Origin of the sequence: Oceanobacillus profundus, from assembly GCF_003515705.1 — a bacterium.
In the GTDB taxonomy this organism is placed as follows: Bacteria; Bacillota; Bacilli; order Bacillales; family Amphibacillaceae; genus Oceanobacillus; species Oceanobacillus profundus.
This window is the reverse complement of sequence record NZ_QWEH01000024.1, coordinates 1-53,765: the sequence shown is the minus strand read 5'-3', so window position 1 is coordinate 53,765 and position 53,765 is coordinate 1. Positions and strand designations below refer to the sequence as shown.

Here is a 53,765-nt window from a genome sequence, read left to right as displayed (position 1 = left end):
TGGGAGGGTGGTCATATCCAAAACTGGGCAATGGTTATGAACCAACTTCTTCTTCAAGTTGAGCTAAAAGATAGAGTGTTAAAGTACCTTGAGTAAGAGGGACTTACACACTTTATTTGACAAACCCATAACTTCTCCATTTCTCTTAAAGGGATTCTTCATTTAAAAACGTTTCATCATTCTTCGGCTTTTGATATAAATTAATTCGCTCTTGAACATTATCACTTTCATTAGGATCCCACCACTCAATTATCATATAAACACTACTTAATTCATCAAAATCAATGGGGGCGCCACCTTCTAATGTTCCGGTCGTTTGCTCTTTAATATCTGCGCGTCCAGAGACTGAGCCAGCATGAATTTTATGATCTACGCCATTAATAACCGCATATGTATCAAAGCTAAAGGAATCTGTAATATATTTATTTTCTTCCTTCATTATCAGCTTTCCATTTCCGACCTTTATTTCATCTGGGGTTAATATTATTTCATAACCAGACAATCTCCAAGTCTCACTATCGCCCAACAGGGATAAATAATAATTCGTTTCCAATTGCTGATCCTGACATGCAAATAAAATGAAAAGCAACGGAACTAAACTAAATAAAACCTTTTTCACTATCGGAATCCCCTTTCATTACAACCGTTCCTTTATCTTAAAGAAATAGTTTAAATCATTCCAAAAGTTCTATTTTTAATATAACATAGATTTAAGGGGAAATTTGGTAAAGGCGATGAAGGATACTGAGAAATGAAAAAGAAATTATGGATACTAATTCTAATTTAATTAATTACAATTGGTGGAGGTTACACCACTCAGACTTCAACGTTTAATTCATTTTCTAAGAATGTGATTAACCTTAATAGAAAGTATAACGACAGGGTGATTTTATGAACATTAAGTTATCATTTATTTTAAACACTGTTAAACCAAATGAAACTGAATCACAATATTCTTCTTACGACATTGGATTTATTGAGGGCGAGTTAAAGATTTCGCTAAATGAAAGAGTATTTTTCTACGACCCATACATCAATCTTGCGGAGCTGGGAATTCAATTGGGAGAGTGGATCCAACAAGTACAAAAAGGATATAGAGTAAATATGAATTATGAGACAATTGATCACGATGAGGTAATTCTTAACTTTCTTCATGTAGCTAAGGACAATTGGCATATTTTTTCAATCTGGCAGGATTTCGAGTCTAAAGAATTCATAACTACTGCGAAATTAGTGGAAGCTGTTAAGGAATATTTATATGGTTTAAACAATGAACTCAAAGCAATAGACTATGTTGTAAAACTTGATAAATACCTAAAATAAAATGGAATTTTAGTAGGGTAAACCTTGCTCTCAAAGGCTTTCCTTAAAGTTTAACAAAGCCTTAATTAAAAAAGGAATAAAGCCAGAAGCAATTTGATTGAGGGGAATGTATGATTTTAAAATCATTTTATGTTGAAGCTCCAAGTGGATTTCGGATCGAAGCTTTGTCAAAGTGAAGTTATTGAACAACAGACACAAAAGGGCTAATTCCGAGCCCTTTTATGCCAACTCAATCTTATAAACTCCACGATTCGTTGTAAGAACAAATGTCTCCCCATTAAATTCATAGAGGGAGTCATCCTGCAGGGGGATTTCATAATTCGATGATGGGAGTGATACATTACTCATAGTAGTCAGTGTTTCTATTTGGCCATCTCCATGTAAAAGTAAGCTATGTTTCGGTACGTAGTCATCGATTCTGCGCAAGTTTTGGTCATAGGAAATATTTTGCAGATTCAATACTGTTTGATCGACATCATCTAATTCGTGCTTGGTAATTTTAATTGTTCTTCCGCTCCACTGTCGAAGCAATACATTAAACTCTTCAACAGATAAAAATTCATGATCCATAGAATCCCTCCTGACTTTAAATTCTCCTACATTCAAAGTAAATATGCAGATTAAAATTTTATTCCAAGTGAATAAAGATAGTAGAATAATTAGCTTCCGCCTTTCAAGCTTGTTACAATAAGAATCCATCTATATTTTCTGTATAATGTGAAACTTAATGAATTATCAATTCGTAAACAAATACAGGTGGTGATCATTATAAATAACAATATTCTATTAGAGGGTGCAAAAAAAATTTGGTGCTGATCGTTCAGACTTAAAATTAATTGGAAGATTTTCAAAAAATACAGACCAATAGAATTTATGAAATCTAGAAGTGCCTAACAGTCACAAACGAGTTTACGTATCTAAAAGCTATAATAGATAGAAGGAGAGGAAAAGATGCATCATCAAATAGGACTTTCTGGAAGTACAATTATGACAGATCCTGAGAAAATCCCTTTATTATTTAATAAGGATAATGTGAGTCATATTGAAATTGGCGAATTTCCAAGTGAGGATTCCTTTAATTATTTCATAGAGTTAATGAATAAAGAAAATAAAACGTTTGGACTGCATTCTCCTTTGTACAGAAATCAAAGTAAATACGATTTGCTGGAAAAGGTAAATTACGAACCGGAACAGGCTTGGAGACAGTTTGAATCGGAAGTTAACTATATGTCCAAGTTAGGCGCGGCTTATATTTTAGTACACTTTCCTTACTTCAAAGAAGAAAAAGACATTGATTCTGCTGAAATTATTGAAAGCGGATTAAAAAGATTGCATCAGCTGCAAGAAAGATATTCTATACCAATTGTTTGCGAACCAAAATTAGGTCTTAACAGATCCGCGTTTGGTATAAAAGCACTGGATGAATTTCCAATTGAGATTTGGGATAGGTATGGAATAAAACTTTGCATTGATATCGGGGATTATGTATTAGCGGTTGGCGATGAAGCAATAGATTATATCGAAAAGTGGAAAAAGTATGTAAAGGTAGTGCATTTACACAACGTAGAGTTTCACAATGATAAATATATTTGGGTTCCTGTTCATCCATCTCACGAAAATAGCAATTCGCATTTTAATTTAAAGAATTTAATTTATCAGCTATCGACAAATCCAGGTGTGTTTTTTATTTTTGAACATACGCCACATACAAATCCGACAGAAGCCTTTGTTAATGAAGGGATTGACTGGGTGAAAGATATAATAGGTGACTAACCAAATTTAAGACTTAGCAATGATTATTTAGAGGAGGAATTTATCATGGAATTTACGCACACTCGATTGCTTGTAGATAATTATAAAGAATGTTTTTTATTCTATAGAGATGTATTAGGATTTAACGTGTCTTGGGGCGATGAGAATTCTAATTATGCCGATTTTAAATTTAATGGAGCTACTTTAGGTGTTTTTGATCGTAAACAGATGATTAAAGCAATTGGTGGAGATTATTCTACTGATATTGAAAAAGTAGATAGGACAGCTTTAATTTTTAGTGTAGAAAGCGTGGAAGAATCATATCAAGCATTAAAAAATAAAGTAAATTTTATTACGAAACCAACCGAACAAAAGAATTGGGGTATTAAGGTAGCGCATTTTAGGGATCCTGCTGGGTCACTGATAGAAATTTATGAAAGCATCGAAATGAGCACAGAATTTTAATTGTGTGAAAGGACAGATTTTCAAAAATAATATAATTATTTAGTAAGTAAAAATAGAAAGGGAGCGTTTAAATGGTTGGTATTACAGACGCTTGGTTCACAGTGACACAAATAGACGATACTACGTTTGCTATTAGTGAATACGGACATTGGGAAAAAGTCCACTCCTTTTTGTTAATTGGTGATGAGAGGGCAGCATTAATTGATACAGGACTGGGGATTGACAACATCAAGCGAATTACTGACCAACTAACAAGCCTGCCAATTATTGTTCTAACGACCCATGTGCACTGGGATCATATTGGAAGCCATTCTGAATTTAAGGATGTCTATGTCCATAAGCATGAAGAAGACTGGCTTATCAATGGAATTAAGCAACTTTCCATAGAGCAAATAAGAAAAGATGTAAGTCGTGATATTACAATACCCACTCCAGAAACATTTAATCCTGTTACATACAGACCTTATCAAGGAAAGCCTACTGGATTATTGAATGATGGGGATAAAATAGAGATAGGTAATAGAAAATTGACGATTTACCATACGCCTGGCCATTCTCCAGGTCATATCTCTATATTAGATAATAGTAATGGTTATTTGTTTACAGGAGATTTACTGTATGATCAGACTCCAGTCTATGCTTTCTTTCCTACAACTAATCCGATGGAGTTAGTACAATCATTGGAAAGAATCTCAACGATTCCCCACGTAACGAAGATTTTTGGTGGACATAATACGATAGGGCTGAATCCCAATCTTTTACAAGAAGTGAAAAATGCAGCAAAAGAGCTAAGAGATGAAGGACTTATAAAATTTGGGACTGGTATTCACCAATTCAAAGGGTTCCGTGTTCAATTTTAAAGAAATTCTTATAGCTAGTAGGATATCTTAAGAGAAGTATTAGAGGTATCAAAATCATCTAAACTTCAGTTTTTGAGGTGGTTTTTAAATGCCGAATATTAAAGGTAATTATGTTTTAGTTGCTACATTCACAAGCTCGAGTGGCACTGCTCAATATGTGGGAAACATGTTGATTCAATAAATGTAATTTACTTGCTAAAGCAAAAGGAGAATTATCTATCATGATTAAAGGATTATACGAAGCGCATTTACCAGTCAGTAACTTAAAACGGTCAATTGAATTTTATGAAAATCTAGGTCTCGAGCTTGATCATATTGTTGAGGAGAGGCTGGCATTTTTATGGATTGAAAGAGACAAAAGTTGGCTTGGATTATGGGAATCAGAAAATGTACAGCTAGAATACCATCCTTCGATAAGACATATCGCATTTCAAGTAACATTAGAAGACCTTAAGAAATCAGTTGGTTGGTTACAAAGTATAGGATATGAACCAAGGGAGGCATTTGGTTTTAAACCCGTAGAACCGTTCGTAATGCCACATGAAAGCTACGCTCATGCTAAAATCCATTTCAATGATCCAGATGGCAATAGTTTAGAACTAATTTGCAAACTAGAAAATCCTAAAAAGATAGCCAAACGGATGTATTTAAGCGAGTGGGAACAATTGAATTCACATACATAAAATTAATTAAATGATGAGAGTTTGCAGCATGGGATAAACAGCGATAATTCATATTATTTTATAGACTGGGGCCTTTAACGAGGATTAGTCTATTTATTTAATTTCGTATAAAACGATAGACTTTCAATTAAATTTGATGTAATATATAAATTGCATATGCAAACTATATATTACATTTAAGTGGGATAGAATGATGAAAAATAATGTGAAAATAACTAGAATGAAAGCCTCAATCACCCAAGAGCAGTTAGCAAAAAGAATAGGAGTAACAAGACAGACAATCGGTCTTATTGAGAAAGGAGAATATAATCCTAGTCTGCATCTATGTGTCGCAATAGCAAAAGAGCTTAATAAGACATTAGACGATTTATTTTGGGAGGTGGATGATTCATGAAGTCTTGGATATCTTTTTTAATACCAGAAGACGAGTATAAAGAAAAAAAGATGCTGTATTTCTTCTCAGAGGGTGCAATTCTTCTGTTCCTTTTTCTTATTACAATGATTATTTGCAACAAATATTTCGATTTGAACTTAGACATGGTTTTGATGTTCTGCATTGCAGTCTTTCTTATTTATGTGTTTGGAAGGTATATTTTATCTGGTATCGAGTATACAGATATTGCAACAGAACAGGCTTATAAGAAAGAGTTAAAAGTTATATGTATAAAGACGATTAATTTTGTAGTTATCTTTATGCTGCTATATTTTATTTTTACCGGTTTACCGAGCAATCAAATGGAATGGATTGAAATATTAGGATTATTATTAAGTCTTAGCTTTCTTTGGTTTTTCACTAGCTTTATATCGTTAAAGCGCTCCTATATGAAGAATAAAGAATTGTTATAAAACAAGTTTTTATTTTGTAATACGTTCCTGTAGTAAAGTTTACAGCACAATGCAACTTATATCGTAACGACCCGCAATCTCTTGAATGGATAGCGGGTCTGTTTATTTTCTTTGTTAAAGCGGTCTATAAAAAAACTAATGCGAAAGCTGTCTTTCAACTAATTAATTCTATCACCACCTTACCAAAAATAATTTAAACCAGTTGCCTATTATTCCTCGCTCGAATCACCATGTAAAAGCAACATGCCCTTACTCACCTTGTTTACAAATACGGTTATATTTTAAAACCTTTTAGTAAATACTTTCATATAAAGGAAAATAAGGTGGTGAGGGATTTTTATGGAAAGTCGTAGTTTCCAAATAACCGTAAATGACATTACAATCGAAGCAAAAGATGGGCAATTTATTTTAGAGGCAGCTTTAGAAAGCAATATTTATATTCCCGGTATTTGTTCGTCACAACCAGATCTAGGTATAGGAACTATTCAAACTTGTGACACATGCTTTGTAGAAGTCGATGGGCAATTAAGACGAGCATGTGCGACAAAAGCGGAACCCGATATGGTTGTAAACTCTGTTTCAGAAACAGCAAAAGAAGCACAGTTAGAGGGTATGTCACGTATTCTGAAGGACCATGAGCTTTATTGTACTGTTTGTGACAATAACAATGGAAATTGTGTGGTACATAATACTGCAGAATACTTAGAACTAGAGCACCAAAAATACGAATTTACACCCAAACCGTATCCTCCAGATAATTCACATCCATTTTATCGATATGAGCCTGATCAATGTATCAAATGTGGGTTGTGCGTGGAGGCATGTCAGGACTTGCAAGTAAGTGAAGTGCTTAGCATTGATTGGGATCGGGAACACCCAAGGGTCATTTGGGATAATGATGTGCCAATTAATGAATCTTCTTGTGTATCATGTGGACATTGTGTTTCCGTATGTCCTTGTAACGCTCTAATGGAAAAATCCATGCTCGGTGAAGCTGGGTACATGACGGGAATACCAAATAATATCCTTGAACCAATGATTGATCTAACAAAAGAAGTGGAACCAGGATATAAGGAAATCTTCACCATCTCCAATGTTGAAGCGGCGATGCGTGAAGATCGGATTAAGAAGACAAAAACGGTTTGTACCTATTGTGGGGTAGGTTGTAGTTTTGAAGTATGGACAAAAGGTAGAGATATTCTTAAAGTTCAACCTCAGAGTGATGCACCGGTTAACGGTATTTCTACTTGTGTCAAAGGGAAATTCGGTTGGGATTTTGTGAATAGTGAGGAGCGCCTTACCAAACCATTGATTCGTAAAGGAGATAAATTTCACGAGGCAACCTGGGAAGAAGCGCTGAGCTTAATGGCTGAGAAGTTTATGGAAATTAAAGAAAAAGAAGGTGGCGACAAGCTTGGTTTTATTGCATCTTCTAAATGTACAAACGAGGAAAATTTCCTATTCCAAAAACTAGCTCGTTCCATTTTTCAATCTAATAATGTTGATAATTGCTCGAGATACTGTCAAACTCCTGCATCAGCTGGACTTATGCGCACAGTTGGTATTGGTGGGGATTCTGGAACAATCAAGGACATCGCGGCAGCTGATTTAGTAATGGTTGTTGGTGCAAATCCTTCCGAATCCCATCCCGTATTGGCAACAAGGGTGAAACGGGCACATAAATTACATGGTCAGAAACTGATCGTATCAGATTTGCGGAAGAATGAACTGGCTGATAGAGCTGATTTATACATTCATCCAAAACCAGGAACAGACTTAGTATGGCTGTCCGCTGTTACGAAGTATATTCTTGATCAAGGATGGGAAGATGAAGCGTTTTTACAAAAACGTGTTAATCAAGTAGAGGAGTATAAACAATCATTAGAAAAATTTACGCTTGATTATGCGGAAAAAGTGACAGGTATCTCGAAAGATACATTAATACAAGTAGCGGAAATGATACACGAATCAAACGGTACATGTATCCTTTGGGCTATGGGTGTTACACAACACCTTGGTGGTACAGACACAAGTACCGCAATTGCTAACCTTTTATTGGTCACAGGAAATTTTGGTAAACCTGCAGCAGGTGCTTATCCGCTCCGTGGTCACAATAATGTACAAGGAGCAAGTGATTTTGGAACGATGCCAAACTGGCTGCCAGGATATGAACCGATTGAAAATGATTTAGTACGTGGACGCTATGAAAAAGCATGGGGAATAAAGCTGCCTAAAAATCCTGGTCTGGATAACCACCAAATCGTGGATGGTATTATGGATGGCAACATAAAAGGCATGTACTTATTCGGTGAAGAAATGGCATTGGTTGATTCCAATATTAATTTCGTACATGAAGCATTTGAAAAACTGGAATTCTTTGTGGTGCAAGATATTTTCTTCTCTAAAACGGCCCAATTCGCAGATATTGTTTTACCAGCTGCTCCTAGTTTGGAAAAGGAAGGTACTTTTGTAAACACAGAAAGAAGAATCCAACGCTTTTACCAAGTATTAGAACCATTAGGTGATTGTAAACCAGACTGGCAAATCTTCCAGGAATTTGCAAATAAATGTGGAGCTGACTGGAAGTATGAACACCCATCTGAAATTATGGCGGAAGTAGCTAAATTAGCTCCTATTTTCGCAGGTGTAAGCTATGATCTTCTTGAAGGGTGGGATAGCCAAATTTGGCCTGTTAAACCAAACGGAGAAAGCACACCATTGCTATATGAAGAAGAATTTAAATCTAAAGATGGTAAAGCAAAATTATTCCCAGTTGATTGGACTCCACCAATGGAGTTTGGGAAAGAATTTGATCTTCACCTAAACAATGGACGACTTTTGGAACAATTTCATGAAGGCAATATGACTAATAAATCAGCCGGAATTAATCAGATGGTTTCCGAGCCATGGCTTGAGGTTTCAAAAGAACTAGCAGAAGAAAGAAATGTCGAGACCGGTTCACTCGTCCGTCTCATTTCCCCTTATGGAAAGGTGAAAGTGCGTGTATTGGTATCTGAAAGAGTAACGGGTAATGAACTGTACCTGCCTATGAATACCGTGGAATACGAAAAAGCAGTAAATGCGTTAACAAGCAGTTACTATGACAAAGACACACATACACCAAATTATAAAGAGGCACAAGTAAGAATGGAAGTGCTCGAGAAAACAGGCGAATCTCCATTGCCAAAAAATAATCACCGTTTCGGTAATCCACAACCACATATCGGTGTAGAAGTCGAGAAAAAATGGAGAAGAGATGATTTTACGCCGATACCTGAAGTGATAAGAAGAGAGGGTGGTTTACGTGGCAAGGGCAATAAGGCAAATTGAGAAAAAACAACTTAGTGAAGAGGAAGAACGTGCACAAGACCTGCAAGCAATTATTAAACAAATTGCGGAAAACCGTGAAGCTATTGAAGATACCCTTATTATATTAAAAGAACTCCATGATTTTGGAGTTCTTGATATGCTTAAAGGTTTGCTGAGAACAAGAGAAAAAGTAGGTGCAATTGCCGTTGAACAACTGAACCAAACTGGGATGCACAATATTATCAAAAATGGGATGAGCACCATTCAATTGCTTTCCGATATGGATTCCGATCAAATAAAAACAATATTTAATGGGGTAAATAAAGGATTAGAAAGAATGGCAGAAACATCCAATTACAATGAAAATATTGGATTATGGAACCTCTATAAGTCAACAAAAGATATTGAAGTAAGAAATTCTCTTAATGCGATGATTCAATTTTTAAGTGGTATGGGTGAAGGATTGTCTCAAAAACATACTTCTTAAGTGAAGGTGATGAAAATGATAACACACAAACTTTCTATTCCAGGTCTAAAAAAGGAAGATGAAGGGAAAGTAAGCGATGCCTTGCATGACGTGTGGGGAGTTCGCAATATTAAAATTAATACGCAAACCAATGAAGCGATTATTTCTTATGATGAGGACGCAGGATCACTAATGGATTTCGAACAAGCAGTAAAAGACTTAGGTTATGAAGTAAATAAACTGGAGGATGACATGTAAAAGTGTATGTTCAAATAGGAGGATAAAAAGACCGAGAAGTTCGAGGCGGTGAAGTTTTGAGTACCGGGCTACCACAGGATGTGGTGACTTCGATGTTCGACACAGGACGTGTCGGTTTTTAGTCGAAGGTCCTTGTTCTCGACGTGTCATTTTTACCGGACTTTTTGAACAACCTCTAAAAGGGAGGTTTTTCATTTGCCTAGAATTTGTGAAGTATGTGGCAGGGAAGAGGAAACCGAAAAAGAACAGCGCCCATATAGAATATTAGACGTTTGTTCGGATTGCGCGGATAACCTTATCCACCCTACTTCGTTGCAAACTGATGAAAACCCAGGTATAGAATAAACCTGGGTTTTTTGATGTTTTAAGCAAGCGTTCTCAGATCCCTTTAGTAGTTCTCCTATGTGTTTAAACCTTTTCACGAATATATGCTAAATAATATAATCCACCTACGAAAAAAGCTCCTCCAACAGCATTTCCAAGAAAAACAGCTACGAAATTTATCAAATACTCTCCCCAGGTAAAATACCCGGCAAAGATAGCGGCTGGGATAACAAACATATTTGCAACAACGTGCTGAAACCCGATTGCTACAAAGGCCATAATTGGAAACCAAATACCAAGGATTTTGCCTGTAACATCATCGGCTGCGTAGCAAAGCCATACTGCTAAACAAACCAGCCAATTAGCACCAATACCGGATAGAAACGCAAGCATAAATGGATCCGCTATTTTTGCCTCAGCAATGGCAACGGTCGCTTCTAGATAAGGGCCAGTTTCTGTTAAGCCTAGAAGATGACCAAAGAAATATGCAACAAATATAGAACCAATAAAATTAGTAATAGCCACAATGGTCCAGTTCTTAATTAAGTATGTTGTTTTAATTTTACCTGCAAATCTTGCTGTTGTTACAGCCATCATGTTTCCTGTTAATAGCTCTCCACCGGCCAATAGTACAAAAATAAGACCCACAGGGAAGACAGATGCTCCAATAAATGATCCCATTGATCCCCAAATTTCCACTGGAAGATTACCTGTAACCCGAATATCTAACAAAAAACCAAAAGCGACAAATGCTCCTGCTAAAAATCCCAATATGGATTGAGTTAAAATCGGCAAATTTGCCTTTTTTGCACCGTGTTCAACAGCAAGTCTAGCCGTTTTCTTTGGGGGATTAAATGCCATTTATATCACCTATCCTCTTCTTTTAATAGCAGAGATAATCTTATTATTTTCAAGGCTAGGCTAATCATACATAAGTTAAAACCCCAGAAATTATGATTATTGAACTGAAAGGGAATTTTACACGCCATAGGCTATATAGTTAAAGCTGAATGGACAAATTGAGCAGTTTAATATAAGAAGTATTTTCAATACGAATCAATAATTGTACAATTGATATTGTTGTGATGGTTTTGTTTCTTCGCTCAGAAATTAACTATTGACCTTGGAGTTTTCTCCAATGTTATTATTTTTATGGGAGGATTGCTGCTATGCAAATTAAAGACTTTGCTGCAAAATACCATATTCAACCGGATACTGTTCGTTACTATGAGAAGGAAAATATTTTAGTTCCGAAAAGGCGGGAAAATGGTTACCGGGAATATGATGTAGCCTGCGAGAAACAGTTACAATTTATTATTGTATTAAAGCAATTAGGTTTTACCATTAAAGAGATTCAACAAGTACTTCTGTTAAGAGATCAACCAATTTCAATCGAATGCAACGTTTCTACCGTCTCGTTATTAGATGAAAAAATGATTAACCTTGAAGAAAAGATTCGGTTCTATCAGCAAGCATTAAAAGTAGTGCATCGAATTAAGGAATTAATCAACGAAGGAAAATACGAAAGAAACAAAGAAGTTATTGAAGAATTATTGTTTGGATTTTTCAATAATATTCAATCGGGGGGATTTAATGACTAATCAGCGAATGGTTCGAATAGAAAATGGAATTGCTTTTGTATTCTCATTTTACATGTATGTTTTGCTGGATTTTCCAATATGGTTATTTTTTGTGCTGTTATTTGTTCCCGATATTACAATGATTGGATATGCATGGAACAATAAAGTAGGTGCAACCGTTTATAACATTGGTCATAGTTTTATATTGCCTTTATTATTTATTTTTTGCTCGGTCATTTTCGCAAAAGATTTCTTGCTTTTATTATCTATCATTTGGTTTGCACATATCTTTATGGATCGATTATTCAGCTATGGATTAAAGTATTCCGATGAATTTAAGCATACACATATACAAGAGATTTAAGGATATTTATGTATAAAAAAGACGGAGCTTGGTGAAAAGTATATAATCAAAAGATAAATCTAAATGAAGTCGTTTATGCAAATTGCTCCAGAAAGTTTAGGTCTTTTCTTTCCTTTCTCACAAAGTCATATCACGAAAGAGCTGACAGTTGCAGTTATGCAGATAGGAAAGTTCTATACTTTCCTATCTGCCAAGCAAGGTAAGGAATGTGGGTTATATGCCATGGAACTTCCGCTCGAGCACTGCCTGAAAAAGTTCATTTTATAAGTTATTTTCATGTTTTCTTATGTCAGCAGCTTGAGAAGCTACTTTTTATACAACATGAAAAATCAATTCAAGCTTTCCTCTGTTTCTTTAACTGGAAACCAACCTTGAACCTCTAAAATTAATTTCCACAATGGTGTTGGGATGACTGCGTTTTGTTGATCATTTTCTGTTAGGTGATGAATAATCGTGTCTTCTTGATCAGCATTTGCTTTCTCAACCCAATGTGGGTCAACGACAATAGCTCGTCCAAGTGCGACAAATTCTGTCTTTCCTTTTTCTAACACACGTGCAGCATCATCCGGTGTATGCACATTGCCGACACCGATTACTGGCACACGCCCGTCAACATATTCAGCAATTAACTCGGTACGGGATTTATCGCTAACAATGCCTCGGCGGGATTTTGCCCATGCATTCGTCGTTGCAATATGCAAATAATCAATGTCTGCCTGAATTAAGTCATCCATTAAAGCAAATGTTTCCTTCATCGTGATTCCTGGTGTTTCTGGCTCTTCCGGTGAAAAACGATAACCGATTAGGAATGGTTTTGTTGCATGTTTTTGGACGACTTGTTTTACTTCTTCGATTAATTTTAATGCGAATAGGTGACGATCCTCAAATTCATCTGTTCTTAAGTTAGAATGCGGTGAAACGAATTGTTGGAGTAAGTAACCTGTTGCCCCATGCAGCTCAACACCATCAAATCCAGCCTCAATTGCACGGCGTGTTGCCTCACCAAAATCTGTGATAATTCCATAAACTTCTTCTGTTGTTAATGCTCGAGGTGCTTGATCGATACTATAAAATCCGCGATCTCCAAGAGGCGGAACTGCACTAGCACTAACGGTTTCACCATTTGGAGTAAGTCGAGGTACTGCTAAACGGCCTCCATGATAAAGTTGAACAATCCCTTTTGCTCCACCGGCATGGATAACTTCAGCAAGCTTCGTAAGACCATCAATTGTCCCATCGTGATCGATACTCATTTGGCCATCAAAGCCCTTACCATTTTTGGAAATATAGGCACAAGCAGTAATGATTGTACCTATCCCATTTGCGCGTTCTTTATAATAATCAAGTCTTCTTGTGAAACATAGTCATTGCTATCTGCAGAAAAAGTCGTCATTGGTGCCATCGTCAACCGATTCCGTACATGGACACCATTTTTAAATGTAAAGTCTTGAAATAAGTGCTGAACATTGCTTTTCATGTTATTCCTCCGTTATATAAATTAATGTATATTATCTAAAGCCTCTAATTCTTGTGTGATTGCTTTACTACCGACATTTAGTTTTAAAGCAATTTGTTTGACACTGCTACGTGATAGTTGATCTGTTGGTGCCGCAATAGCTAATGCAGCAATGACTTTCTTATTGCGAAAAACTGGTACAGCAACGCAACGGAGACCAACAGCTCGTTCTTCGTCATCAAAAGCGTATCCATCTTCATGTATCACCTTTAAATGATAACGAAATAATTGGGAGTCTTGAAACGTATTGACTGTGGCAGGATCCAGTGCCATTTTATCGAGTAGGGGAGTTAATCTAGCATCATCTAAATGTGCTAAAATGACTTTGCCTAAAGCAGATAGATGTAATTTAGAGCGGTTACCCATTTCTTCGTCTGCTGATTGCTGGAAAGGAGCGTGTAATACCTGGGTCATAACTAAGTCAGTACCATCTACTTTTCCTAAATAGGTGCTCATTTGCAGGTTTTCTGCTGCTTGGTAGATGGAACGTAAAGATGTCCAGCCCTTTGAGGAGCGTTTTTCAGATTCATCAAGGAAAACCTTTGGATTAAAGAAATACGATGTTTGAATTTTATAGATATACTTCATTTCTTCTAAGGTCGTTAATAATCGGAATGCTGTAGACTTACTTAAATGAAGCTCCTTCATCACCTCTGCTAAAGTAATTCCCTCATTTTGTTTAACCAGTTCTAATACGAGAAGTCCTTTTCTTAATGTAGAAACTTGATTTTGTGCCATTTTTATCACCCCGTCTTCTGTAGTATAGGTGTTTGGATAGTTTACTACAAAATAATCATAGTGAGTTTCATTATTTGAAACTTTACCAAGAATATTTGTAGTTTTTACATGTAGAAATTATGCTATAGCTACTCAAATACAAGGAGGGAAAAACATGAATTATACAAAGCTAAAGAAATCAAATTTGGAAATATCGGCGATTGGACTTGGTACAAATGCTGTTGGTGGTCATAATCTATTCCAAAATTTAAATGAACAAGATGGAAAAGATTTAGTAAGAGAAGCACTTAACCTTGGGGTAACATTTATTGATACTGCTGACATTTACGGTCTTGGCCGTTCGGAAGAATTAGTTGGTGAAGCATTAAAAGAATTTAAACGTGATGATTTTGTTATTGCAACAAAGGGAGCACAAAACTTTACGAATTTAGATGATGTGAAAACAGATAATCGTCCTGAATATTTAAGGGAAGCAGTTGAGAAAAGTTTACAAAGGCTGCAATTAGACTATGTAGACTTATATTATTTGCACTTCCCAGATAATAAAACGCCTTTTACCGAATCAATTGGTGAGTTAGCGCGTCTAAAGGAAGAAGGAAAAATTCGGTCGATTGGGGTTTCAAATCTATCTATTGAGCAGTTAAAAGAAGCGAATGCACATGGTGACATTTCTGTCTTGCAATCACCATACAATATGCTGGATCGATCTGCTGAGGAAGCATTATTGCCATACACAAGAGAAAATAATATTTCATTTATTCCATATGGTCCATTAGCATTTGGATTACTAGGCGGAGGATTTACAAAGGAGACTAAATTAGATGCGGGTGATTGGCGCCAGTCTGTTCCATTGTTCCAAGGAGAGCAGTATATTCAAACGCTTGATAAAGTAGATGAATTAAACAAGTTTGCTGTACGTAAGGATACGAACTTGCCTAATTTAGCACTAGCATGGCTGCTTGCTCAGGAAGGCGTAGATGCAGTAATTCCAGGTGGAAAACGCAAAGAGAGAATTCGCGAAAATGTTAAAGCAAGTGACATTCGATTATCGAAAGAAGAGTTACAAGCAATCGATGAAATTTTAAATAAAAATGAGTAAAGATAAAAAGGGTTGTCCTCCAAAATCAGCCAACATGATTTTGGAGGACAACCCTTCCTCATTATTAAGTGGATTTCCAATCTGTCATATCTCAGATTCGGATTGAAACCAATCTTGTGACCAGCTCTCGATCGTTCGCAATATTGGCTCCATTGAACGCCCTTTTTCTGTTAAAGAGTATTCAATAATCACTGGTGTATCTGGTATAACTTCACGTTTCACGATATCTTGCTTTTCTAAATCCTTTAAACGGTCGGATAATACTTTTCCACTTATGCCGATAGCTGATTGGATTTCACTAAAACGTTGTGTTCCTAGTAATAATTGATAAACTACTAATGCCGTCCACCTTTGACTTAACAGTGAGATGGCTTTTTCAAACTTTGGACAGATTGTTGGTTGTGCCAATTATATTCACCTCGCTTACTTTAAGTATAACATAAAAATTCACCTTGTTATAAAAATAAAATTTATTACTTGACAATATGTAGTTCTAATTATAAACTTGGTTACATAAAGTAATCTAATGAAAAAGATGTTAAAAATGAATAAAATACAATGTTTAATTCTAAAAAACTGCTGAAGAATTAGGCTTATTTAGCAATCAAACTATCTAATTGAATAAAAAAAACGAGGAGGATGATTATGGGGTTCCATACTAAACCAACGACATTCGTTGGCCATGTCAACATAAAGGTAGAAAATTTAGCAAGGTCTTTACAGTACTATCAAGAAATAATTGGTTTCGATATATTAGAACAAACAGCTAATACAGCAAGATTAACAACAGACGGGAAGACGAGCATCTTATCATTAACGCAACCAAAAGATGTTATTCCAAAACAAGGAAGAACGACTGGGTTGTATCATTTTGCCCTGCTATTGCCTGAGAAAAAAGATTTGGCTAATATTGTTGTGCATTTTTCAGAAAAAGGTATTCGTTTTGGTTCCTCAGACCACCTTGTAAGCGAAGCACTTTATTTACATGACCCTGATGGAAACGAAATTGAAATCTATATTGATCGTAATCCATCAGAGTGGAGTTGGACTGATGAAGAAGTTGCAATGGCAGTTGACCCATTGGATTTTGAAAGGTTACTAAAGAATCGTGTACCAGGTGAAACATGGGAAGGACTGCCTGAAGACACACTAATGGGGCATATCCATTTACATGTTTCTGAATTAGAAAAAACAGAGGAATTTTATGTGAAAGGTCTTGGATTTGATGTTGTGAATCGTTATGGAAGACAGGCGCTATTCCTATCAAAAGACAACTATCATCATCATATTGGAGTCAATACATGGAATGGAGTTGGAGCACCGAAGCCAGCTGAAAACAGTGTAGGTATGGAATCCTATACACTTGTTTTACCGAATGAAGAAGCGATCAAGGAAACAGTCGCTAACTTGAAAAAAATCGGCGTTTCGGTAACTGAAGAAGCAGGAAGAAGAATGACGTATGATCCGTCCGGAAATCGGATTGAGTTAACGATCTAAGAGGTGGAAGAAGCATTGTCAACATTAAAAGAAAATGGGATTGAAATAGGGATTTACACACTTGCGGATATAGGACCAGATCCCATAACTGGAAAAACAATCAGCATGAAACAGCGAATAGATGAAATTATTAAAGCGGCAAAGCTGACAGAAGAAGCCGGTCTGGATATATTTGGGATAGGGGAGCATCATCGCTTAGATTATGCGGTTTCCTCACCAGCTGTGGTATTAGCTGCTATTGCTAATGCGACAAATCAGATTCGATTAACGAGCGCTACCAGTGTTATCAGCACACTTGACCCTGTTCGCTTATTTGAAGACTTTGCTACATTGGATTTAATTTCAAATGGACGTGCAGAAATTTTAGCTGGACGAGGAGCTTTTATCGAATCTTTTCCATTATTTGGTTATGATACAAATGATTATAATGAACTGTTTAGCGAGCATATGGATTTACTTTTAAAGCTCAATGAAAATGAAATCGTTTCGTGGAATGGAAAGTTTCGTTCAGCATTAAAAAATGCGGAAATTTCACCACGTCCTGTACAAAGGAAATTGCCAATCTGGATTGGAGTTGGCGGGACACCGGAAAGTGCTGCTCGTGCGGGGAGACTCGGTGTAGGTATGGCGATCGCGATATTGGGTGGCGATCCAATGCGTTTTAAGCCGTTGGTTGATATCTATCGCAAGGCAGGATTGGAGGCGGGACATTCTCCAGATACATTAACAGTTGGTGTGACAGGGCATACTTACCTTGCTGAAACAACAGAAGAAGCCAGGGATGAGTTTTATCCGTATTACGCCAACTACTGGAATTATGTTAATCGTCAGCGTGGCATGGGAACACGAATGTCTAGAAGTGACTTTGAACAGGTTGCCAGTCCCGAAACAGCATTATTTGTTGGAAGTCCAGAACTGGTTGTTGAGAAAATCCTCAGGCAGCATGAGTTATACGGACACACACGTTTTCTGGCGCAAATCGATATTGGTGGACTGCCGTTTGAAAAAGTACAGAAAAATATAGAGTTACTTGCAACGGAGGTTGTTCCAAGGTTAACGAAAGCGATGAGTCAAGGTAAATAAATTATGTATAGCGTGGTTACGATAAAATTCATTCAACTGAAATTGGAGGAATAAAAATGAATATTGCAGTTATCGGTGCTAGTGGAAAAGCCGGGAAATTAATTTTAAATGAGGCGATGGATCGTGGACATCAAGTTACGGCTATCGTAAGAGATGCTTCAAAGCTAGCCGTTAAAAATATTACCATCATCGAAAAAAATATTTTTGATCTGAACACAGAAGACCTTCATAAATTTGATGTAATTGTAAATGCATTCGGTGCCCCACTTGGTGAAGAGCAAGCACATGTTGATGCTGGACATCACCTAATCAAGCTGCTGCATGAAACAAACGCTAGATTAATCGTTGTCGGAGGAGCTGGGAGTCTTTATGCTGATGAAAACAAAACAATCCGCATAATCGATACGCCAGATTTTCCAGATGTATTTAAACCAACTGCAAATGGGCAGGCACGAAATTTAAAAGAATTACAGGAGACAGATAAATTAGCATGGACGTTTGTCAGCCCTTCCGCTATATTTGATGCAGAGGGAGAACGAACAGGTTCCTACAAAACAGGAAAAGATGTCTTGCTTCTTAATGAAGCAGGTCAAAGCTATATTAGCTATGCAGATTTTGCTATTGCAATTGTCGATGAAATGGAAGATGCAAAACACGTAAATGAAAGATTTACGGTTGTAAGTGAATAATTGATAAATGATTAAAAAGCTGGAGCCATATGGTTCCAGCTTTTTAATTGCTTAATCAAATAAGTAGTAATTAACTCTTTGTACAGCGGAACGAGCTTTAAGCCGTCACCTAAAATTTGAGTAAATTTGTATTGATTTTTACTCGTTTTGATCAGTGAAAAGGAATACAATATAAATAAGAGTTTCTTTTTCTGATAGAATAATATTGTTACTTGCCCTAAAATATATAAACGATTTTGAATAGATATAACAGAAATACACGAATACGGGGACGGGAAGAAGATCCGGAAACTATAAAGATAAAAATAAAATTCAGGTGGGAGTAATGTGAGAGAGATTAGCTTAATAAATTGGTTGTTAGAAGTTGATGTAAATCAGACAAAAGAATTATATAGGGAAAATGTAGAGGTTTGCGAATGTTTATACTGCGAAAACTATATGGTTATGTGCAAACATTTAGATTCTACTATCATTGACATTTTTAACCTACTGGGAATTCAACCATCCATGCCAAACAATTTATCGGAATTCGGAAAAATGGAAGATGGGCTGCACTTATATATGGGGAATTATCCTATAGTTGGCAGACTAGTAGAGGGCGAATATTGTACAGATTCTTCATGGGATGATACAACTACCACTACAATTAAAAACTTCACATTTGGATTTGGTAAGGGTTCACTTTTATTAAAAGATAGTTCGACTCATCCGTTCATACAATTAGAATTTGAAGCTCGAATTCCTTGGGGGTTACACGAAGAACCGGAGGATTGATTTTACGAGGGTATTATTTGCGATAGTAATAATTGAGGGTTCAGAAATCTTTTTAGTTAAAAGAGGAGAATTATTCAATGGACAATTACTGATTTTACTATCGTATATCCTAAAAGACTTTAAAAAAGACCTACTATAAAAGGAGTGAACACGTGAAAAATCATCTTTTACTAGGAGCGGGTGTGATGGTGATTGCTCTTGTTATAATGGCAGTAATCTATCATCAGAGTTCAAATCGAGTCTCGCTCCCACAATCAGCTCTGGTAAATAATTCGCAGGAAAACAGCTTAGATGAAATAGAACAAGCGCAACCAGAGCAATTACAACCTGTTACCGTTGACGATGCTGTTACGTATTCTTTACAAAATGATCAGCTTAACCTTCGTTTTAATGATGGCGAGGATTGGATTGAGGTTCCGGTTGAGAAGGACCAGCTATTTACTGGTGAGTATAATGGGAGCGAGCAGGAGCTAATTGATAATAGCTATGTTCTGACGGAAGAGCGAGTTGGTTTTCTCTATTCGGAAGGAACCGATTGGGAAGCACAACAAATTGTTTTTCTATTTTCTGAAGATCAGGGTGAAACGTGGGAGAAATCTGTTGTAACTGAACCATTTTCGGTAATGCGTTTTAGAAAAGTAGATTTTTTAAACGATCGTTTTGGGTATGCGATTATCTCTGGTGGTCGAACCATGTCTCAAGAATATTCCGCAGCCTTTCTAACACATGACGGAGGAAAGAGCTGGGAAGAAACAACCTATACAGAAGTGACAAGACTTATTTCGGATGGTGGCTTTGTGGATGAAACTACAGGTTTCCTGTCCTATGGAACGATTAATCCGGTAGAACCGATGCTTTATGTTACTGAGGATGGGGGAAATACGTGGAATCAGGCATCCATTATTATGCCAGAGGAATATCATGAGGTCTTTGTAATCGCAGAAATTCCAGTAAAAGAGGGAGAGCGGCTGAAGATGTTGATAAATCAAGGGCCAACCGGAGATTATGCAGGCGGACTTGTCAAAGGGGAATTTATCTCAACGGATAACGGTCAAACATGGGATTTTTCAAAGGAGGTTCCGCCAGATGAAGCAGAACACGAGTAAATGGAAAAAAGTTATGGGATGGATGTTATTTCTCGTAGCAATTGGCTTTTTCTGTATGCAAATAGGATACCTTGTCCTTCACGAAAGATTCCAAGTAGAGTATGTGGATAATCGGTTATTTTATATCATAAATATCGTTTGTTTGGTTTGTCTAACGTTAGCGATCTTACTGCTTCTTCAATCAACTAGGAAATTTATAATGATTATCTCCAGCATTTCGGCACTTCTTATTATCGGGCATGTTTTTCTGCTGATTAGCAGCAACAATGAGATTAAAAATATCACAAGCATATCGCCTGATTGGAAGCATGTTCTTTCCATTAAAGAGAATATGGAAAGTGGTGAAGCTATTTATTATCGATCCTATTATGGTATTCTTGCTCGTCCAAAGGAAGTATTGCCAGAACAGACAATAGGTGAATATCAAGTTGAATGGTTAGCGGAAGATGTTGGAGCAGTTACGTATAAAGCAGCAAATAATACAACGCAGCAGTTCATTGCTACTTATGGAGATCGTGGAAGTGGCATTTCCTATTATTATGTTGGAGCACAAACACATGGCAACTGGCAAGGCGATAACGTTGAGCTGGTTAGCGGTCCCGAGGGAATTACTGTGACCGAGAATGGAGAAGCAGAAATATTCCAATGGGATGATATACATCAGTTTGGGACACTTGCCATTGTTTTAAAAAAGAATGGTGAAGCAGCATGGACGATCGCATTACATGAAAATTTTCAAGTAGATACAGGAACAATAGAAGCGAACGATGGCAATATTCTTTTATACAAAGCAACTATGGAGAATGCTGAGCCAATCGTATTATCAAGATCCTAATTAGATAGTTATTCTCCTAATGAAATATGAATTACAACAATTGATTAAGCGAGGGGATGACGTAAATATCGTACAAATAATATTGCTTATGTTGTTGCAAAACATGGTGTGGTAGGTATGACAAATGTATCTGCACTAGAAAATGGGGATTAAAATATCAGCGTTAACTCTGTAGCGCCAGAAGCAATTAATACACCTGTTAAGAGGTGCTATAGAGGAAACCGGTCAAACAGAAGAGGAATTTGCGCTTTAGCTTAGTCTTTTAGGGCAATTCGGTCAACCAGTGGAAATTGCACAAGCAAGTCTATAGTTAGCTTCTGATCAGTCTTCTTAACTGGAACCGTTATTCATGCAGATACTGGTTACACATGCCGTTAAATCAATAAAGAGATCCCCGTACCTAGGAAAGGTACGGGGATCACGTTTACTTATAGCTGCAAAAAGTCATTTAAGAATATAACATTTCTTTATCTCGAACAGGCTGATTAGAAATTTTGTTTAAAATGTAATGATAATAATCAGCTTTAATGCTTGCGATTTCACCTGTGCCAAATTCTACACCTGGTGCAGAGTTTACTTCAAATAAGAAAAGCTCTCCCTGCTTATCAATTCCAATGTCAATACCCATGGAAGTAGCTTGCTTCGATAATTTCTCAATTTTATATGGCAGCGTCTTTCCTATCCGTTTAATTGAATCTCGGATTGCTTTCCAGTTCTCCCCGTAGTTTGCTTTTAAGAAGGGTGTTAACGTACTGACACTACCACCCTGCGCTACATTCGAAACGACCTTTTGGTTCGTTCCGATCCTAACGAGGTAAATAGGGACACTCCACTCGCCGTTTCCATTCTTTTCAAGTCGAATTCTGCAATCAAAAGGATCACCAGCTTCTGATTTGGACTCTATATATTTTTGAAACAAATAGATTTTTGGGTTAATCTGGTTCTCAAAAAAATCTTTTAGTTCCGTTAAAGAAATATTTCTTTCCTGATTTTCATAGCTCAGTATATAGCTGTCATCTTTCATAGAAATCAGAAATATACCCTCGCCCTTTTGTCCATTTCGAGGTTTTGCTATAATTTCTTTATGTTCATTTAAGAAGCTATAAAACGCTTCGAAATGTTGAACAGTTTGGGAAGGAATGAGTAAGTGTTTAAATTCTCCATCATCTCCCAACATTTTATATACCTTTTCTTTCGAGCCAAATTTACCATAGCTAGATAGAATGCTTCTTTCCTTTAAAAATTTCATTTCTTCTTTATATTTATAGCAATAGCTGCTTAAATCAATAAATGGAGGGATAGAAATATCTTTATTTACCCACTTGTTATGCTTTAGTATTTTTCCGTGAATAATTTCCTCTTCCATATTAATCTCGGTTGGATGACAATAAATTAAGTCAATACCATAATATTTAGCAGCTTTTGATAGTAGTCTTGCGAATTTTGCTGGTTTTCTACGATTACGCATAAAGCAAATTTCCAACGTCACACACTTCCTCTCTCTTAAGGAAATTCCAGTTTGAAATGAATGATACACTATATACTACCCTAAATTGCAACCATGACAAACAGGTATAAGTTAACAATGTGATGAAAATTATTGCAAGTTAATGATGGATGTTTCAATGGTATAACAGAATAGGAAGAGTTAGGAATGGGAGGAAATATATGGTCAGTAACAAATGGAATTTAGAATTTAAAGCGTTTTTAATAAAAAAATAAATTTAGTAACTTGACAGATGGGATATAACATGATAAACGTGTAGAGGATAATCTTTAATGGCAAGATTATATGGTTGTCGCAATATCGAAACCTAATTATATTAAATAAAGTAGGTTTCAATTAAAATTAAGTGAAGTTACTGTAAATATATTGTAAGATTAGCTTGAGTGTTAAAATAAGGTAAATACAATGCACTGCCGATTAATTTAGTTGGTTTAGAGGAGGAATTGGACATGTCAGAAGAGAATAAAACAGCAAATGTTGATAAGAAGGTAAGCGAAGGGGATAAAATCCAAATCGTAAAAGGTGAACAAAAGGGAAAAACCGGAGAGGTCCTCATGATTCGTGAAAACTCTGTAATCGTTAAAATTGGTGATCATAAAGGAACTGGAGAACCAATTAAAACAGTTGTAAACCATAAAAATTATAAACGGATGAAATAAGTATTGGTTGAAAAATATTCTAATAACTAAAGATTAACTGAAAGTGGATCGTAATAAATACAACGATCCACTTTCAGTTAATGCGCCCGCTTAGAGGGAAAGAGCCCTATTTCCAATTGAATCCCCTTGGATAATTTTTACAAACCTTGTCGAAGCAGGAGAAAGTGGAACACTCTTTAAGAAACAGATTCCAATACTTCTTTTCGGTATCTCTTCTTCTAATTTCACTTCATATAATAAACCGCTATTCAAATAACTAAAGGAAAATTCTCTTGTTACACATGCGATCCCTAAATTTATTTTGGCGAATTCCAATAACAAATTATACGAGCCTAATTCCATTTCAGGAGCGATTGTTATTCCTTTTGATTTCAACTGATTTTCTACATATCTTCTTGAATTAGACTTTGGTTCGAGAAATATTAAAGGGAGCTTTACTAATTCTTTGAAGCTCAAGGGCTTGGATAAAATATATTTAAACTTTTCCCCGCAAACAAAGATGTCATGGGTATCCATACAAGGGATTTGCTCAAATGTTGGATCGTTCAGCGGGAAATTACAAAGAATAATGTCGACTTCTCCTGACTTTAAAGCTGAAGAAAGCTCTAAAGTCGTTCCGTTAACAATATGAAATTTAATTTTAGGATACTTATGACGAAAATCTTCTAAATATGGAAGTAAGAAATGCTGGGAAATTGTATCCCCCACTCCGATCTTTAACTCTCCTGTTGTTAAATTTTTAAATTCTAATATTTTTTCCTCTCCAGCATCAATTAAATTAATTGCGGAATTTGCGTATTCGAATAAAAGCTCGCCTTCAAGTGTCAATGTTACGCCTTTGGGTGTTCTCTTGAAAAGTCGGGTATCCAAATCTCTTTCTAACTGCATAATTGCCTGACTTACAGCTGGCTGTGTCATATAAAGACTTTCAGCTGCCTTCGAGAAACTATTCGTTTTTCCTACTTTGCAAAATATCTTATATAAATCTAATTTGCTAGCCATATAAGTGCTCCTTATATCTGATATTAGTTATATTCATTTTACTTATATCATTAATACCATGTATATTACAAGTAAAGAGATACATAATGACATTAACATTGAAGGAGCGATTCGATTGGAAAGAGTAGTTGGAACTGTAGTTAGAGGTCTTCGCTGTCCGATTATCAATCAAGGTGATCAAATAGAGGAAATCGTTGTTGATAGTGTGTTACATGCTGCAGAAACAGAAAAAATTCAAATTAATGATAAAGATATAGTTGCTTTGACAGAATCAATTGTTGCTCGTGCACAAGGAAACTACGCTACAATTGAAGCCATAGCGAACGATGTCCACGCGAAATTTGGAGATGATACTGTGGGTGTTATCTTCCCAATCCTAAGTAGAAATCGCTTTGCAAATATTCTTCGCGGAATTGCAAAAGGTGCAAAAAAGATTGTGTTAATGCTCAGCTATCCGTCAGATGAGGTTGGGAATCACTTAGTGAGTATTGATATGCTTGATGAAAAAGGAGTTAATCCTTGGACAGATGTTTTAACAGAAAAACAATTCCGTGATTACTTTGGATATTTGAAGCATACATTTACTGGTGTAGATTATATTGAGTATTATAAATCACTTATTGAGGAATTTGGGGTTGAATGTGAGGTTATCTTTTCGAACAATCCGAAGTCAATTCTAGATTATACAAAGAGTGTGCTTGCTTGTGATATTCATACGAGATTCAGAACGAAAAGAATTTTGGAAGCAAATGGTGGGGAGAAGGTTTATAGCCTTGATAATATCCTGGCAGAGCCAATTGATGGCAGTGGATATAATGAGGAATATGGACTGTTGGGTTCAAACAAATCAACAGAAGATAAGGTAAAGCTTTTCCCGCGTAATTGCCAGCCGACAGTGGACAGAATTCAAAGTATGCTGCAAGAGAAAACAGGAAAAAATGTGGAAGTAATGATTTATGGAGACGGAGCATTTAAAGATCCTGTAGGTAAAATTTGGGAACTCGCAGATCCAGTAGTATCTCCTGCTTTTACAGCTGGACTTGAGGGAACACCGAATGAAGTAAAATTAAAATATCTTGCAGATAATAATTTTTCCGATTTGAAAGGCGAGGAACTGCAGCAAGCAATCTCAAAATTTATTAATGAAAAAGATGAGGATCTTGTTGGAGCGATGGAAGCACAAGGGACAACTCCGAGAAAGCTTACGGACTTAATTGGTTCTCTTGCTGACTTGACTTCAGGAAGTGGCGACAAAGGTACGCCGATTGTCTTTATCCAAGGATATTTTGATAATTATACGAAATAGGGATTTTAGTAAGCAATGCTGGTTATTTTCTGGCATTGCTTGTTTTAGTTTGAACATCATTTAAAGTAGATTCGCGGAACTTTTATAATACAATTCGGGGAAGGTTGTTAATGCAAGACGTATATGGCATGATAAGAGCATATATAATGGATGGAGGAAGCATGTGATGAATGAAGTACCAAACTGTCCGAAGTGTAATTCGGAGTATACATATGAAGATGGAAATCTATTTATATGTCCAGAGTGTGTGCATGAATGGACTATAGAATCAGGTAAGGAAAACAATGAAGATGAGCATGTGATTCGAGATGTAAACGGAAATGTCCTAAAAGACGGGGATACAATCACTGTAATTAAAGATTTGAAAATAAAGGGAAGTTCATCTGTTGTAAAGGTAGGGACGAAAGTGAAGAATATTCGATTAGTTGATGGCGATCATGATATTGACTGTAAAATCGATGGCTTTGGAGCAATGAAGCTGAAATCTGAATTTGTTAAAAAAGTTTAGATGTTTAGGCTTTGAAAAAGGCATGATGTTTAAAATAAATTGCTTATATGAAGATAAAAAGGACTTAGCTTTTACTGCTAGATTCAAGCATTGAGTCAAGTCCTTTTACCAGGTTTTTCATGATCGATGCTAGCATCGTTGATATAGATGTCGTTGCACAGATAAGGGTGCTTTTCTTTTATAACACCTATTGACAGAAAAGTCTATGTAAATGGAAAATTTTACTTAAAACTACCTCTTATGCTGTTTTGTGTAAATTGACATATATATAATTCATCTATATAATAAACTCGTAAATATGCGAAAGAGGTTCTTAGCTTTAACCCTCTATAAAAAACTAAGGAAAGTGATGCGATTAAAGTCGTGTGCCTTAGGGGTACACGGCTTTTTTTGGTAGGTCTGCAAGGTAGATTTTTATCTGAAAACAAATAAGTGGAGGGAATTACATGAAGGAACAAGATTTGTCAGGATTGACTTTACTAGGAAACCAAGGAACATCCTATGTATATGAATATAATCCAGAAGTGCTGGAGGCATTTGAAAATAACCATCAAGATCGGGATTATTTTGTAAAATTAAATTTTCCAGAGTTTACGACGTTATGTCCGATGACAGGGCAACCTGATTTTGCAACGATTTATATTAGTTACATACCTGATGTAAAAATGGTAGAGAGTAAATCGCTCAAACTGTATTTATTCAGCTATCGCAACCATGGCGGATTTCATGAGGATAGTGTAAATGTTATAATGAACGATTTAATTAAGCTAATGGATCCGCGATATATTGAAGTATGGGGGAAGTTCACGCCGCGTGGTGGTATTTCCATTGACCCGTATTGCAACTATGGTAAACCTGGAACGAAATATGAACAAATGGCAGAGCACCGGATGATGAACCATGATATGTATCCTGAAAAGGTTGATAATCGTTAAAATTAGGTAGGATCTAGGATTGTCATTAAATATATTCAATGCTTTGTTAAGATAGTATGGGGGATTCGTCAAATCGAAGAGTGATGACGAATCCCTTATTTGTTTGCGTTTATTTAACTTAATCTTAGGATAAGGGTTTTCATTAAAAGTTTCTATTTTCTTGACGATCTACCTTTTGAAGCTGCTGCCTTAAATTATGCAGCAATTCCTGTGTTTGTTGAAATTGAGGGTTCTGCAGGGCTTGCTCTCCGTATTGGTTCTGTGCTTGCTGCAATACATCTTCAGCCCGCTGCAGCTGCTCAGTAGCTTGTTCGTATTGCTGATGGTCTACGCTTGCATGATCTTTTGCTGATTGGATCGATTCCATGGACTGGTGGACAAGTTGAGTAGCTTGTTGAATCTGGTCGTGTGGGTTATGTTGAACCATAAAAAAGCCTCCATTCTTTTGTTTAAAAGTACCATAAACTTGGTTAAACCATTGTTGTTATATTTCCAAAGAAAGTTTGTATTATGTATGGAAGACAGTTAAAAAGGTGGACGTTAGGGATAAATAATTTAAATGAGAAGAGCAATCATTATCTGTATTTCGATTATCCAATTAAAAAATAATGAACATCCCCATCTGCCCTAGACTTTTATGTTAAAATGGTATATAGTTACTTAGGTAACTTTTTAGGAGGGGTTTGAATTGTCCCAGCGATTTTTTCAATTAAACATGCAATTTACAAGAACGTTTAGGAAAAAATTGAATGAGCATCTAGTTGAAGTAGGTTTATATTATTCCCAATGGAGCATTGTTTATTATTTAAAGCAGTGCGGATCGGCTACTCTTGTAGAGATAACGAATTATTTGGATGTTGAGAAGCCGACGATATCTCGTACTGTCAAACGGCTGGAGGAACAACAATTAATTGAACGTCTTCCAAGTGAGGATAAGCGAGAGCGGAAGATGCAATTGACAAAAAAAGGCTTGGAAATGTATGAAAAAGCTTATGATGTTGTCAATAAATTTGAACAATCATTACTAGCAGAAATTCCTGAAACAGAAATGGAAGCTTCGTTTCGAACAATTCAGCAACTAAGAGATAAACTTAAGTAAGGAGAGTAAGTATCAGTATGAGTCAAAAACCTAAATTATGGACGAAGGACTTTATTATGGTCGCGACATCCAATTTTTTGTTATTTATTTCGTTTTATATGTTAATTGTAACGTTAGCTATTTATGCTGTAGATCAATTCGATGCCTCCCAAAGTCAGGCAGGGCTTGCATCGAGTATTTTTGTGCTTGGAGCAGTGCTTGTCCGTCCAATTGCCGGAAGAATTATAGATAAGGTAGGCAAAAAGAAATTGCTGCTCTTTGGGCTCGCTTTATTTTTGGTCTTTATGCTATTTTATTTCCCAGTCAATAATTTGGCTGCATTATTAGTCATTCGTTTTATTCATGGTTTTGCTTTTGGAATTAGTACGACAGCTACGAGTACAATTGCGGCAGATATTATCCCAATTGTAAGGCGTGGTGAAGGAATGGGGTACTTTGCAACAAGTACAAATTTAGCCATGGCAATCGGTCCATTCCTAGGATTGTATATTAGTCAACACTTTAACAATCCGATGATTTTTATCGCTACTACTGTCTTCGCAGCTGTTGCATTGATTGCAACAGTTTTCTTACGTGTACCAAAGGTAGATATTGTGAATGAACCGACCCCAACGCGAAAAGGATTTCATATTAATGATTTCTTTGAAAAAACAACTATTCCAATCGCGATTCTTGTAGCTACTGTAGGTTTTGTTTATTCTAGTATTTTATCCTTTTTCTCTGCATATGCAGCGGAAATCAACTTGGTAGATGCGGCTAGCTTTTTCTTTATCATGTATGCAATTTTTCTGGTAGCTTCTAGACCTTTTACTGGCCGATTATTTGATGCAAAAGGCGAGAACAGCGTAGTATATCCATCGCTTTTACTATTTGCTGTGGGATTAGTTATTTTAAGTCAAGCAAGTGTTGGAATCAGTTTACTTTTAGCTGGAGCGGTAATCGGAGTCGGTTTCGGAACTTTCCAATCAAGTGCTCAAACGATTGCTGTCAATCAGGCTCCAAGGCAACGAATTGGACTTGCAACATCTACATTCTTTGTGTTCTTTGATTTCGGTATCGGTGTCGGACCTTTCTTGTTAGGGTTTGTTTTACCTCTTATCGGATTTAGAGGATTATATATTGCAATGGCGGTTATTGTTCTATTAAGTGTAGGAATTTACTATATCGTTCATGGAAAAAAAGCAGCAGAGCAAAGACGAATCAATATGGACAGTACGGAAATGAAAATATCTTAACGGGCGGGGAGGAAACTCTTCGCTTTTTTCTTTATTTTTACAGTAGAGTTGTAGTATTCTATCAACCTCTTTTAAAACGTGGAGTTGATAACATTTTTATATAGAGTACAGGGTCTTTTCTAACGAAACTTAAATACACAACGTTATCTGAATTTTCATGTTTTAGTACCATTTAAAATAAGCAAAATTTTTACTTGATTTATTATTTTGAAATTTCCCTTTAGTGTGTTATCCTTCCATTAAGTCGCGACTTACTATAAAATTTGGAGGTTGTTAATATCTTTAAAAAAATACTTATTATGGGAGTAGTAGCATCGTTTTTAGTCTCTGCGTTCGCTTTTAATGTCTCAGCAGCAGTTAGTCGGGTAATTGGAGTGACACCTTACGAAGCTCAAGAAATTGGTCTAAGCTTTGAAACTAGTGAAAGCATAACGAGAAGTGAGCTAGTTAATTTCCTTCACGAAATAGAATATGCAGAATCCTCTGAAGATGCATTAGACAATGTACGCTTTGGCATTGCTGCTGGAATAGTGACATATCCACTTTCCAATTTTGGAATTAGCATAGGAGCAAGTGGAGCTTCAGGGTTGCTATCTAGTTTTATAATTAGCAATGACCTAGGCTCAAGAGGTATTCAAACTGTATTAAATAGTTCTACGGCAGATAACTTTTTAATAAGTATTGAATATGAAAGAGGTAATAGGGGACAAGATTATTGGTATGAGGCATCAGATATAAGTGTAGTTCCCAACTGAGGATAACCCTAGAACAAGTTAATTTAATAGAAAATATACTCAAAAGACCGTTGAGAAAATCCCAACGGTCTTTATTATTCAGATAAAAGTTTACTAGCTCTTTTTATTATTAAATATAAATAACTCATATACAAAAATGTTAAAGACAACAAGTACACCTAGCGTTATAAAGCTACTAGTTTTGGGTAAATCAAAAATAAATACTATAATGATTAAAAAAAGTAGAACTGGAATTGCTTGCAAATAATTTTTCTTGCGCTTACTCATCTGGGTCAACCCCTTTGCCTTTCATAGATACTATCGGTAAATAGCGTTCTATTTGATATTAATAAATTCAAAGTTCCTATGAATAAATATTATATTACAGCAAGTCTATAAAATCAAAAAATTGAACATCAATCGAAGGTGGAATCCCTTTCTAAATCTTTGATTTAGTTTGGGGTTAACCTTCGCGTAGTACGGAAGTAATTTAATGACTAAACATTAAATCACAGAATGGAAAAGATCTATGACTCTGAGTCGCAGATAAGATGTAATGATAACAACCAATTTAATTTGGGAAAATTATTTGAAGGTCCATCAAGGAATGGCGAGTAATACTATACTCCTCACTGACTCCAAAAGATGCAAAATGCCTGGAAGGTATCTTATTGATAATCATTGTAACATACTGATAAGCCAGATGCCTTAATATTAATAGGGCACGTTCGGTTTGATAAAGGGGAAGCCATGGGAGTGGTTTCCCTACTTTATTTTTTGTTTTCCAGTAGAGTTGTAGTATTCTATCTACGAAGATATTTTACAAATAATTCAGTTTTTCTGCAGGGGGGGCTAGGGCTTAGCAATGTTTCATACAATTTGCTATTTAAAACAGGGAAACCCGAGGCAACAGCAAGCGTATAAGGCTATAAAACAATTGAACATGATGCAAGATCTAATTGATTATACACCAATACTTTGTGGAACGATTCCAATTGGAATAGATGTGAAAGATTCTGATTTGGATATTATTTTGGAAGTGAATGATTTTAGTGATTTTAAAACACGTATCATAAGATTGTATGGGGAGCATGAAGGATTTACAATAAAGCAAATACGGATACGAGATACTCCAGTAATCAAGACTAACTTTCATTATGGCGGGTTTGAATTTGAATTATTCGGTCAATCAAAAGCCGTTTATGAACAGTACGCCTACCTACATATGATCGTCGAACATCATCTATTGAAAGAAGTATCGAAGCTCCGGGAAAAGGTGATTCACCTTAAACAACAAGGGATTAAAACAGAACCAGCCTTTTGCGAAGTTCTAGGGATTAAAGGTGACCCTTATGAACGTCTGATTGAAATGGGAAGAGAAAAGGGGATAATCTAATGAGCGTTGTGATAAAAGAACTGCAAACACAGGAAGACATATTAGAAGCATATCCAGTTATGCGGGAGCTTCGTACACACCTCAGTGAACAATCTTATCTTGATTTGGTCAAGGAAGCACGAGAAAAGGATAGCTATAAAATTATCGCTTTGTATGATCAAGACGAGATTGTAGCGGTTGTTGGATTCAAGCCGATGATAACACTCTATTATGGTCGATTTGTTTGGGTTTGTGATTTAGTTACAAGTCAGACGAGGCGTTCCAAAGGGTATGGTGAAACGTTGCTTTCTTATGTGCATGAATGGGCTAAATCAAATAAATATGAATGTGTTGCGCTGTCATCAGGTCTCCAAAGAGAGGGTGCACATCGTTTTTATGAAAGTAAGATGAATTATAATAAGGTGAGCTATGTGTTTAAAATGGATTTAGAATAAGTGTTTTAAGGGATATGCGCTTACTAAAATCAAAGAAAGTAGAAAGGAAAGTATTCTTTTGAAAACAAAAGAAGAATTAATTGACACACTAGAACGGTTTATACCATGGGTAAAAACGTTGCTAGCATACGATTCTGATGTACTATTTCATCCTACAACAGAAGGGAAGTGGTCTGTTGCTGAAATTATTGCACATCTAGCATTCTGGGACAAATACATTGCTGAGGAAACGATTCCAAAAATGAAACCCAATGCAAGGATTGAAAGCGTTGAATTTCAAGTATTGAATGATCAGGCTTCCGAATATGCATTATCTGGTGTTTCTTTCAATACACTCATTGAAGAGCTAATCGAAAACAGGATAGCATTGGTTTCTAGTTTGAAGGAAAAGACCGATGAAGTATTCTTTGCGAAATTTGTATTAAATCGGGAAGAAATTGATCCGTACTCGGGTTACCCCCATACGTTATATAACTATGTGTGTGGTTTTATCTGGCATGATCAGCATCATAAACGACAGATCGAATCGTTTCTTCGCAAACGTTAAAGTAGTTTTCAAAACTTAGCTTTCTGCATATCTCTCAAACCCGAGAATTTGCGAACGAAAGCAATCTTTCATTCCATGGATTAGTAATGATAATTGGTCACTGTATATTCTCAAAAGCTAAATTGACAAAGCAAGTTAGGTTGCTTTTTTACAAACCTAACTTGCTTCTTTATTAAGAGATGATTAATTCCTTTTTGTATTCTGTAACCATACTAACAAATAGCTCCAGGAAACGTGTATCCCCAGTTAGTTCGGGATGGAAGGAGCTGACAAGTAAGTGCTCTTGTCTTGCAGCAACAATATGCTCGTTATATGTAGCTAAAATTTCCACATGAGTTACTGCGCTCTCCACATAAGGAGCTCGAATAAAGACTGCTGTAAATGGGTCAGCAATACCTTTAACATCGAGCTTCGCTTCAAAGCTGTCGCGCTGCCTGCCGAAAGCATTCCGTTTTACGCAAATATCCATTAATCCAAGATGTGAATCCTCTGAACCTGAAAGCTCTTTGGCGAGCAGTACCATTCCAGCACAAGTACCGAAAATCGGTTTTTTGCTCTTTGCAAATTTCTTTATTGGATCAGTGAATCCATAACGATGAATAAGTCTGCTTATTGTTGTGCTTTCTCCGCCTGGTAAGATTAAACCATCAATTTCCTGAAGTTGTTCGGGTTGCTTAATTGTTATTCCTTCTAATCCTAAAGCGGTAATTTGCTTGATATGCTCTTCAACCGCACCCTGTAATCCTAAGACGCCGATTTTCATGACTTTCATCCTTTCTTAAGAAGCTTACCTTTCTTGCATTCTCTCTTCAGCAGCAAGTGTAGCAATATCGATTCCTTTCATTGCACTTCCAAGCTCTTGGGAAAGCTTACCAATTAGGTCATAATCATTGTAATAGGTCGTTGCTTGTACAATGGCATTTGCGAACTTCTCTGGGTTTTCTGATTTGAAGACCCCGGATCCTACGAATACGCCATCTGCACCTAATTCCATCATTAAAGCAGCATCAGCTGGTGTAGCAACCCCACCGGCAGCAAAATTAACAACTGGTAACTTTCCTGCTTCCTTAATTTGTTTTAATATTTCATAAGGGGCACCAAGGATTTTTGCCTCCGTCATAAGCTCATCATCGTTCATTAAGGTTACTTTGCGGACCTGTGCATTTACTTGACGCATATGACGAACTGCTTCAACGATATTCCCTGTTCCAGGTTCACCTTTTGTACGAAGCATGGCAGCACCTTCCCCAATTCTGCGTGCAGCTTCCCCTAAATCACGGCAGCCACAGACAAATGGTACTGTATATGCGCTTTTCAGCAGGTGGAATTCTTCATCCGCAGGCGTTAATACTTCACTTTCATCAATATAATCTACTCCCATTGCTTCTAAAACACGAGCTTCTACAATATGCCCGATACGTGCTTTCGCCATGACAGGAATCGATACAGCATTCATTACTTCTTCAACGATGCGAGGATCAGCCATTCGAGCAACTCCACCAGCAGCACGAATATCGGATGGTACTCTTTCTAATGCCATAACAGCAACCGCACCTGTAGCCTCTGCAATTTTCGCTTGTTCCGCATTAACAACATCCATAATGACGCCGCCTTTTTGCATTTGCGCCATCCCTCGTTTTACCGTTCCAGTGCCTAATAATTTTTCCATTTTTACCACTCACTTTCTGTGTTGTTTTTTTCAGAATTTAGTTTATTATAAAAAGTATGTGGCTGTATTGAAAGTGTCAGTTTTTATAAAAATGATAGGGTCAGAAAAAAGGAGTGCTAAAAATTATGGATATGCTGTCCTGCCATTTAAACCGAACGAGTGATGTCCCTTTATATGAACAATTATATATATTTATCAAAACAGAAATTATAGATGGGCGTCTGGAATATGGAAGCAAGCTGCCTTCAAAACGGAAGCTTGCTGAGTTTCTAAAGGTTAGTCAAAATACAGTTGAAACCGCCTATGAGCAATTAGTGGCTGAAGGGTATGTGGATGGTATACCGAGGAAGGGATATTTTGTATTGGCGTATGCCGACTTAGAATATGTGCATCAGGCAGAAGCTTCAGCAGAGGATGAAAAAGAAGAGGAAACTGTGATTTATAATTTTCACCCAAGCTGGGTGGATACGGAAAATTTTCCATTTTCCAAGTGGAGGAAGTATGCAAAAAACTCCATGGATATGCAAAACCATTCCTTGCTTCTGTTAGGTGATTCCCAGGGGGAATTTGAGCTCCGCCGGGAAATTGCGCACTATTTATATCATGCCCGAGGTGTAAAATGTGCTCCCGAAGAGATTTTTATCGGTGCAGGGAGCGAATTTTTATTGCAACAGCTTGTCCTATTATTTAAGCACCAGACAGTCTATGGTGTGGAAGACCCTGGTTATCATGTGATTTCTCGAATATTAAGCAACTATCCAAATGAAGTACATCCACTTGAAGTTGATGATGAAGGAGTGGACGTGAGCACAATCGAAAATAAACAAATGAATGTTGTCTATGTAACGCCATCGCATCATTTTCCATATGGATCTGTATTGTCTGTGAATCGCAGAGTTAAGCTTTTAAATTGGGCAGCAGCTGCAGTAGATCGTTATATTATTGAGGACGACTATGATAGTGAATTTCGTTACAGCGGGAAATCAATCCCTTCGTTACAGGGGATGGACCAGGCGGGAAGAGTAATCTATTTAGGGAGCTTTTCCAAATCGCTCATCCCCTCACTTCGTATTAGCTATATGGTGCTCCCTAAGCTGTTGCTGCAAAAATACAAAAACAAGCTATCATTTTATCATTGTTCCGTTTCAAGGATTGATCAGCATATCTTAACACAATTTATGAAAAACGGAGATTTTGAAAAGCATTTAAATCGCATGCGAAAAATTTATCGCAGGAAATTAGAGAAGACATTAGAGATGTTAAAGCCTTACCAAGAGAAGCTGCAAGTAATTGGAGAACATTCAGGACTTCATATCGTTCTTGCTGTGAAAAATGGGATGGATGAAAAAGAGCTTATCCATCGAGCAACAGAAGCAGATTTGAAAGTGTATGGCTTATCCTCTTATTCGATGGAAAAACGTTATCGTGGTGATCCAAAAATAATTCTTGGCTTTGCAGGAATACCTGAAGAGGAGTTGCCAAAAGCTATCGAGTTGCTGTTAGTTAGCTGGGGTTTTTTCTCAAACTCTATAGATGTAGGTTAATACCAAGCATTGCACTAACTCCTTTATATAGGTACAAAAGGATGGTTAATTAGGACTTCGTAAGTCTATTAAAAGGTGACAATAGACCTTCATTTTGCTATACTAATTCTTGTCGTCTTTGGCAGGTAGTAAAATTTTCCTCAACTGTCAAATGTTCGATTAAGCTTATAATGTCAGGAGTTTTGGAATTGGAAGAAAAATATTATGTAAAATTAAATCGAGCAAAAAAAATAATAGATTGTATGGTTAGTGGGACATTTGTACCAGAAGATGCGCAAAGCTTTGTAGATGATTATCATAAAGCTGTAAACTCGATTAACCCAGCAGAATACACGCTTGAATTCGATTGTACGTCGATGCAAGTTGTTTCGGCAGATATGGTTCCCCATTTAGAAGCATGCTTCGGTTTATACAAAGAATCTGGATTTAACAAGGTAATTTTCAAGGTGCAGGATAATGTAGTTTTAAAAATGCAATTTAACAGACTTGCTAGAAACACAGGGTTAACAAACGTAGAAGTTACGTCAGACTAAAACTGAATGAAACGAGAAGAAGAACAAGGTTTCGTTAAAAATCTTGTTCTTTTAGATTGAGCAATTATCATGAATCAGATATAGAAGAAGGGGTTTTACATCTTATGAATATCAGAATAAAGGAAGTAGGAATTTATCATCCACAAACATCAGTGAATAATGAATTTTACCTCGATCATTTCCAAAAGCAAGGCAAAGATATCAGACGATTTGTCCAACATATGGGAAGAAAAGATCGCTATATCATTAAAAACAATGATGAGAATGCACTTACGATGGCGATTGAGGCAAGTAAAACGGTACTGGAAAAAGCGGGAATGTCAGGAAAAGATATTGATATGCTTGTCTTCTCTACACAAACACCAGAATATACATTTCCAACGAATGCATTATTTCTGCACAATGCCATTGAAGGAGATGAGCACACGATTGTACTGGACTCGAATGCAAACTGTGCAGGAATGACAGCAGCGGTTGAACAGGCATCACGTTATATGAAAGCAAATCCAAACGTAAAAACTGCCCTCATTGTAGGTTCAGATTATAACTCACTTCTCTGTGATCCAGAAGATGAAATTACATATTCTAACTATGGTGATGCTGCTGCGGCGGTAATTTTAGAGACAACAGAAGAAGATACAGGCTTCATCGACTCAGTTTATGCAGTAGATTCGAAAAGCAGAAATAATATTGTTTATCCTGAACAGGGATTGTCGAATACACTACGAGGGGTGGCTCAAGGCAAATATATTAAATGGATTCCTTTTGATGGAAGTGAAAGTATGAAACATGTTGAGGAATCCTTCGAAACAATCTTTGAAAGAAATAACCTAACGAAAGCGGATATCGGAATATATTGCCTCTCGCAATTTTCGCTTGCAACAATTCTAGAGATTCAAGAAAAATTCAATATTCATGATGATCAGATTGTTTACGTAGGAGATCAATTTGGTTACACAGGCACTAGTAGTCCATTTATTGTTCTGCATGAAGGCGTTAAATCCGGCAAAATTAAACGCGGAGATTATTTATTATTCTGGACCATTGGTGCAGGATACCAGATTGTAACGATGGTATTTAAATATTAAATCGCAAAAAAACCGGCATCCTTATAAGTGGATGCCGGCTTTTTATTAAAGTTTATTTTCCTTGACCAACAGCTGGCTTTTTCCATAAGCCAAGCAATACAGCTGATACAACAGTACCAATGGCAAGGGAAAGCAGGAAGAATAAAGGATTCTCTGCTAAAGGAATTACGAAAATTCCTCCATGTGGTGCTGGGATAGCACTATTCCAGAATTGCGTTAAACCACCAGCGATTGCTGCTCCTAGAACCGAGGATCCGATTACGCGTAATGGATCTGCAGCAGCGAATGGAATCGCACCTTCCGTAATAAAGGAAATTCCCATCACATAGTTCGTCACACCTGATTTGCGTTCATTTTCATTAAACTTGTTTTTAAAAAATGTTGAAGCAAGCGCAATGGCAAGTGGTGGCACCATTCCTCCAGCCATAACTGCTGCCATCAGGCTGCCATCTCCAGTGTCCGTGAAAATACCAATCGAAAATGCATACGCAGCTTTGTTAAATGGGCCACCCATATCGATAGCCATCATGCCACCAAGTAATGCTCCAAGAATAACTGCATTTCCTGTTCCAAGGTTTTGTAAAAATTCAACCATCACATGGTTAAGACCGGCAAAAATTGGGCCAAACACAAAATACATAAGAAGGCCAGTGAAAAATAGACCTAAAACAGGGTAAAGCAAGATTGGCTTTAAACCATCCAATGCTCGTGGTAAGCCGCGTAAACCTCTTTTTAAAAGTACAACGATATATCCAGCTAAGAAACCAGCAACTAAGCCACCAATAAACCCAGCTTCACTTTGAACAGCAATTAATCCACCAACCATACCTGGCATTAATCCAGGGCGATCTGCGATACTCATTGCGATAAATCCAGCGAATATTGGGATTAAGAAGTTGAATGCATTGCCACCAACTTCATTCAGGAAAAGAAAAATTTCACTATCACTGCCTAAAATACTTTCAAATAGGAAGGAAATCGCTAATAGAATACCACCACCAATAACAAATGGCAGCATATGTGATATCCCATTCATTAAATCTTTATACACAGTGTTTAGTATAGATGATTTTTGCTTTTCTTCGTTATCAGAACTGACAGCAGACTCTTGTGCATGATAAACAGCTGCATCATGATTCACTGCTTTGGTAATCAGTTCTTCTGTTTTCTTAATACCGTCTGCTACCGGTCTTTCCAATACACGCTTGCCATTGAACCGAGCCATTTCTACTTTCTTGCTTGCTGCTACAATAACGGCATCTGCACGTGCGATCTCTTCATCGGTTAAACGGTTTTTCGCTCCATCCGAGCCATTTGTTTCTACACGAATGTCGACATTCATTTCAGCTGCTTTTTTCTTTAAAGCATCTTCAGCCATATACGTATGAGCGATTCCAGTCGGGCAGGCGGTAACAGCAACAATAAATGGTTTAGTTGAATCGGTATCAACCATTGTATCCGCTGGGGATTCAGTATCATCTTCTTCAGACTGATTGAACAGCTGATGAACTTCATCAGGTGAGTTTGCTTGTTTGAGCTGCCCGACAAAATCTGGGTCAATTAATAATTTGGAAAGTGATGCAAGTGTTTGCAGGTGAGTATCATTGGCACCTTCTGGAACAGCAATCATAAAAAATAAATATGCAGGCTGACCATCTAGCGACTCATATTCAACACCTTTTGTACTCTTGGCAAAAAGCACTGCAGGTTCATTTACTGCTTTTGTTTTAGCATGTGGCATTGCAATGCCATCACCAAGACCTGTAGAGGATTGTGCTTCACGGTTTAATATAGCCTCTTTAAATTCCTCTGCATCCTGGACAACGCCATTTTTATGGAGGCTACGAATCATTTCGTCAATTGCTGCCTCCTTGGTTGCTGCCTGCAAGTCCATAATCATAATATCTTTTCTTAATAATTCGGTTGTTTTCAAGGTTATCATCCTTTATTTAAATTTTTACACAGGGGAAATTTTTACTTGATCAACTAAAGCGAGAATATCGTTTCGCTTCGCTAGATCATCAGAAAAGGCTGTTGCGCTGCCAGAAGCTATCCCCATCTTAAATGCTCGCTCTGCATCCTTTGTTTTGATATATTCACCAACAAATCCAGCAATCATGGAGTCACCTGCTCCTACAGAGTTCTTAACAACTCCTTTTGGACTTGTTCCTTTATAGATGACTTCTTTTGTGAAAAGAAATGCGCCATCACCAGCCATGGAGACGATTGCGTGCTGTGCTCCAAGCTCGAGTAATTTCTTGCCATATTGCAGGATAGTTTCTTTCGTGTTTATCTTAGTTCCGAATAGCTCTTCCAATTCCTCGAGGTTCGGTTTAACGAGTAAAGGATTATAAGGCAATGCAGCCTTTAAGTCTTCACCAGTAGTATCGATAATAAATGCAGCATTGGATTTCGTAATCACATCAATTAATGTATGGTAGTAATTATCTGGGAGAGAAGGTGGCTTGCTTCCCGATAAAATAACACTATCTTCACTGGAAATATTACCGATTTGTTTTAAGAGAGCATCGGCTTCTTCAGTGGAGATGGCAGGTCCTTGCCCATTAATTTCGGTTTCAAGCTCTGATTTTAGCTTAATATTAATTCTCGTATCATTTTGAATTTGGATGAAATCTGCAGAAATATTGTCCTTTTGTAACCAATTGGAAATAAAATCTCCGGTAAATCCCCCTAAGAAACCAAGTGCGGTTGAATGTACATCAAGTTCTTGTAAAATTCGAGATACATTAATACCTTTGCCTCCAGGGAGTTTTAGATCGTTTGTCATTTTATTCAATTTTCCAAGGTCCATATTCTTCACTTGTACGATATAGTCAATGGATGGATTTAAGGTAATTGTGTAAATCATTGATTCGCCTCCCAAATTGTTGTTTTCGCTTTATAGGGTCTAAGGTCCTCATGACAGGAATCCGTAATCAACGTAACTTCTTCGATCCCGCATACGTTTACGAAGTGAACTTTATCCCATTTTGTATAATCTGCTAAGACATAAGCTGTCGCAGAATGCTGATGGGCAATTGTTTTTAATGCCGCTTCTTCTGGGTCGGGGGTTGTACAGCCGAATGTTGCATCGATTCCATTCATTCCTAGAAAGGATTTATTGAATTGGTATTTTTGCAGTTCATTTTGACTTGGAGTACCAACAATAGCTTTTGTTGATGGCTTTACTTTACCACCTATTAAAATGGTGTTGATTTCTTTATCTGTAAGTAAGGATGCATGTACGATTCCGTTTGTTACTACAGTAATATTCCACTTATTTATGAATTCAATCATTGCTAATGTTGTTGTTCCGGCATCTAAATAAATCACGTCATTATCTTCAATAAAAGAAGCTGCTAATTTTGCAATGGCTATTTTTTCTTGATTGTTTTTGATGGATTTTTCCTGAATTGACTGTTCGCTATCCAATTGATAGATACGCTTTGCTCCTCCATGGATACGTGTTAATTCTCCAGCTTCCTCCAAATGTTGCAGATCTCTTCTTATTGTAGACTCTGAACTGTTAAGTGCATTCATTAAATCTTGCGTTTTAACAATGTTCGCCTGTTTTAATTCATTTAATATGAATGTATGTCGTTCCTCAGTTAACATATACACCCTCCTAATCAGTATAATAACATCAAAAACAGTCAAAAACAATCAAGTTGATAGCGTTGTCACAAAAACGACTTATTGTTTAAATGTTCATAATAAAATTACTTTTGACTCTAAGTAAAAATCGTAATATGATAGTAACAATTTATTACGAGTGAAAAGAGATTATTATGGGAAATAAAAGGCAGCAAATTTATTTGACTAACCTATAGACTGACATTCGTTAAAAAGAATTTGTTTGGTAGGGTTTGGACACTTCGTGAAGACATTCTATCTGCAATGAAGACAATGCATTCGCTAAAATGTCGGAATTGTCCATCATTTTACATTGAATAAAATATAAGGGGATATACATCATGAAACAATCAACGAAGAAATATATCATTGATCGAATGTACAAGGCTTCTATCGGGCTTGCAAACGCCGTGTTGGTAACACTCGGAATTGGTTTGTTGGTTGAAGCTTTTGGAACCATTACTGGTTGGGCAGGATTTACAACAATTGGTACAGCTGCTCAGCTAATGCTTGCCCCAGCTATCGGAGCTGGAATTGCATATCAGTTAGGTGGAAATACATTAGTTATCTTTAGTGCAATGGCAAGTAGTACGGTTGGCGCGAATGCTCTGCAGCTTGCCGCTGACGGTGGATGGGTCCTGACAACTGGACAGCCTGTAAGTGCCGTTTTGGCAGCAGTTATCGCAACATGGGCTGGTAGAAGAGTAACTGGAAAGACGAAGTTGGATATGCTCGCTATTCCATTTACTGCAATCATGATTGGGGGCGTGTCAGGTGTATTCCTAGCATGGGTCACAACTCCTGTCCTTGTATGGTTAAGTGAAAAGATTGCTACTTCTGTGGGAGGATCACCATTGGTTGGTTCGATCGTTATTGCCCTTATATGGAGTGTATTTCTTATGTCGCCAGCTTCTTCAGCAGCTATCGCGATTGCACTCCAGCTTGATCCTGTTTCTAGTGCTGCTGCATTAATCGGCTGTACGGCACAATTTGCTGGTTTTACTGCAATGTCGTTTAGACAAAATGAACTTGGAGCAAATATTGCACAGTCATTCCTTACACCTAAGGTACAGGTACCCAATATCGTGAAGAATCCACGATTAGTAATTGGCCCATTTCTTTCATCAATTATTTGTGCACCAATCGCTATTATTCTATTTGATTTCCAAGTTCCATATCAGCTTGCTGGACTCGGGTTAAATTCCTTTATCGCTCCGCTAAATATTATAGCGAATCAAGGACTAGGAACATTAATAATGTATCTTGTAGTAGGTGTCTTCCTACCGATTATTATCTCTATTTCGGTCTATCATGCATTGAAAGTAATTGGTTGGGCAAAAACTGGTGATTTGCGAATGGAAGTACAATAAGATAGAAGAAAGCCACATATTGTATACAAAAAAAGCGTGATCAGTTTCGCTACGTGCGAATCGATCACGCTTTTTATAATTGGCAGGAAACTATAAAGTTTGCATGCATTTGATAACTTAGATACCGGAGCAGCCACGTCCAAGAAGCGCTACAGCTGTAGTCAGACTTCACTCCACCGTAATTCGCTTGCCGGACGCTTGCGACTATGTTTTATTATGGATTGGATGATTCTATTTCAAACTGTGTTGTCACACGCTCTAAAGATTTAGACAATCCAGATATTGTTAACCCCACCTCATGTGTACGTTGCATTTGTTCGTATTGCTGTTCACTTTTTACGCGCATTTCTTCAGCGCTAGCTAACGTTTCTTGAGAAACAGAAGCAAATTCATCTGCCGCATATTCTAAAGCAGGAATTTCATTTTTTAAGCTTTCTAGCTCTGCGTTCATATCCTGAAGTTTTGTCCCAACCTTTGCGATTTCCTTCATAAGATTATCCAATGATAACTTTGCATCGTTTGCTGTCGTAATATTTAAACCTATCTTATTTAACATTTGTTCAAATTCTTCAGTAGCATTGGAGGTAATATTCCCCATATTGCTAATAGATTGAGTGATTTTAGCAGCAGTTGCGGAAGATTGCTCTGCAAGTTTACCAACTTCATTGGCGACAACGGAAAAACCTTTACCAGATTCTCCAGCACGAGCAGCTTCAATCGTTGCATTAAGTGCTAATAGTTTTGTTTGTTCTGCAATTCCTTGAATTAATCCTACTGAATTTGAAATGGACATCGAGTATTCATTTACTTGCTGAATTGTTTTGGTTAAATGCTCAAAGTCATTTTCGAAAGCTTGTGTTGTATTGATTAATCGTGATATATGTTTTTCGCCAGTAATTGCTGTATTCCCCATACGTTTGGAATTGCTAAATACAATAGCCATATTCGTGATGATATCCTCTGTTTTGTTTTTCATCGTAATAAAGCTTGCTACACTGCTTTCTGAGCTGTTCGCAGTTTGTTCTGCACCTAATTTCACAACATTAATAGACTCGGTTAAATCATGGCTGTATTGTAGTGCGTCATCAGAGGAATGCTCTAGTGTCTTTCCTGTACGCGACAATTCAACTGCAGTTTTCTTTAACTCATTAAACATGGTCGTCATCTGGTTAATCATGGAATCATAGCTTCTATGTAATGATACAAATTCTGGTATTGTTGTTTTCATTGCTACCGAATTCTGAAGGTTTCCATTACGAACTTCCCGCATTGTGTCTCGCAGAACAGAAAGCGGCTTGGTTAAGGTACGAACAAAAAGGATAATCAATATAGTAGAAAGAATAATACTTGTAGCGGTAATTAAAATAGATACAAATCCCATACTATTAACAGGTGCCATAAATGATTGTGTCGGCACAAGTAATACATAGGTGCCGTTAATTTCGTCCATTTGTTGGAAAGTTATTGTGTACGTTTCGCCATCAATTACGCGCTGAAGCTGCCCATCCTGCGATTCTGTAATGGTTTGAACCAAAGAATCAGGAATATTTGGCAGTGAATCCGCACTGACTGGAAAAGGTGTTACACTATTATCAGCAATATAAAAGAAATCCGATTCCATCCCATCGGTTTCTAATTGGCTCTGCTGCGTACGAATGTTAGAATTCAATTGCTGCATAAAATAATCTTCATCACTCACGTAGAGAAAGTGGAGATTTTCTGCTATGTAACCAATTAATTGAGCTTCGCGAACTAATCGATCTTCAATCGTAGTTATTGTCATTTGCTTCGCTTGTATGTATGAAGTAACTCCAACCGCAGTGACGGATAAAAAGATTAAAGATAAAAACAATATACTCAATCTAGCATGTAAATTTGTTTTAGTAAGTAAGAGATGGTAAAACCGTTTCACAAAATTGATGCCTCCTTAATTTCCGTAAAGATAAACAGGTCTTTCGGACTGCTACTATTTCAGTATAACAATCTATTGTTAAGTTACTGTAAAGTGAATGTAAAGGATTATTTTCCTTTCTCCATCAAGGGATTGAATAGGATTGATATTATTTCCACCACAATTGTTTGACAAGTGAGGTATAATAGAGGGTGGTAGACGTAAATTTGAGGAGGATAAAAATGACTACTATTAATAAAGGCGAAAATAAATTTTATGTAGGAGACAATATAAAAGAACCACTTGCAGAAATTACGTTTGTGCAAATTGGAGATTCGAAAATTGTAATTGATCATACATATGTTTCAGATGAATTACGTGGTCAAGGTATTGCTGGAAAATTAGTAGAGCAGGTCGTTTTGTTTGCCCGTGAAAAAAACAGAAAGATAACACCGTTATGTCCTTATGCGAAAAATAAAATCGAAAATACTCCAGAATTTCGAGATGTATTAGGCGCGTAATTTCATGTACCTAACAATCGAGGAAACCGCGGAATATATAGCAATGAACCCCTCAAGTGTTACAGCGCTGGTTATGCAAGGACGTATACGTGCAATTCATGATGGGGAGCAGTATTTAATTAATAAAGAACAGTTTACAACACATTTTGAACAAGTAGAAAAGTATAAAAAAATGATTCAAGAATATCTAAATGAACCAATACCAGAAGATATAGATGTGAAAGATGAAGATTAAAAAAATGGCAAATTTCAATTAGTGTTAAGTATATGCTAGACTTTATTGAAGGAAAGTGTAGCATATACTTAACACTTTTTTGGCAGTCTGCATATTTCTTTCTGCATAAGTGCAACTTAGGCATTCGCTAAAGGCTCTGAGAATGCTAAGTTCTCTAATATAACTGCTATTCAACTATAGAGGAGTTTATCATATGGCTAGTAAATATCATTCAAAAAATAAACAGCAACCAAAGTCACTTCAATTTAAAGTAGAAGAGGCAAGTGAATTATTACCTTTTTTAATAAAGGTCATGTCAAATCGTAGTCGCAATTCCGTTAAATCAATACTTGCCCGTGGTCAGGTAACGGTTGATGATCATATTGAAACGAAGTACAATTATGCCTTGCATCCTGGACAAAAAGTTACGATTTTAAAAAATAAAGCTGCGATTAAGCAGAATGTATTAATAGGCATGTCTATCTTGTATGAGGATGATGCCGTTATTGTTATCAATAAGGAAGCAGGACTGCTTGCGATTGCAACAGAAAAGGAAAAAAAGCAAACAGCTTACCACCAACTGATGGAATATGTAAGACAGGAAGACCCAGATAATCGAATATTTGTTGTGCACCGTTTAGACAAAGGTACATCCGGCGTAATGCTGTTTGCCAAGCAAAAAGAAGTAAAACAAACCTTACAAAATAATTGGAAACGGGTGGTTAAGGAACGTACGTATGTTGCGTTAGTTGAAGGAGAAGTAACGAAGCAGGACGGCTATATTTCATCCTGGCTTAAGGAAAGTAAGGCGCATAGAGTCTATTCTAGTCCTATTAAAAATGATGGGCAGCTTGCAATAACGCGTTATAAAGTAATGCAATCCAATGAGGATTTTTCATTGCTTGAAGTAAAATTAGAGACTGGCCGTAAAAATCAAATACGTGTCCATATGGAGGATCTTGGACATCCGATTGTTGGCGATAAAAAATACGGGTCTAAACATAATGTGATTGGAAGATTAGGTCTCCATGCGAAAGTATTATCATTTCAACATCCAACTACTGGACAATTACTGCTGTTCCAAGCAGATGTGCCAAAATCATTTTTGAAGAAGTCGAAGTAAAAGAACAAAAGTGGAAGCGTCCGGTAAGCGACGTACGGACTGCGCCCCGTACTTTGGGGTGGTTCGACTTGTCGGACATTCTTACGCAGGAGATTCACTCCAAAGTATAAGATGAACTATGACTTTCGCCGTTATGGGCGAAAAGTCAAGTTCATCTAAAAGGAAACATGCCCCTGTAAGGGGTATGCCGATGTTAGGCTTTAGCCTGATTTTAGTCGGCCATCCTTTTACTTGGAGTCGATGTTGACTTTCACCACAAGGGTATAAGTGCGACTAACCCTCTGGCGCAGCCAATCGGCAAGTCTTCTTTTCGTACGGAGGTGAGGGAAGTCTCGCTACAGCTTTAGCGTTGGAGCTGGACGTGGCTGTTTTCGGTAACTAGTTACCCAAAGTATTCAAATTTTATAGTTACGCTAAGCAATGGGAAAGGGAGTAGAGCAAAATGCTCTCCTCCCTTTCTACAATGGCGCTTTTTTGAGCATTCTACCTCTTCTTCCCACAGTAGTTTCCGCGTGTTTTAGAGAATTCATAATTGCTTCTTCTGTTGCTTCAATAACGCCTTGGAACAGCTGACCCATTGCTGGATGGTCATCTCGAATAAAGGAGATTGATCCAATAGTATGATCTGAGTTGTGTTCAAATGTTGCTGCGGTAGAAAAAGCAATGGCGATGTCGCCGCTCCCGTGGTCTATGGTACTTCCTGTGCGACCTAGTCCAACTGCAGAACGACTGGCTAGTCGTTTTAACTGTCGATCATAAAGTGGTGCATCTGTGGCAATTATAATCATAATCGAACCATCAGGAGTGTCCAGACTGGCTTTATTCCAATTGGCAAATAGTGCTTGCTCCCGTTTGCCAAAATTACTTAATACCAGACATCCGACGGTATAATTTTCCTTGCCTGCTGAAATGATACGAGAAGCGGTGCCGATTCCGCCTTTATATTCAAAGCATGCCATACCTTTTCCAGCGCCAACAGCACCTTCTTGGACAGGTTCTGTGCTCGCCTTTTTAATTGCCTGAATCGCGTGTTCTGGTTTTACTGCTTGAAGCCGAATGGAATTCAAGTAGCCATCATTACATTCGCCGACAACAAGGTTAATGGTCCCTGTACTTACACCAATGTCCTCATTCTCTTCAAGCATGTATTGTAAAGTTCCTTGCATAACAGAACCAACACTAAGGGTATTTGTTAGCATGATGGGTGACTCTAATAATCCAAGCTCATCAAGCTGTACGAGACCAGTTGTTTTTCCAAAACCATTTATTACTGCGTTTGCAGCATGTGTTTTTTTCTTGAATAAATTGCCTGAATGAGGAAGAATAGCGGTTACCCCAGTACATATCGTATCGTGATCATCGATTTTCTCATAGAGTGTGACATGTCCGACCTTCACATCGCCTACATCTGTAATACAATTGTATTTTCCCTTTTGCAGTACCATAAATTCTCTCCTTCTGTAGAACACGTTTCTTATTACACTACATGTATTATATATCAAATGGGTGAAAATTATCGATAAGCATGCATGGATATTGGCTAACGAGGGAAACTAAGATGATTACTTATGGGTGGTGATAACAGGATGAAACGAATCGTTTCAGCACTACTGTTTATCGGAGTTTTCTTTTCAACTATAGGATTGGTTGCAGCAGAGGATATTGGTACTGAAGTTGGTCAGAAGGCGCCTGACTTTAAATTGATTACAAGTGATGGTGAGACTGTTCAGCTATCTGACTTTAAGGGAAAGCGCGTATTACTTAATTTCTGGGCGTCTTGGTGTCCGCCATGTCGAGAAGAGATGCCTGATTTGGAACGATTCTACCAAGACAAAGATGCTGTGGTGCTTGCGGTTAATTTAACAAACATGGAAATGAATAAAAAGACGGTAAATGAGTTTATTGAAACATATGGTCTAACCTTTCCGGTATTAATGGATGAGGAAGGGCAAGTATCCAGGTTATACAGAATAAGCCCAATCCCTACAACCTATATGATTGATACAAAAGGAATTATTGGGCAACGCGTGTATGGGCCTTTGAATTATGAACAAATGATAACTGAATACGAAAAAATGAATTGAGGAAATCGGCACTAAGCCCGATTTCCTTTCCTGTTTTATAACATAAATAATGAGGAGCTTGGTAAGGAATAGAGCAGTCTGTTTTTATAAATGGAAAATTAAGCGCCAGTACGCTAAACTATTACATAGACTAGTAAAGAAAGTCGGGGGAGATTATCATAAAACTATTACTTGGACAGCTCGTCATGATTGGAGCGATATGGATCGGAATGGCCACCTTTTTTTCAGAAATGAATGAAGGAGCTAAACTTATTTTTTATTTAGTGACATCATGGCTTTTATTTTTAATCGTTATAATTGTAAAAGCTTGGATAAAGCAGTTGATACGGAAAAGAAAATGACGATAACATGAAAACGCGAACTATAATTGAAAAGCGTGAGGAAGGTTAAACAATGCTTATTATTGAAAATTTACATAAATCTTATGGTGATAAAGTTCTTTTTAATGACATCAGCTGTACAATTACTGACAAAGAGCGAATTGGACTGATTGGTGTAAATGGAACAGGGAAATCAAGCTTTTTGAAAGTGATTGCTGGAATAGAATCACCCGAAAAAGGAAATTTGAAACATGCAAAAGATTACCGAATTGAGTATTTGGCACAGGATCCAATTCTTGATCCTAACCTAACTGTTATTGACCAGATTTATTACGGCGGGTCGACGATTATGAAGTTGATGCGGGCATATGAAGCTGCATTACTCAAGCTGCAGGAGGATGCTGAGAATAGCACCTATCAACAGGAGTTGCTAAAACTCCAGCAGAAGATGGATGAAGCGGAAGCATGGGAAGCGAACACTGCAGCTAAAACAATATTAACGAAGCTTGGGATAACAGATTTTGGCAAAAAAGTCACCGAGCTTTCGGGTGGACAACAAAAGCGTGTTGCTATCGCAAAGGCGCTTATTCAGCCAGCTGACTTACTGATACTAGATGAGCCAACCAACCATTTGGATAATGAAACGGTAGAATGGCTCGAAAAATACTTACAGTCCTATAAAGGATCTCTTCTCCTTGTGACACATGACCGTTATTTCCTAAATCGGGTAACGAATCGAATCTACGAGTTAGATAAAGGAAATTTGTATATATACGAAGGAAATTATGAAATATTTCTGGAAAAGAAAGCAGAGCGAGAAGCGCTTGAAGTTAGTAATGAGCAGAAACACCAGAATACATTACGTCGTGAATTAGAATGGCTAAAACGTGGAGCAAAAGCAAGATCAACAAAACAAAAAGCACGAATTGAACGCGCAGAAGAAATGAAAAAGGAAACATTTGATACGAAAAAAGACCATCTAGCGTTTCAAGTAGGTTCTACACGATTAGGTAAAAAGGTAATTGAGCTGAAATCCATTGGGAAGACCTATGATGGTAAAACGCTCTTGCGTGATTTCAGTTATCTCGTAATTCCAGGGGAGCGCCTCGGTATTATTGGTGCCAACGGCTCTGGAAAATCTACTTTGCTTAATATAATGGCGGATCGAGTCGAACCAGATGAAGGTGAAATTGAAATCGGTGAGACGGTAAAAATCGGCTACTATACGCAGGGTGATGAGGAACTAGATGGAAGTATGCGGATGATTGATTATATTAAAGAGGTTGCAGAAGTCATCCATACAAAGGACGGTCAAGTCATAACTGCTGAGCAAATGCTGGAACGCTTTTTATTTTCCCGTTCAGAACAATATAACTATATTCGGAAATTATCTGGCGGGGAAAAACGCAGGCTTTATTTATTGAAAGTGCTTATGACAGAGCCGAATGTACTCTTTTTGGATGAGCCGACAAATGATTTAGATACACAGACACTTAGTGTTCTGGAAGAATATTTGGATCATTTTCCTGGTGTCGTCATTACCGTATCCCATGATCGCTACTTTTTAGATCGTGTTACTGACCGTTTGCTTGTCTTTAAGGGACATGGAAGGACAGAACGCTTCCAAGGGAATTACAGTGCGTATTTAGAACAACGTCATTTCGATATAAGCACAGCGCAGAAGACTGAAAAAGCAATTGAAAAGCCGAAGAAGCAAAAGAAAAAACTTTCCTACAATGACCAGCGAGAATGGGAAAAAATTGAAGATCAAATAATGGAGTTAGAGGAAAAGGTTGAAGCATTGCAGCAGGCCATTATCGATGCCGGAAGTGACTCGGAAAAAATACAGAAATTATATGAGGACCAGCAAGAAACTGAGGCAGCACTGGAAAAGAAAATGGAACGCTGGGAGGAACTCTCCGTATTAATTGAGGAAATGGAGAATCAATAAAGTGCAACGTCATTCAGTGGGGTATTACTATCTGTTCATGCATGATAATTTCAAGTGACGTTATAAAAGTAAACAAAACAGGGTGTACCCGAAAAAATCGGGGCACCCTGTTTTCTATTGTAAGCCATCGATTTCAATAGCTTCGACAATGGCAGTACCGTTATCCAATTTATTTGCTTCTAGCTGAACATGATCCCCTTGTTGTAAAAAGACCGCTAAAGGAGCCTTAGTTGAGCTCAATGTGTAAATGGTTGTGTCATTTGTTAATAAAAATTGAATCAGTTGTCCAGTTGTTTGGGTTGTAATAACAACACGTTCAATCTCACCACTGACGCTTTCATGTCCTGCTGCTTCACCGGTAGATTCCACATTACTAGGATCCTGTGCAAGTGCAATTCGATAGGCACCTAGTGTCTGTTTTGCAGTATCACCGAAAACAACAAAATCGGAATCAGCGGCCTTAATGTAGGCATATTGTTTAAATAATCCATTCGGATCTAGTACATTGACTACCCAGGTTGGATTTCCGTCAATATTATACAAAATCGGCATGGAGCCTTTCCAGTTTTTCTCTGGGAATTCTTTATCAACGATTTCTCTTGCACCTTTACTATCCATGATTCCATTATTTTTTTCTCCATTGTAATACACTAATTCACCTGTACGAGCATTGATTAGTGTGTAGCCTAAAGCAGAATCAATATTCTCTTTAGGAGAGGACATATCTGTAAAATAATGCATGTTTCCTTGTTCATCAAAAATAGGTGTTACATTACTTTCCGTTCCAGATTCGTTTGGTATTTTTACATCCCGTTTTCCAAAAATAGAGTTCAGCCAGCCATGCACGTATTTTCCGAAATACTCATTTTGATCAGAAGCCATTTCAGAACTAATCGAACCATCGATAAAATCAGGTGCATCTTCTGTTGTATAAAGGGATACATCACTTGTTACCGGGTCAACAACTGCGACATGCAGCTTTGACATGTTTGGTTTATTTGTAAGGCCAATTGGTTTATACAACGTCTGTACATACCATGGTTTCCCTTCCTCATCTACCTCGATTTGTGCGCTGCCACTTTGAATATAAGCTGGATATTCCCCATAAATCGTTCGTTGGATATTATGTTGAAAGTAGCTGGAATTCGTATACTTCATTTTACTTTCAATAAATTTCGGTTGGGCATTGATATCTGTAGCAGATATGGTAAAATATCCTTCTGTTTCTTTACCGCGGAAATAACGCCAGAAACCACTAAATTCAACTGGAGCAATGAATACGATATCGTCATTTACCATTTGTACCTGTAATTTACCTAGATCATAAAACTGGGTATTTGGAACAACACTCATTGCTTTTTGAACCTTGTTACGTGCAGATTCTGGTGATACAACAATTGGTGTAGCATCTTTATCGAGTGGCTTTGCTTCTTCCATTTCTTCTTTTTTAATGGACTCATAGCTATTATCTAAAGCAGAAATGCCAAGGATAAAAAATGTCGGAACTGCGATGACTGCTAATACAATAATTCCAGATGAAACCACATCGATTGGACGACTTGCTTTTGTAAGTGGTTTGCTCATCGTCAATCCATATAAACCAAGTGTTCCAATGAAAGCGACAATTAAGTTTGCAATCGACATATTTGGAATGGTGATGGTAGGCATGAAAATATAGACGATGATTGCTGTAATAATGAAAAGACTAATAAACGTAAATCCAGCAGCTTTGATTGTCGTTTTCCGCTGTTGCTGATTTTTAAAAATAAAGTAAACAGCAATTATGATATAGAGAATAAAAGTAAGAATCGTAGTTGTTAATATTCCTGTCATGTTCACATCTCCTATGTTCGTTTCTAATTGGTTATACGAAATGGGAAGACGATTAGTTTCATAAAGTAAAAATAAAAGTGAAACTGACAAAATAAAGGTTTAAAAATGGACTGCATATGGGAAAATAATCACAGAGCTATATTATCGGGTACTGTTTAAAATAAGGTCCGTAGATGACATCATGTGAAATAAGGTGGAATGAAGATTCACTTTATGATAGAAACTAGTTATAATGGAAATAATGCTTTAATTAGGAGGGAACGGAATGAAGCTTTATCAAGTGAGGAAAGGCCAGTTTGTGTTTTATCAAAACGAGCTCCATAAAGTGTATTCAGTAAAGCCGATGTTTAAACAATCTGTACACTTGTATCGTTTGAAGGATATGAAACAAATTTTAACGAAGGCAAGTGAGATTGACTATTATAGACCGAAGCATAACGATACATTTATCTTTTATGGCAAACGTTACACGATTGATCAATATGCGAAGCCAGAGCCAGGCGACTATATTTTAATCGTTAAACCTGCACCAGACTTTTTAGATCATTATTCATTGAATGAAATCGAAAAAGTGGAAAGTGTTGAGAACGGGAATGTGAATACAACACGTGATAATGGTGTGAAACATAATGAATATGTTGTCATGGTTCCAGGTCGGCAGGATGCAAGTCAAGAAATCGCTTATTATGATAAAAATCTTGTACCTGAAGAACAACAGCTAAAAGATGAATCGATTAGCTACCTTGCTGAAAATGATGATACATTAAAGCCTGCTGTTGGAGATATATATGTTGATACTCGTAGTAATACGAAAGCTATGATTGTGGCGATGACAGAGGATGAGGTTATATTCGGACATGGTTTACGCGTCCATGTTGCAGAGTTATTGGATGAAACGAGCTTTGAACTTATTTACCAATTTGAAGATAATATTTGACGAATTGTAATATTAAGTGCAACACCTAAAAAATGTGGTTAAAATAAAACAACCCATAACAGCTTCGTGTAAAATGTAAGTAACCACACCAACACATACACGGAGGTCTGTTATGAGCTACCAAC

General features: G+C 37.0%; 59 protein-coding genes and 1 riboswitch. Of the genes, 41 read left to right on the top strand and 18 right to left on the bottom strand.

Going from position 1 to position 53,765, the window contains the following annotated elements:
* Positions 1-145 precede the first annotated feature (145 nt).
* On the bottom strand, positions 146-619 hold the full coding sequence (locus tag D1B32_RS21880; RefSeq protein WP_118890406.1) for a hypothetical protein: 474 nt from the start codon (positions 617-619) through the stop codon (positions 146-148).
* Positions 620-891: 272 nt separating this feature from the next.
* On the opposite strand from D1B32_RS21880, the gene D1B32_RS21875 reads away from it, so the two are divergent.
* Positions 892-1,323: a DUF7878 domain-containing protein gene (locus D1B32_RS21875; protein WP_095313804.1), complete on the top strand. Its 432-nt coding sequence runs from the start codon at positions 892-894 to the stop codon at positions 1,321-1,323.
* Positions 1,324-1,542: 219 nt separating this feature from the next.
* On the opposite strand, the gene ymzB is transcribed toward D1B32_RS21875, so the two are convergent.
* A complete protein-coding gene (ymzB, locus tag D1B32_RS21870) occupies positions 1,543-1,893 on the bottom strand; it encodes a protein YmzB (RefSeq protein ID WP_095313802.1) in 351 nt (116 codons plus the stop codon).
* 381 nt (positions 1,894-2,274) lie between these two features.
* Here ymzB and D1B32_RS21865 point away from each other — a divergent pair, with 381 nt between their 5' ends.
* The 10 genes from D1B32_RS21865 (at position 2,275) to D1B32_RS23920 (ending at position 10,307) form a co-directional block, all read left to right on the top strand.
* Positions 2,275-3,096: a TIM barrel protein gene (locus D1B32_RS21865; protein ID WP_095313800.1), complete on the top strand. Its 822-nt coding sequence runs from the start codon at positions 2,275-2,277 to the stop codon at positions 3,094-3,096.
* Positions 3,097-3,141: 45 nt separating this feature from the next.
* Positions 3,142-3,540 carry a VOC family protein gene (locus tag D1B32_RS21860; RefSeq protein WP_095313798.1) on the top strand — a complete coding sequence of 133 codons (399 nt, stop codon included), beginning with the start codon at positions 3,142-3,144 and terminating at the stop codon, positions 3,538-3,540.
* A 71-nt stretch (positions 3,541-3,611) separates the two neighbouring features.
* The gene (locus D1B32_RS21855) at positions 3,612-4,400 is read left to right on the top strand and encodes an MBL fold metallo-hydrolase (protein ID WP_095313796.1); all 789 of its coding nucleotides are present in this window, start codon (positions 3,612-3,614) and stop codon (positions 4,398-4,400) included.
* Between the two features lie 221 nt (positions 4,401-4,621).
* The gene (locus D1B32_RS21850; RefSeq protein ID WP_095313794.1) at positions 4,622-5,083 is read left to right on the top strand and encodes a VOC family protein; all 462 of its coding nucleotides are present in this window, start codon (positions 4,622-4,624) and stop codon (positions 5,081-5,083) included.
* 193 nt (positions 5,084-5,276) lie between these two features.
* Complete coding sequence (locus D1B32_RS21845) at positions 5,277-5,477, top strand: helix-turn-helix transcriptional regulator (RefSeq protein WP_095313806.1); 201 nt, start codon at positions 5,277-5,279, stop codon at positions 5,475-5,477.
* A complete protein-coding gene (locus tag D1B32_RS21840; protein WP_095313792.1) occupies positions 5,474-5,929 on the top strand; it encodes a DUF3278 domain-containing protein in 456 nt (151 codons plus the stop codon). Before D1B32_RS21845 ends, D1B32_RS21840 begins: the two co-directional genes overlap by 4 nt.
* Positions 5,930-6,268: 339 nt before the next feature.
* Positions 6,269-9,259 carry a formate dehydrogenase subunit alpha gene (fdhF, locus tag D1B32_RS21835; RefSeq protein WP_095313790.1) on the top strand — a complete coding sequence of 997 codons (2,991 nt, stop codon included), beginning with the start codon at positions 6,269-6,271 and terminating at the stop codon, positions 9,257-9,259.
* Positions 9,234-9,725 carry a helical membrane plugin domain-containing protein gene (locus tag D1B32_RS21830; RefSeq protein WP_095313788.1) on the top strand — a complete coding sequence of 164 codons (492 nt, stop codon included), beginning with the start codon at positions 9,234-9,236 and terminating at the stop codon, positions 9,723-9,725. The genes fdhF and D1B32_RS21830 overlap by 26 nt, the downstream gene beginning before the upstream one ends.
* Positions 9,726-9,740: 15 nt before the next feature.
* Positions 9,741-9,962 (top strand): heavy-metal-associated domain-containing protein, encoded by a 222-nt coding sequence (locus tag D1B32_RS21825; RefSeq protein WP_187393190.1) that lies wholly within the window; start codon positions 9,741-9,743, stop codon positions 9,960-9,962.
* Positions 9,963-10,157: 195 nt separating this feature from the next.
* A complete protein-coding gene (locus D1B32_RS23920) occupies positions 10,158-10,307 on the top strand; it encodes a hypothetical protein (protein WP_158586313.1) in 150 nt (49 codons plus the stop codon).
* Positions 10,308-10,370: 63 nt separating this feature from the next.
* Here the strand turns inward: D1B32_RS23920 and D1B32_RS21820 are convergent, their stop codons facing one another.
* A complete protein-coding gene (locus D1B32_RS21820) occupies positions 10,371-11,147 on the bottom strand; it encodes a formate/nitrite transporter family protein (protein WP_095313783.1) in 777 nt (258 codons plus the stop codon).
* Positions 11,148-11,455: 308 nt separating this feature from the next.
* On the opposite strand from D1B32_RS21820, the gene D1B32_RS21815 reads away from it, so the two are divergent.
* The 3 genes from D1B32_RS21815 (at position 11,456) to D1B32_RS21805 (ending at position 12,497) form a co-directional block, all read left to right on the top strand.
* Entirely contained in the window at positions 11,456-11,887 is a 432-nt protein-coding gene (locus D1B32_RS21815; RefSeq protein ID WP_095313781.1) for a MerR family transcriptional regulator, read from the top strand.
* Positions 11,880-12,230 carry a DUF4260 domain-containing protein gene (locus D1B32_RS21810; protein WP_095313780.1) on the top strand — a complete coding sequence of 117 codons (351 nt, stop codon included), beginning with the start codon at positions 11,880-11,882 and terminating at the stop codon, positions 12,228-12,230. Before D1B32_RS21815 ends, D1B32_RS21810 begins: the two co-directional genes overlap by 8 nt.
* A gap of 63 nt (positions 12,231-12,293) precedes the next feature.
* The gene (locus tag D1B32_RS21805; protein WP_095313778.1) at positions 12,294-12,497 is read left to right on the top strand and encodes a hypothetical protein; all 204 of its coding nucleotides are present in this window, start codon (positions 12,294-12,296) and stop codon (positions 12,495-12,497) included.
* A gap of 62 nt (positions 12,498-12,559) precedes the next feature.
* Here the strand turns inward: D1B32_RS21805 and D1B32_RS21800 are convergent, their stop codons facing one another.
* Genes D1B32_RS21800 through D1B32_RS21795 form a run of 3 tightly spaced genes read right to left on the bottom strand, consistent with a single transcriptional unit; the run spans position 12,560 to position 14,484 of the window.
* Positions 12,560-13,534 carry an oxidoreductase gene (locus D1B32_RS21800; protein ID WP_316246674.1) on the bottom strand — a complete coding sequence of 325 codons (975 nt, stop codon included), beginning with the start codon at positions 13,532-13,534 and terminating at the stop codon, positions 12,560-12,562.
* A gap of 8 nt (positions 13,535-13,542) precedes the next feature.
* Positions 13,543-13,707 carry a hypothetical protein gene (locus D1B32_RS24535; RefSeq protein WP_316246673.1) on the bottom strand — a complete coding sequence of 55 codons (165 nt, stop codon included), beginning with the start codon at positions 13,705-13,707 and terminating at the stop codon, positions 13,543-13,545.
* A 21-nt stretch (positions 13,708-13,728) separates the two neighbouring features.
* Complete coding sequence (locus tag D1B32_RS21795) at positions 13,729-14,484, bottom strand: IclR family transcriptional regulator (RefSeq protein ID WP_095313777.1); 756 nt, start codon at positions 14,482-14,484, stop codon at positions 13,729-13,731.
* Positions 14,485-14,638: 154 nt separating this feature from the next.
* Here D1B32_RS21795 and D1B32_RS21790 point away from each other — a divergent pair, with 154 nt between their 5' ends.
* The gene (locus D1B32_RS21790; protein ID WP_095313776.1) at positions 14,639-15,583 is read left to right on the top strand and encodes an aldo/keto reductase; all 945 of its coding nucleotides are present in this window, start codon (positions 14,639-14,641) and stop codon (positions 15,581-15,583) included.
* Between the two features lie 84 nt (positions 15,584-15,667).
* On the opposite strand, the gene D1B32_RS21785 is transcribed toward D1B32_RS21790, so the two are convergent.
* Complete coding sequence (locus D1B32_RS21785) at positions 15,668-15,991, bottom strand: winged helix-turn-helix transcriptional regulator (protein ID WP_095313774.1); 324 nt, start codon at positions 15,989-15,991, stop codon at positions 15,668-15,670.
* Between the two features lie 237 nt (positions 15,992-16,228).
* Here D1B32_RS21785 and D1B32_RS21780 point away from each other — a divergent pair, with 237 nt between their 5' ends.
* The 6 genes from D1B32_RS21780 to D1B32_RS21755 all read left to right on the top strand — a co-directional run bounded on the left by D1B32_RS21780 (position 16,229) and on the right by D1B32_RS21755 (position 21,567).
* Positions 16,229-17,080 carry a VOC family protein gene (locus D1B32_RS21780; protein WP_095313773.1) on the top strand — a complete coding sequence of 284 codons (852 nt, stop codon included), beginning with the start codon at positions 16,229-16,231 and terminating at the stop codon, positions 17,078-17,080.
* Positions 17,081-17,095: 15 nt separating this feature from the next.
* Complete coding sequence (locus D1B32_RS21775) at positions 17,096-18,163, top strand: LLM class flavin-dependent oxidoreductase (RefSeq protein ID WP_095313771.1); 1,068 nt, start codon at positions 17,096-17,098, stop codon at positions 18,161-18,163.
* A gap of 56 nt (positions 18,164-18,219) precedes the next feature.
* Complete coding sequence (locus D1B32_RS21770) at positions 18,220-18,852, top strand: NAD(P)-dependent oxidoreductase (RefSeq protein ID WP_095313770.1); 633 nt, start codon at positions 18,220-18,222, stop codon at positions 18,850-18,852.
* Between the two features lie 327 nt (positions 18,853-19,179).
* Positions 19,180-19,626 carry a hypothetical protein gene (locus D1B32_RS21765; protein WP_095313768.1) on the top strand — a complete coding sequence of 149 codons (447 nt, stop codon included), beginning with the start codon at positions 19,180-19,182 and terminating at the stop codon, positions 19,624-19,626.
* A 152-nt stretch (positions 19,627-19,778) separates the two neighbouring features.
* The gene (locus D1B32_RS21760; RefSeq protein ID WP_095313766.1) at positions 19,779-20,732 is read left to right on the top strand and encodes a WD40/YVTN/BNR-like repeat-containing protein; all 954 of its coding nucleotides are present in this window, start codon (positions 19,779-19,781) and stop codon (positions 20,730-20,732) included.
* Positions 20,713-21,567 (top strand): hypothetical protein, encoded by an 855-nt coding sequence (locus tag D1B32_RS21755; protein WP_095313765.1) that lies wholly within the window; start codon positions 20,713-20,715, stop codon positions 21,565-21,567. Before D1B32_RS21760 ends, D1B32_RS21755 begins: the two co-directional genes overlap by 20 nt.
* Before the next feature lie 448 nt (positions 21,568-22,015).
* Here the strand turns inward: D1B32_RS21755 and D1B32_RS21750 are convergent, their stop codons facing one another.
* Entirely contained in the window at positions 22,016-23,035 is a 1,020-nt protein-coding gene (locus D1B32_RS21750; RefSeq protein WP_240033872.1) for a YheC/YheD family protein, read from the bottom strand.
* 488 nt (positions 23,036-23,523) lie between these two features.
* Between D1B32_RS21750 and D1B32_RS21745 the strand changes: the two genes are divergently transcribed.
* Positions 23,524-23,733 (top strand): DUF2187 family protein, encoded by a 210-nt coding sequence (locus D1B32_RS21745; protein ID WP_095313761.1) that lies wholly within the window; start codon positions 23,524-23,526, stop codon positions 23,731-23,733.
* A 90-nt stretch (positions 23,734-23,823) separates the two neighbouring features.
* On the opposite strand, the gene D1B32_RS21740 is transcribed toward D1B32_RS21745, so the two are convergent.
* A complete protein-coding gene (locus D1B32_RS21740) occupies positions 23,824-24,735 on the bottom strand; it encodes a LysR family transcriptional regulator (protein ID WP_095313759.1) in 912 nt (303 codons plus the stop codon).
* Positions 24,736-24,850: 115 nt separating this feature from the next.
* Between D1B32_RS21740 and D1B32_RS21735 the strand changes: the two genes are divergently transcribed.
* The 3 genes from D1B32_RS21735 (at position 24,851) to queF (ending at position 27,484) form a co-directional block, all read left to right on the top strand.
* On the top strand, positions 24,851-26,041 hold the full coding sequence (locus tag D1B32_RS21735; RefSeq protein WP_095313757.1) for a coenzyme F420-0:L-glutamate ligase: 1,191 nt from the start codon (positions 24,851-24,853) through the stop codon (positions 26,039-26,041).
* Positions 26,042-26,207: 166 nt separating this feature from the next.
* Positions 26,208-26,549, top strand: coding sequence for a zinc ribbon domain-containing protein YjdM (locus D1B32_RS21730; RefSeq protein WP_095313755.1), 342 nt, complete (start codon positions 26,208-26,210; stop codon positions 26,547-26,549).
* Positions 26,550-26,849: 300 nt separating this feature from the next.
* Positions 26,850-26,896: riboswitch (PreQ1 riboswitch) on the top strand.
* 99 nt (positions 26,897-26,995) lie between these two features.
* Positions 26,996-27,484 carry a preQ(1) synthase gene (gene queF / locus D1B32_RS21725; protein ID WP_095313753.1) on the top strand — a complete coding sequence of 163 codons (489 nt, stop codon included), beginning with the start codon at positions 26,996-26,998 and terminating at the stop codon, positions 27,482-27,484.
* Between the two features lie 142 nt (positions 27,485-27,626).
* Here queF and D1B32_RS21720 read toward each other — a convergent pair whose 3' ends face one another.
* The gene (locus D1B32_RS21720; protein WP_095313751.1) at positions 27,627-27,911 is read right to left on the bottom strand and encodes a hypothetical protein; all 285 of its coding nucleotides are present in this window, start codon (positions 27,909-27,911) and stop codon (positions 27,627-27,629) included.
* Positions 27,912-28,172: 261 nt separating this feature from the next.
* Here D1B32_RS21720 and D1B32_RS21715 point away from each other — a divergent pair, with 261 nt between their 5' ends.
* The 6 genes from D1B32_RS21715 (at position 28,173) to D1B32_RS21690 (ending at position 32,929) form a co-directional block, all read left to right on the top strand.
* Positions 28,173-28,583 (top strand): MarR family winged helix-turn-helix transcriptional regulator, encoded by a 411-nt coding sequence (locus tag D1B32_RS21715; protein WP_095313749.1) that lies wholly within the window; start codon positions 28,173-28,175, stop codon positions 28,581-28,583.
* 17 nt (positions 28,584-28,600) lie between these two features.
* Positions 28,601-29,818, top strand: coding sequence for an MFS transporter (locus tag D1B32_RS21710; protein ID WP_095313747.1), 1,218 nt, complete (start codon positions 28,601-28,603; stop codon positions 29,816-29,818).
* A 299-nt stretch (positions 29,819-30,117) separates the two neighbouring features.
* Positions 30,118-30,573 (top strand): hypothetical protein, encoded by a 456-nt coding sequence (locus D1B32_RS21705; RefSeq protein WP_095313745.1) that lies wholly within the window; start codon positions 30,118-30,120, stop codon positions 30,571-30,573.
* Between the two features lie 844 nt (positions 30,574-31,417).
* Complete coding sequence (locus tag D1B32_RS21700) at positions 31,418-31,948, top strand: DUF4269 domain-containing protein (RefSeq protein WP_095313744.1); 531 nt, start codon at positions 31,418-31,420, stop codon at positions 31,946-31,948.
* Positions 31,948-32,382 (top strand): GNAT family N-acetyltransferase, encoded by a 435-nt coding sequence (locus tag D1B32_RS21695; protein ID WP_095313743.1) that lies wholly within the window; start codon positions 31,948-31,950, stop codon positions 32,380-32,382. The genes D1B32_RS21700 and D1B32_RS21695 overlap by 1 nt, the downstream gene beginning before the upstream one ends.
* A 58-nt stretch (positions 32,383-32,440) precedes the next feature.
* Positions 32,441-32,929, top strand: a complete 489-nt coding sequence (locus D1B32_RS21690) for a DinB family protein (RefSeq protein WP_095313740.1) — start codon at positions 32,441-32,443, stop codon at positions 32,927-32,929.
* A gap of 172 nt (positions 32,930-33,101) precedes the next feature.
* On the opposite strand, the gene pdxT is transcribed toward D1B32_RS21690, so the two are convergent.
* Together pdxT and pdxS are read right to left on the bottom strand one after the other, a co-directional pair.
* Positions 33,102-33,692 (bottom strand): pyridoxal 5'-phosphate synthase glutaminase subunit PdxT, encoded by a 591-nt coding sequence (gene pdxT, locus D1B32_RS21685; protein WP_095313739.1) that lies wholly within the window; start codon positions 33,690-33,692, stop codon positions 33,102-33,104.
* A gap of 24 nt (positions 33,693-33,716) precedes the next feature.
* On the bottom strand, positions 33,717-34,598 hold the full coding sequence (gene pdxS, locus D1B32_RS21680; protein WP_095313738.1) for a pyridoxal 5'-phosphate synthase lyase subunit PdxS: 882 nt from the start codon (positions 34,596-34,598) through the stop codon (positions 33,717-33,719).
* Positions 34,599-34,723: 125 nt separating this feature from the next.
* Between pdxS and pdxR the strand changes: the two genes are divergently transcribed.
* The 3 genes from pdxR to D1B32_RS21665 all read left to right on the top strand — a co-directional run bounded on the left by pdxR (position 34,724) and on the right by D1B32_RS21665 (position 37,763).
* Positions 34,724-36,142, top strand: coding sequence for a MocR-like pyridoxine biosynthesis transcription factor PdxR (gene pdxR / locus D1B32_RS21675; RefSeq protein WP_095313736.1), 1,419 nt, complete (start codon positions 34,724-34,726; stop codon positions 36,140-36,142).
* A gap of 188 nt (positions 36,143-36,330) precedes the next feature.
* Positions 36,331-36,675, top strand: coding sequence for a hypothetical protein (locus tag D1B32_RS21670; RefSeq protein ID WP_205127000.1), 345 nt, complete (start codon positions 36,331-36,333; stop codon positions 36,673-36,675).
* Positions 36,676-36,779: 104 nt separating this feature from the next.
* The gene (locus D1B32_RS21665; protein WP_095313733.1) at positions 36,780-37,763 is read left to right on the top strand and encodes a ketoacyl-ACP synthase III; all 984 of its coding nucleotides are present in this window, start codon (positions 36,780-36,782) and stop codon (positions 37,761-37,763) included.
* Between the two features lie 52 nt (positions 37,764-37,815).
* Here the strand turns inward: D1B32_RS21665 and D1B32_RS21660 are convergent, their stop codons facing one another.
* From D1B32_RS21660 to D1B32_RS21650, 3 genes are read right to left on the bottom strand one after another with little or no spacing between them, the layout of a single operon-like run.
* Positions 37,816-39,696, bottom strand: coding sequence for a PTS fructose transporter subunit IIABC (locus D1B32_RS21660; protein ID WP_095313731.1), 1,881 nt, complete (start codon positions 39,694-39,696; stop codon positions 37,816-37,818).
* A gap of 24 nt (positions 39,697-39,720) precedes the next feature.
* Positions 39,721-40,632, bottom strand: coding sequence for a 1-phosphofructokinase (gene pfkB / locus D1B32_RS21655; protein WP_095313730.1), 912 nt, complete (start codon positions 40,630-40,632; stop codon positions 39,721-39,723).
* Positions 40,629-41,378: a DeoR/GlpR family DNA-binding transcription regulator gene (locus tag D1B32_RS21650; protein WP_205126999.1), complete on the bottom strand. Its 750-nt coding sequence runs from the start codon at positions 41,376-41,378 to the stop codon at positions 40,629-40,631. The genes pfkB and D1B32_RS21650 overlap by 4 nt, the downstream gene beginning before the upstream one ends.
* A 359-nt stretch (positions 41,379-41,737) precedes the next feature.
* Here D1B32_RS21650 and D1B32_RS21645 point away from each other — a divergent pair, with 359 nt between their 5' ends.
* Positions 41,738-42,766, top strand: a complete 1,029-nt coding sequence (locus D1B32_RS21645; protein ID WP_095313726.1) for a PTS sugar transporter subunit IIC — start codon at positions 41,738-41,740, stop codon at positions 42,764-42,766.
* A gap of 214 nt (positions 42,767-42,980) precedes the next feature.
* Here the strand turns inward: D1B32_RS21645 and D1B32_RS21640 are convergent, their stop codons facing one another.
* On the bottom strand, positions 42,981-44,678 hold the full coding sequence (locus D1B32_RS21640) for a methyl-accepting chemotaxis protein (protein ID WP_095313725.1): 1,698 nt from the start codon (positions 44,676-44,678) through the stop codon (positions 42,981-42,983).
* A gap of 221 nt (positions 44,679-44,899) precedes the next feature.
* Here D1B32_RS21640 and D1B32_RS21635 point away from each other — a divergent pair, with 221 nt between their 5' ends.
* From D1B32_RS21635 to D1B32_RS21625, 3 genes are all read left to right on the top strand, one after another.
* Positions 44,900-45,178: a GNAT family N-acetyltransferase gene (locus D1B32_RS21635; RefSeq protein WP_095313722.1), complete on the top strand. Its 279-nt coding sequence runs from the start codon at positions 44,900-44,902 to the stop codon at positions 45,176-45,178.
* Positions 45,179-45,182: 4 nt separating this feature from the next.
* Entirely contained in the window at positions 45,183-45,413 is a 231-nt protein-coding gene (locus D1B32_RS21630; protein ID WP_095313720.1) for an excisionase family DNA-binding protein, read from the top strand.
* 193 nt (positions 45,414-45,606) lie between these two features.
* Positions 45,607-46,515 (top strand): RluA family pseudouridine synthase, encoded by a 909-nt coding sequence (locus D1B32_RS21625; RefSeq protein WP_095313718.1) that lies wholly within the window; start codon positions 45,607-45,609, stop codon positions 46,513-46,515.
* Between the two features lie 458 nt (positions 46,516-46,973).
* On the opposite strand, the gene D1B32_RS21620 is transcribed toward D1B32_RS21625, so the two are convergent.
* On the bottom strand, positions 46,974-47,960 hold the full coding sequence (locus D1B32_RS21620) for a DmpA family aminopeptidase (RefSeq protein ID WP_095313705.1): 987 nt from the start codon (positions 47,958-47,960) through the stop codon (positions 46,974-46,976).
* Between the two features lie 141 nt (positions 47,961-48,101).
* Here D1B32_RS21620 and D1B32_RS21615 point away from each other — a divergent pair, with 141 nt between their 5' ends.
* Both D1B32_RS21615 and D1B32_RS21605 read left to right on the top strand, forming a co-directional pair.
* Positions 48,102-48,599 carry a peroxiredoxin family protein gene (locus D1B32_RS21615; protein ID WP_095313716.1) on the top strand — a complete coding sequence of 166 codons (498 nt, stop codon included), beginning with the start codon at positions 48,102-48,104 and terminating at the stop codon, positions 48,597-48,599.
* Positions 48,600-48,992: 393 nt separating this feature from the next.
* A complete protein-coding gene (locus tag D1B32_RS21605) occupies positions 48,993-50,870 on the top strand; it encodes an ABC-F family ATP-binding cassette domain-containing protein (RefSeq protein ID WP_095313701.1) in 1,878 nt (625 codons plus the stop codon).
* A 114-nt stretch (positions 50,871-50,984) separates the two neighbouring features.
* Here D1B32_RS21605 and D1B32_RS21600 read toward each other — a convergent pair whose 3' ends face one another.
* Positions 50,985-52,703, bottom strand: a complete 1,719-nt coding sequence (locus D1B32_RS21600) for a DNA-binding protein (protein ID WP_095313700.1) — start codon at positions 52,701-52,703, stop codon at positions 50,985-50,987.
* Positions 52,704-52,968: 265 nt separating this feature from the next.
* Between D1B32_RS21600 and D1B32_RS21595 the strand changes: the two genes are divergently transcribed.
* Positions 52,969-53,640 carry a hypothetical protein gene (locus D1B32_RS21595; RefSeq protein ID WP_095313698.1) on the top strand — a complete coding sequence of 224 codons (672 nt, stop codon included), beginning with the start codon at positions 52,969-52,971 and terminating at the stop codon, positions 53,638-53,640.
* Positions 53,641-53,765 lie beyond the last annotated feature (125 nt).

What these genes read in the sequence shown, in the direction of transcription:
- D1B32_RS21875 (WP_095313804.1), top strand. Translation starts at nt 892, where the DNA reads ATGAACATTAAGTTATCATTTATTTTAAACACTGTTAAACCAAATGAA.
- ymzB (WP_095313802.1), bottom strand. Translation starts at nt 1,893, where the DNA reads ATGGATCATGAATTTTTATCTGTTGAAGAGTTTAATGTATTGCTTCGA.
- D1B32_RS21865 (WP_095313800.1), top strand. Translation starts at nt 2,275, where the DNA reads ATGCATCATCAAATAGGACTTTCTGGAAGTACAATTATGACAGATCCT.
- D1B32_RS21860 (WP_095313798.1), top strand. Translation starts at nt 3,142, where the DNA reads ATGGAATTTACGCACACTCGATTGCTTGTAGATAATTATAAAGAATGT.
- D1B32_RS21855 (WP_095313796.1), top strand. Translation starts at nt 3,612, where the DNA reads ATGGTTGGTATTACAGACGCTTGGTTCACAGTGACACAAATAGACGAT.
- D1B32_RS21850 (WP_095313794.1), top strand. Translation starts at nt 4,622, where the DNA reads ATGATTAAAGGATTATACGAAGCGCATTTACCAGTCAGTAACTTAAAA.
- D1B32_RS21845 (WP_095313806.1), top strand. Translation starts at nt 5,277, where the DNA reads ATGAAAAATAATGTGAAAATAACTAGAATGAAAGCCTCAATCACCCAA.
- D1B32_RS21840 (WP_095313792.1), top strand. Translation starts at nt 5,474, where the DNA reads ATGAAGTCTTGGATATCTTTTTTAATACCAGAAGACGAGTATAAAGAA.
- fdhF (WP_095313790.1), top strand. Translation starts at nt 6,269, where the DNA reads ATGGAAAGTCGTAGTTTCCAAATAACCGTAAATGACATTACAATCGAA.
- D1B32_RS21825 (WP_187393190.1), top strand. Translation starts at nt 9,741, where the DNA reads ATGATAACACACAAACTTTCTATTCCAGGTCTAAAAAAGGAAGATGAA.
- D1B32_RS21820 (WP_095313783.1), bottom strand. Translation starts at nt 11,147, where the DNA reads ATGGCATTTAATCCCCCAAAGAAAACGGCTAGACTTGCTGTTGAACAC.
- D1B32_RS21815 (WP_095313781.1), top strand. Translation starts at nt 11,456, where the DNA reads ATGCAAATTAAAGACTTTGCTGCAAAATACCATATTCAACCGGATACT.
- D1B32_RS21810 (WP_095313780.1), top strand. Translation starts at nt 11,880, where the DNA reads ATGACTAATCAGCGAATGGTTCGAATAGAAAATGGAATTGCTTTTGTA.
- D1B32_RS21805 (WP_095313778.1), top strand. Translation starts at nt 12,294, where the DNA reads ATGAAGTCGTTTATGCAAATTGCTCCAGAAAGTTTAGGTCTTTTCTTT.
- D1B32_RS24535 (WP_316246673.1), bottom strand. Translation starts at nt 13,707, where the DNA reads ATGAAAAGCAATGTTCAGCACTTATTTCAAGACTTTACATTTAAAAAT.
- D1B32_RS21795 (WP_095313777.1), bottom strand. Translation starts at nt 14,484, where the DNA reads ATGGCACAAAATCAAGTTTCTACATTAAGAAAAGGACTTCTCGTATTA.
- D1B32_RS21790 (WP_095313776.1), top strand. Translation starts at nt 14,639, where the DNA reads ATGAATTATACAAAGCTAAAGAAATCAAATTTGGAAATATCGGCGATT.
- D1B32_RS21780 (WP_095313773.1), top strand. Translation starts at nt 16,229, where the DNA reads ATGGGGTTCCATACTAAACCAACGACATTCGTTGGCCATGTCAACATA.
- D1B32_RS21770 (WP_095313770.1), top strand. Translation starts at nt 18,220, where the DNA reads ATGAATATTGCAGTTATCGGTGCTAGTGGAAAAGCCGGGAAATTAATT.
- D1B32_RS21755 (WP_095313765.1), top strand. Translation starts at nt 20,713, where the DNA reads ATGAAGCAGAACACGAGTAAATGGAAAAAAGTTATGGGATGGATGTTA.
- D1B32_RS21750 (WP_240033872.1), bottom strand. Translation starts at nt 23,035, where the DNA reads ATGCGTAATCGTAGAAAACCAGCAAAATTCGCAAGACTACTATCAAAA.
- D1B32_RS21745 (WP_095313761.1), top strand. Translation starts at nt 23,524, where the DNA reads ATGTCAGAAGAGAATAAAACAGCAAATGTTGATAAGAAGGTAAGCGAA.
- D1B32_RS21740 (WP_095313759.1), bottom strand. Translation starts at nt 24,735, where the DNA reads ATGGCTAGCAAATTAGATTTATATAAGATATTTTGCAAAGTAGGAAAA.
- D1B32_RS21730 (WP_095313755.1), top strand. Translation starts at nt 26,208, where the DNA reads ATGAATGAAGTACCAAACTGTCCGAAGTGTAATTCGGAGTATACATAT.
- queF (WP_095313753.1), top strand. Translation starts at nt 26,996, where the DNA reads ATGAAGGAACAAGATTTGTCAGGATTGACTTTACTAGGAAACCAAGGA.
- D1B32_RS21720 (WP_095313751.1), bottom strand. Translation starts at nt 27,911, where the DNA reads ATGGTTCAACATAACCCACACGACCAGATTCAACAAGCTACTCAACTT.
- D1B32_RS21710 (WP_095313747.1), top strand. Translation starts at nt 28,601, where the DNA reads ATGAGTCAAAAACCTAAATTATGGACGAAGGACTTTATTATGGTCGCG.
- D1B32_RS21705 (WP_095313745.1), top strand. Translation starts at nt 30,118, where the DNA reads ATGGGAGTAGTAGCATCGTTTTTAGTCTCTGCGTTCGCTTTTAATGTC.
- D1B32_RS21700 (WP_095313744.1), top strand. Translation starts at nt 31,418, where the DNA reads ATGTTTCATACAATTTGCTATTTAAAACAGGGAAACCCGAGGCAACAG.
- D1B32_RS21695 (WP_095313743.1), top strand. Translation starts at nt 31,948, where the DNA reads ATGAGCGTTGTGATAAAAGAACTGCAAACACAGGAAGACATATTAGAA.
- pdxT (WP_095313739.1), bottom strand. Translation starts at nt 33,692, where the DNA reads ATGAAAATCGGCGTCTTAGGATTACAGGGTGCGGTTGAAGAGCATATC.
- pdxS (WP_095313738.1), bottom strand. Translation starts at nt 34,598, where the DNA reads ATGGAAAAATTATTAGGCACTGGAACGGTAAAACGAGGGATGGCGCAA.
- pdxR (WP_095313736.1), top strand. Translation starts at nt 34,724, where the DNA reads ATGGATATGCTGTCCTGCCATTTAAACCGAACGAGTGATGTCCCTTTA.
- D1B32_RS21665 (WP_095313733.1), top strand. Translation starts at nt 36,780, where the DNA reads ATGAATATCAGAATAAAGGAAGTAGGAATTTATCATCCACAAACATCA.
- pfkB (WP_095313730.1), bottom strand. Translation starts at nt 40,632, where the DNA reads ATGATTTACACAATTACCTTAAATCCATCCATTGACTATATCGTACAA.
- D1B32_RS21650 (WP_205126999.1), bottom strand. Translation starts at nt 41,378, where the DNA reads ATGTTAACTGAGGAACGACATACATTCATATTAAATGAATTAAAACAG.
- D1B32_RS21645 (WP_095313726.1), top strand. Translation starts at nt 41,738, where the DNA reads ATGAAACAATCAACGAAGAAATATATCATTGATCGAATGTACAAGGCT.
- D1B32_RS21635 (WP_095313722.1), top strand. Translation starts at nt 44,900, where the DNA reads ATGACTACTATTAATAAAGGCGAAAATAAATTTTATGTAGGAGACAAT.
- D1B32_RS21630 (WP_095313720.1), top strand. Translation starts at nt 45,183, where the DNA reads ATGTACCTAACAATCGAGGAAACCGCGGAATATATAGCAATGAACCCC.
- D1B32_RS21625 (WP_095313718.1), top strand. Translation starts at nt 45,607, where the DNA reads ATGGCTAGTAAATATCATTCAAAAAATAAACAGCAACCAAAGTCACTT.
- D1B32_RS21620 (WP_095313705.1), bottom strand. Translation starts at nt 47,960, where the DNA reads ATGGTACTGCAAAAGGGAAAATACAATTGTATTACAGATGTAGGCGAT.
- D1B32_RS21615 (WP_095313716.1), top strand. Translation starts at nt 48,102, where the DNA reads ATGAAACGAATCGTTTCAGCACTACTGTTTATCGGAGTTTTCTTTTCA.
- D1B32_RS21605 (WP_095313701.1), top strand. Translation starts at nt 48,993, where the DNA reads ATGCTTATTATTGAAAATTTACATAAATCTTATGGTGATAAAGTTCTT.
- D1B32_RS21600 (WP_095313700.1), bottom strand. Translation starts at nt 52,703, where the DNA reads ATGACAGGAATATTAACAACTACGATTCTTACTTTTATTCTCTATATC.
- D1B32_RS21595 (WP_095313698.1), top strand. Translation starts at nt 52,969, where the DNA reads ATGAAGCTTTATCAAGTGAGGAAAGGCCAGTTTGTGTTTTATCAAAAC.